Annotated in this window: 53 protein-coding genes and 1 other RNA gene (2 of these 54 running past the window's edge); 25 read left to right on the top strand and 29 right to left on the bottom strand. The window is 62.3% G+C overall.

Features of this window, described 5'->3' with window-relative positions:
• Positions 1 to 245, bottom strand: the 5' portion of a protein-coding gene (locus tag ACQ7C1_RS11740) for an Lrp/AsnC family transcriptional regulator (RefSeq protein WP_085778707.1). Its footprint begins 220 nt before the window's first position; the window shows 245 of its 465 coding nt (coding positions 1–245); its start codon is at positions 243 to 245; its stop codon lies beyond the left edge, outside the window.
• Between the two features lie 154 nt (positions 246 to 399).
• On the opposite strand from ACQ7C1_RS11740, the gene ACQ7C1_RS11735 reads away from it, so the two are divergent.
• The 4 genes from ACQ7C1_RS11735 (at position 400) to ACQ7C1_RS11720 (ending at position 4,289) form a co-directional block, all read left to right on the top strand.
• Positions 400 to 1,119 carry an aspartate/glutamate racemase family protein gene (locus ACQ7C1_RS11735; protein WP_430958471.1) on the top strand — a complete coding sequence of 240 codons (720 nt, stop codon included), beginning with the start codon at positions 400 to 402 and terminating at the stop codon, positions 1,117 to 1,119.
• A gap of 234 nt (positions 1,120 to 1,353) precedes the next feature.
• Complete coding sequence (locus ACQ7C1_RS11730; protein ID WP_430958377.1) at positions 1,354 to 2,271, top strand: bifunctional helix-turn-helix transcriptional regulator/GNAT family N-acetyltransferase; 918 nt, start codon at positions 1,354 to 1,356, stop codon at positions 2,269 to 2,271.
• 70 nt (positions 2,272 to 2,341) lie between these two features.
• Positions 2,342 to 2,965, top strand: a complete 624-nt coding sequence (locus ACQ7C1_RS11725; RefSeq protein ID WP_430958376.1) for a TetR/AcrR family transcriptional regulator — start codon at positions 2,342 to 2,344, stop codon at positions 2,963 to 2,965.
• A gap of 109 nt (positions 2,966 to 3,074) precedes the next feature.
• On the top strand, positions 3,075 to 4,289 hold the full coding sequence (locus tag ACQ7C1_RS11720; RefSeq protein ID WP_430958375.1) for an MFS transporter: 1,215 nt from the start codon (positions 3,075 to 3,077) through the stop codon (positions 4,287 to 4,289).
• Here ACQ7C1_RS11720 and ACQ7C1_RS11715 read toward each other — a convergent pair.
• A complete protein-coding gene (locus ACQ7C1_RS11715) occupies positions 4,286 to 4,702 on the bottom strand; it encodes a winged helix-turn-helix transcriptional regulator (protein ID WP_085778712.1) in 417 nt (138 codons plus the stop codon). The genes ACQ7C1_RS11720 and ACQ7C1_RS11715 overlap by 4 nt on opposite strands.
• A 123-nt stretch (positions 4,703 to 4,825) precedes the next feature.
• Here ACQ7C1_RS11715 and ACQ7C1_RS11710 point away from each other — a divergent pair, with 123 nt between their 5' ends.
• Positions 4,826 to 5,734: an SDR family oxidoreductase gene (locus tag ACQ7C1_RS11710; RefSeq protein WP_097598014.1), complete on the top strand. Its 909-nt coding sequence runs from the start codon at positions 4,826 to 4,828 to the stop codon at positions 5,732 to 5,734.
• A 407-nt stretch (positions 5,735 to 6,141) separates the two neighbouring features.
• Here the strand turns inward: ACQ7C1_RS11710 and ACQ7C1_RS11705 are convergent, their stop codons facing one another.
• Entirely contained in the window at positions 6,142 to 6,894 is a 753-nt protein-coding gene (locus tag ACQ7C1_RS11705; RefSeq protein ID WP_430958374.1) for a pyridoxine 5'-phosphate synthase, read from the bottom strand.
• Positions 6,895 to 7,325: 431 nt separating this feature from the next.
• Here ACQ7C1_RS11705 and ACQ7C1_RS11700 point away from each other — a divergent pair, with 431 nt between their 5' ends.
• A complete protein-coding gene (locus ACQ7C1_RS11700; protein WP_430958373.1) occupies positions 7,326 to 8,018 on the top strand; it encodes a MerR family transcriptional regulator in 693 nt (230 codons plus the stop codon).
• A 95-nt stretch (positions 8,019 to 8,113) separates the two neighbouring features.
• On the opposite strand, the gene ACQ7C1_RS11695 is transcribed toward ACQ7C1_RS11700, so the two are convergent.
• Positions 8,114 to 9,241 (bottom strand): ATP-dependent DNA helicase, encoded by a 1,128-nt coding sequence (locus ACQ7C1_RS11695; protein ID WP_183702311.1) that lies wholly within the window; start codon positions 9,239 to 9,241, stop codon positions 8,114 to 8,116.
• 83 nt (positions 9,242 to 9,324) lie between these two features.
• Positions 9,325 to 10,251, bottom strand: a complete 927-nt coding sequence (locus tag ACQ7C1_RS11690; protein ID WP_430958372.1) for a LysR family transcriptional regulator — start codon at positions 10,249 to 10,251, stop codon at positions 9,325 to 9,327.
• Between the two features lie 131 nt (positions 10,252 to 10,382).
• On the opposite strand from ACQ7C1_RS11690, the gene ACQ7C1_RS11685 reads away from it, so the two are divergent.
• The 4 genes from ACQ7C1_RS11685 to ACQ7C1_RS11670 all read left to right on the top strand — a co-directional run bounded on the left by ACQ7C1_RS11685 (position 10,383) and on the right by ACQ7C1_RS11670 (position 13,745).
• On the top strand, positions 10,383 to 10,862 hold the full coding sequence (locus ACQ7C1_RS11685) for a carboxymuconolactone decarboxylase family protein (protein WP_085778718.1): 480 nt from the start codon (positions 10,383 to 10,385) through the stop codon (positions 10,860 to 10,862).
• A 68-nt stretch (positions 10,863 to 10,930) separates the two neighbouring features.
• Positions 10,931 to 11,689, top strand: coding sequence for an SDR family oxidoreductase (locus tag ACQ7C1_RS11680; protein ID WP_430958371.1), 759 nt, complete (start codon positions 10,931 to 10,933; stop codon positions 11,687 to 11,689).
• Positions 11,690 to 11,751: 62 nt separating this feature from the next.
• Positions 11,752 to 12,168: a cupin domain-containing protein gene (locus ACQ7C1_RS11675; RefSeq protein ID WP_430958370.1), complete on the top strand. Its 417-nt coding sequence runs from the start codon at positions 11,752 to 11,754 to the stop codon at positions 12,166 to 12,168.
• Positions 12,169 to 12,263: 95 nt separating this feature from the next.
• Positions 12,264 to 13,745, top strand: coding sequence for a mechanosensitive ion channel domain-containing protein (locus ACQ7C1_RS11670; protein WP_430958369.1), 1,482 nt, complete (start codon positions 12,264 to 12,266; stop codon positions 13,743 to 13,745).
• Here ACQ7C1_RS11670 and ACQ7C1_RS11665 read toward each other — a convergent pair whose 3' ends face one another.
• Positions 13,746 to 14,234 (bottom strand): RrF2 family transcriptional regulator, encoded by a 489-nt coding sequence (locus ACQ7C1_RS11665; RefSeq protein WP_430958368.1) that lies wholly within the window; start codon positions 14,232 to 14,234, stop codon positions 13,746 to 13,748.
• A 272-nt stretch (positions 14,235 to 14,506) separates the two neighbouring features.
• Between ACQ7C1_RS11665 and ACQ7C1_RS11660 the strand changes: the two genes are divergently transcribed.
• From ACQ7C1_RS11660 to ACQ7C1_RS11650, 3 genes are read left to right on the top strand one after another with little or no spacing between them, the layout of a single operon-like run.
• The gene (locus ACQ7C1_RS11660) at positions 14,507 to 14,887 is read left to right on the top strand and encodes a COG4315 family predicted lipoprotein (RefSeq protein WP_430958367.1); all 381 of its coding nucleotides are present in this window, start codon (positions 14,507 to 14,509) and stop codon (positions 14,885 to 14,887) included.
• A 31-nt stretch (positions 14,888 to 14,918) separates the two neighbouring features.
• Positions 14,919 to 15,434, top strand: a complete 516-nt coding sequence (locus ACQ7C1_RS11655; RefSeq protein WP_430958366.1) for an RNA polymerase sigma factor — start codon at positions 14,919 to 14,921, stop codon at positions 15,432 to 15,434.
• On the top strand, positions 15,431 to 16,213 hold the full coding sequence (locus ACQ7C1_RS11650) for an anti-sigma factor family protein (protein WP_430958365.1): 783 nt from the start codon (positions 15,431 to 15,433) through the stop codon (positions 16,211 to 16,213). The genes ACQ7C1_RS11655 and ACQ7C1_RS11650 overlap by 4 nt, the downstream gene beginning before the upstream one ends.
• A 3-nt stretch (positions 16,214 to 16,216) precedes the next feature.
• Here ACQ7C1_RS11650 and ACQ7C1_RS11645 read toward each other — a convergent pair whose 3' ends face one another.
• From ACQ7C1_RS11645 to nthA, 3 genes are read right to left on the bottom strand one after another with little or no spacing between them, the layout of a single operon-like run.
• The gene (locus ACQ7C1_RS11645) at positions 16,217 to 16,588 is read right to left on the bottom strand and encodes a nitrile hydratase accessory protein (protein ID WP_430958364.1); all 372 of its coding nucleotides are present in this window, start codon (positions 16,586 to 16,588) and stop codon (positions 16,217 to 16,219) included.
• Complete coding sequence (gene nthB / locus ACQ7C1_RS11640) at positions 16,575 to 17,234, bottom strand: nitrile hydratase subunit beta (protein ID WP_430958363.1); 660 nt, start codon at positions 17,232 to 17,234, stop codon at positions 16,575 to 16,577. The genes ACQ7C1_RS11645 and nthB overlap by 14 nt, the downstream gene beginning before the upstream one ends.
• Positions 17,231 to 17,896 carry a nitrile hydratase subunit alpha gene (nthA, locus tag ACQ7C1_RS11635; protein ID WP_097598002.1) on the bottom strand — a complete coding sequence of 222 codons (666 nt, stop codon included), beginning with the start codon at positions 17,894 to 17,896 and terminating at the stop codon, positions 17,231 to 17,233. Before nthA ends, nthB begins: the two co-directional genes overlap by 4 nt.
• Before the next feature lie 353 nt (positions 17,897 to 18,249).
• Here nthA and ACQ7C1_RS11630 point away from each other — a divergent pair, with 353 nt between their 5' ends.
• Positions 18,250 to 19,521, top strand: coding sequence for an SDR family oxidoreductase (locus tag ACQ7C1_RS11630; RefSeq protein ID WP_430958362.1), 1,272 nt, complete (start codon positions 18,250 to 18,252; stop codon positions 19,519 to 19,521).
• Positions 19,521 to 19,997: a DUF2269 family protein gene (locus ACQ7C1_RS11625; RefSeq protein WP_430958361.1), complete on the top strand. Its 477-nt coding sequence runs from the start codon at positions 19,521 to 19,523 to the stop codon at positions 19,995 to 19,997. Before ACQ7C1_RS11630 ends, ACQ7C1_RS11625 begins: the two co-directional genes overlap by 1 nt.
• Here ACQ7C1_RS11625 and ACQ7C1_RS11620 read toward each other — a convergent pair.
• Positions 19,989 to 20,582, bottom strand: coding sequence for a LysE family translocator (locus ACQ7C1_RS11620; RefSeq protein WP_430958360.1), 594 nt, complete (start codon positions 20,580 to 20,582; stop codon positions 19,989 to 19,991). The genes ACQ7C1_RS11625 and ACQ7C1_RS11620 overlap by 9 nt on opposite strands.
• Positions 20,583 to 20,733: 151 nt before the next feature.
• On the opposite strand from ACQ7C1_RS11620, the gene ACQ7C1_RS11615 reads away from it, so the two are divergent.
• Positions 20,734 to 21,582 carry an aldo/keto reductase gene (locus ACQ7C1_RS11615; RefSeq protein WP_430958359.1) on the top strand — a complete coding sequence of 283 codons (849 nt, stop codon included), beginning with the start codon at positions 20,734 to 20,736 and terminating at the stop codon, positions 21,580 to 21,582.
• Between the two features lie 195 nt (positions 21,583 to 21,777).
• Here ACQ7C1_RS11615 and ilvN read toward each other — a convergent pair whose 3' ends face one another.
• Together ilvN and ACQ7C1_RS11605 are read right to left on the bottom strand one after the other, a co-directional pair.
• Positions 21,778 to 22,350, bottom strand: coding sequence for an acetolactate synthase small subunit (gene ilvN / locus ACQ7C1_RS11610; RefSeq protein ID WP_011426035.1), 573 nt, complete (start codon positions 22,348 to 22,350; stop codon positions 21,778 to 21,780).
• A 23-nt stretch (positions 22,351 to 22,373) separates the two neighbouring features.
• A complete protein-coding gene (locus ACQ7C1_RS11605; RefSeq protein WP_097597997.1) occupies positions 22,374 to 24,164 on the bottom strand; it encodes an acetolactate synthase 3 large subunit in 1,791 nt (596 codons plus the stop codon).
• Between the two features lie 323 nt (positions 24,165 to 24,487).
• On the opposite strand from ACQ7C1_RS11605, the gene ACQ7C1_RS11600 reads away from it, so the two are divergent.
• Positions 24,488 to 26,512, top strand: coding sequence for an ATP-binding protein (locus tag ACQ7C1_RS11600; RefSeq protein WP_430958358.1), 2,025 nt, complete (start codon positions 24,488 to 24,490; stop codon positions 26,510 to 26,512).
• On the opposite strand, the gene ACQ7C1_RS11595 is transcribed toward ACQ7C1_RS11600, so the two are convergent.
• Positions 26,497 to 27,411, bottom strand: a complete 915-nt coding sequence (locus ACQ7C1_RS11595) for a dihydrodipicolinate synthase family protein (protein WP_430958357.1) — start codon at positions 27,409 to 27,411, stop codon at positions 26,497 to 26,499. The genes ACQ7C1_RS11600 and ACQ7C1_RS11595 overlap by 16 nt on opposite strands.
• Before the next feature lie 55 nt (positions 27,412 to 27,466).
• Complete coding sequence (miaA, locus tag ACQ7C1_RS11590; RefSeq protein WP_430958356.1) at positions 27,467 to 28,363, bottom strand: tRNA (adenosine(37)-N6)-dimethylallyltransferase MiaA; 897 nt, start codon at positions 28,361 to 28,363, stop codon at positions 27,467 to 27,469.
• Here miaA and serB point away from each other — a divergent pair.
• Positions 28,362 to 29,252, top strand: coding sequence for a phosphoserine phosphatase SerB (gene serB / locus ACQ7C1_RS11585; protein ID WP_221112248.1), 891 nt, complete (start codon positions 28,362 to 28,364; stop codon positions 29,250 to 29,252). The genes miaA and serB overlap by 2 nt on opposite strands.
• A 110-nt stretch (positions 29,253 to 29,362) precedes the next feature.
• Here the strand turns inward: serB and ACQ7C1_RS11580 are convergent, their stop codons facing one another.
• The 5 genes from ACQ7C1_RS11580 to ACQ7C1_RS11560 all read right to left on the bottom strand — a co-directional run bounded on the left by ACQ7C1_RS11580 (position 29,363) and on the right by ACQ7C1_RS11560 (position 34,790).
• Positions 29,363 to 31,063 carry a DegQ family serine endoprotease gene (locus ACQ7C1_RS11580; protein ID WP_097597993.1) on the bottom strand — a complete coding sequence of 567 codons (1,701 nt, stop codon included), beginning with the start codon at positions 31,061 to 31,063 and terminating at the stop codon, positions 29,363 to 29,365.
• A gap of 200 nt (positions 31,064 to 31,263) precedes the next feature.
• Complete coding sequence (hflC, locus tag ACQ7C1_RS11575; RefSeq protein ID WP_430958355.1) at positions 31,264 to 32,220, bottom strand: protease modulator HflC; 957 nt, start codon at positions 32,218 to 32,220, stop codon at positions 31,264 to 31,266.
• Between the two features lie 5 nt (positions 32,221 to 32,225).
• Entirely contained in the window at positions 32,226 to 33,314 is a 1,089-nt protein-coding gene (gene hflK / locus ACQ7C1_RS11570) for an FtsH protease activity modulator HflK (protein ID WP_011426043.1), read from the bottom strand.
• A 149-nt stretch (positions 33,315 to 33,463) separates the two neighbouring features.
• On the bottom strand, positions 33,464 to 33,982 hold the full coding sequence (locus ACQ7C1_RS11565; protein ID WP_430958354.1) for a dihydrofolate reductase: 519 nt from the start codon (positions 33,980 to 33,982) through the stop codon (positions 33,464 to 33,466).
• A gap of 13 nt (positions 33,983 to 33,995) precedes the next feature.
• Entirely contained in the window at positions 33,996 to 34,790 is a 795-nt protein-coding gene (locus ACQ7C1_RS11560; protein ID WP_430958353.1) for a thymidylate synthase, read from the bottom strand.
• Positions 34,791 to 34,901: 111 nt separating this feature from the next.
• Between ACQ7C1_RS11560 and ssrA the strand changes: the two genes are divergently transcribed.
• From ssrA to ACQ7C1_RS11540, 4 genes are all read left to right on the top strand, one after another.
• Positions 34,902 to 35,263, top strand: a transfer-messenger RNA (tmRNA) gene (gene ssrA, locus ACQ7C1_RS11555).
• A gap of 126 nt (positions 35,264 to 35,389) precedes the next feature.
• On the top strand, positions 35,390 to 35,905 hold the full coding sequence (locus tag ACQ7C1_RS11550; protein WP_064803733.1) for an SspB family protein: 516 nt from the start codon (positions 35,390 to 35,392) through the stop codon (positions 35,903 to 35,905).
• Positions 35,906 to 35,955: 50 nt separating this feature from the next.
• Positions 35,956 to 36,150, top strand: a complete 195-nt coding sequence (locus ACQ7C1_RS11545; protein WP_430958352.1) for a DUF4169 family protein — start codon at positions 35,956 to 35,958, stop codon at positions 36,148 to 36,150.
• A gap of 103 nt (positions 36,151 to 36,253) precedes the next feature.
• Complete coding sequence (locus ACQ7C1_RS11540) at positions 36,254 to 36,478, top strand: ribbon-helix-helix domain-containing protein (RefSeq protein ID WP_430958470.1); 225 nt, start codon at positions 36,254 to 36,256, stop codon at positions 36,476 to 36,478.
• Positions 36,479 to 36,534: 56 nt separating this feature from the next.
• Here ACQ7C1_RS11540 and ACQ7C1_RS11535 read toward each other — a convergent pair whose 3' ends face one another.
• The 3 genes from ACQ7C1_RS11535 to ACQ7C1_RS11525 form a co-directional block, all read right to left on the bottom strand.
• Entirely contained in the window at positions 36,535 to 40,242 is a 3,708-nt protein-coding gene (locus tag ACQ7C1_RS11535; RefSeq protein ID WP_430958351.1) for an AsmA family protein, read from the bottom strand.
• Between the two features lie 113 nt (positions 40,243 to 40,355).
• Positions 40,356 to 41,768, bottom strand: a complete 1,413-nt coding sequence (locus ACQ7C1_RS11530; protein WP_430958350.1) for an FAD-binding oxidoreductase — start codon at positions 41,766 to 41,768, stop codon at positions 40,356 to 40,358.
• Positions 41,769 to 42,029: 261 nt separating this feature from the next.
• On the bottom strand, positions 42,030 to 43,064 hold the full coding sequence (locus ACQ7C1_RS11525) for an aldo/keto reductase (RefSeq protein WP_430958349.1): 1,035 nt from the start codon (positions 43,062 to 43,064) through the stop codon (positions 42,030 to 42,032).
• Between the two features lie 92 nt (positions 43,065 to 43,156).
• On the opposite strand from ACQ7C1_RS11525, the gene ACQ7C1_RS11520 reads away from it, so the two are divergent.
• Positions 43,157 to 44,062, top strand: a complete 906-nt coding sequence (locus ACQ7C1_RS11520; RefSeq protein WP_430958348.1) for a LysR family transcriptional regulator — start codon at positions 43,157 to 43,159, stop codon at positions 44,060 to 44,062.
• Between the two features lie 208 nt (positions 44,063 to 44,270).
• Positions 44,271 to 45,365, top strand: a complete 1,095-nt coding sequence (locus ACQ7C1_RS11515) for an AbrB family transcriptional regulator (protein ID WP_430958347.1) — start codon at positions 44,271 to 44,273, stop codon at positions 45,363 to 45,365.
• Here the strand turns inward: ACQ7C1_RS11515 and ACQ7C1_RS11510 are convergent.
• Positions 45,325 to 46,239 carry an AraC family ligand binding domain-containing protein gene (locus ACQ7C1_RS11510; protein ID WP_430958346.1) on the bottom strand — a complete coding sequence of 305 codons (915 nt, stop codon included), beginning with the start codon at positions 46,237 to 46,239 and terminating at the stop codon, positions 45,325 to 45,327. The two genes, ACQ7C1_RS11515 and ACQ7C1_RS11510, sit on opposite strands and share 41 nt — an antisense overlap.
• 32 nt (positions 46,240 to 46,271) lie before the next feature.
• Here ACQ7C1_RS11510 and ACQ7C1_RS11505 point away from each other — a divergent pair, with 32 nt between their 5' ends.
• Positions 46,272 to 46,679 carry a DUF2000 family protein gene (locus ACQ7C1_RS11505; protein ID WP_085778749.1) on the top strand — a complete coding sequence of 136 codons (408 nt, stop codon included), beginning with the start codon at positions 46,272 to 46,274 and terminating at the stop codon, positions 46,677 to 46,679.
• Between the two features lie 67 nt (positions 46,680 to 46,746).
• Here ACQ7C1_RS11505 and ACQ7C1_RS11500 read toward each other — a convergent pair whose 3' ends face one another.
• From ACQ7C1_RS11500 to ACQ7C1_RS11475, 6 genes are all read right to left on the bottom strand, one after another.
• A complete protein-coding gene (locus ACQ7C1_RS11500; RefSeq protein WP_085778750.1) occupies positions 46,747 to 47,412 on the bottom strand; it encodes an OmpA family protein in 666 nt (221 codons plus the stop codon).
• A gap of 236 nt (positions 47,413 to 47,648) precedes the next feature.
• The gene (locus ACQ7C1_RS11495) at positions 47,649 to 48,647 is read right to left on the bottom strand and encodes a flagellin (RefSeq protein WP_430958345.1); all 999 of its coding nucleotides are present in this window, start codon (positions 48,645 to 48,647) and stop codon (positions 47,649 to 47,651) included.
• Positions 48,648 to 48,915: 268 nt separating this feature from the next.
• Positions 48,916 to 52,071 (bottom strand): efflux RND transporter permease subunit, encoded by a 3,156-nt coding sequence (locus ACQ7C1_RS11490; RefSeq protein ID WP_430958344.1) that lies wholly within the window; start codon positions 52,069 to 52,071, stop codon positions 48,916 to 48,918.
• The gene (locus ACQ7C1_RS11485; protein ID WP_430958343.1) at positions 52,068 to 53,273 is read right to left on the bottom strand and encodes an efflux RND transporter periplasmic adaptor subunit; all 1,206 of its coding nucleotides are present in this window, start codon (positions 53,271 to 53,273) and stop codon (positions 52,068 to 52,070) included. The genes ACQ7C1_RS11490 and ACQ7C1_RS11485 overlap by 4 nt, the downstream gene beginning before the upstream one ends.
• Before the next feature lie 257 nt (positions 53,274 to 53,530).
• Entirely contained in the window at positions 53,531 to 54,439 is a 909-nt protein-coding gene (locus tag ACQ7C1_RS11480) for an adenylate/guanylate cyclase domain-containing protein (protein ID WP_430958342.1), read from the bottom strand.
• Between the two features lie 202 nt (positions 54,440 to 54,641).
• Positions 54,642 to 55,331 carry the 3' end of a SpoVR family protein gene (locus tag ACQ7C1_RS11475; RefSeq protein ID WP_221126960.1) on the bottom strand. 861 nt of this gene lie beyond the right edge of the window, so 690 of the gene's 1,551 nt are visible here — the last part of the coding sequence; its start codon lies off the right edge, out of view; the stop codon is at positions 54,642 to 54,644.

The following is a 55,331-nucleotide window of genomic DNA, read 5'->3' as shown; positions in this document are numbered from 1 at the left end:
CTCTCCGTCCATTCGTCCGAATGATGGGCCGTCTTGACCAGCGCGAAGACCGTGGTCGGCACGCCCATCCTTTCGCGGTCGAGCACGACGATGCGCCTGGCGATATAGCCGGTCTCCTCCAGCCGCTGAATGCGCCGCGAACAAGCTGAGACGGAAAGCGCCACGCGCTCCGCGAGGTCGGTGACGGATATGCCTGAATCCGTCTGCAGCATGTCGAGAATACGTCTGTCGCGATCGTCCAGCATGTGTGTGAAGTCAACCTTGCGCCTTCGTTTTGCGCGATTTTTCAAAATCGCGCAATTTTATAGCACACATTAAGCGTGAAGGACAAATAACGCAAACACGCCGCGCCGAGATTGCGGCATGATTTTGGAAGTTGAAGCATGGGAGCGTAAAGTGATGGAAACGATCGGCCTGATCGGCGGCATGAGTTTCGAAAGCTCGGCGGTCTATTATCGTCTCGTCAACGAGATGGTGCGCGCCCGCAAAGGCGGCCTCGCTTCGGCGGAGCTCATCCTGCATTCGGTCAATTTCGAGGAAATCGTCGCGCTTCAGAAGGCCGGCGACTGGGACATGGCCGCCCGCCGCCTCGCCGATGTGGCTCTGCGCCTGCAGGTAGGCGGCGCCGGCTGCGTCCTCATCTGCACCAACACCATGCATTTGATCGCTGACGAGGTTGCGAAGAAAATCTCCGTGCCGCTAATCCATATTATCGACGAGACGGCGAAATCGCTGCATGCCGCCGGCCGCAAACGCCCGCTGCTGCTCGCCACCCGCTACACGATGGAGCACGGTTTTTACGCCGACCGCATGAAGAGCCTCGGTCTCGACATTATGGTGCCGGATGCTGCCGACCGCACCACCGTGCACGACATCATCTTCAACGAGCTCTGCGCCGGCAGGGTGCGCAATAGTTCACGCGAAAAGCTGATCGCGATCATCGACCGCGCCATGCAAAGAGGTGCCGACAGCATCATCCTCGGCTGCACCGAGATCTGCCTGATCCTCGATCCTGACCGCCTGCCGCTGCCGGGCTTCGACACGACGACGATCCATGCGCGCGCGGCGGTCGAGTTCGCTTTTGGGGCTGAGGAAAAAACGGAAGAAGAAGCCGCCTGAATCGCAGCGATAATTTAGTTGACTCAGTCCACTAAATGCATGACAAAAGTCTTCATACGGAGACTTTTGTCAGTTGTTGACGCGCCTCATCTCACCCGGCGTCATCCTCGGCCTTGTGCCGAGGATCTGCTGCCTATCGACTGACGGCAGATGCTCGGGGATGCCAGAGTATGACGAAAGAGAAGTCGCGGGTTTTGTCGGCAACCTCGGTGTCTCCACCTGGAGACCTTCGCCATGTCCGATATCCCGCTCATCGAAACCGCCCGCGATTTCAACCGCTTCTACACGAACTTCCTCGGCCTCTTGAACAAGGCCTATCTCGACTCGCCGTTTACGCTGACCGATGCCCGCATCCTGTTTGAGATCGGCTCGCATGGCGGCGTCAGCGCCGCCGGCCTCGTGCGCGACCTGCATCTCGACCCGGCCTATCTTAGCCGCATCCTCAAGCGTTTCCGCGCCGAGGGGCTGATCGAAAACAGCCCCGACCCGGCCGATCTGCGCAGCCAGGTCATCACTGTCACCGATCAGGGACGAGAGCAGTTCGAGGAACTCGGCCGGCGCGCCAATGCGCAGATTGCAGCCCGTTTCGACACGCTGGCCGAGGGTGAGCCGCAGGCTGTCGTCTCGGCTATGGGCACGATCCGCGCTCTGCTCGATCCGGCCGTCAAACCGGCGCCGGCCATCCTCCGCCCCCATCGCGCCGGCGATATCGGCTGGATCGTCCAGAGCCAGGGCCGCTTCTACGCCGAGGAATATGGCTGGGACCTGCGCTTCGAGGCGCTGGTCGCCGACGTCGCCGGAAAATTCCTCGCCAATTTCGATCCGGCGCTCGAATATTGCTGGATTGCCGAGCGCGGAGGCATCAATCTCGGCTCGGTCCTCGTCACCAATGGCGGCGACGGCGTCGCCAAGCTACGCCTGCTCTATGTCGACAAATCGGCCCGCGGTCTCGGCCTCGGCAAGCTGCTGGTCGACGAGTGCATCCGCTTTTGCAGGCAGAAGGGCTACCGCGAGCTTTCCCTCTGGACCAACGACATGCTGGAAGCCGCTCGCGCCATTTACGTCAAAGCAGGCTTCCGACTTGTCTCCGAGGAGAGACATCGCATGTTCGGCCCCGAGGCGAACGGCCAGAACTGGGTTCTTACCCTCTGATGTCGCCCCCGATTGTTGCGTCGCAAAAATTTCGCTTGATTTGGAAACAATCATTCCCTAATTAGGGATCATGACCGTTGACAACCTCACCTCAGATGGAAAAGCTCGCAGTCGTGGCCGTCCGCGCGAGTTCGATATGGACGCCGCTCTGGATGCGGCCCTGCGGGTCTTTTCCGAACGCGGCTACCACGCCACCTCGATCAGCGATCTGACCGAGGCGATGGATCTCGCTTCGGGCAGCATCTACAAGGCGTTCAAGGATAAGCGCGGCGTCTTTCTTGCCGCCTTTGCGCGCTACCGCCAGCTCGGCCGCCGGCGTCTGGAAGCGATGATCGCGTCTGTGCAGACGGGCCGCGAAAAAGTCTTCCAGATGGTGATGTATTATACCGAGCTCTCCTATGGCGATGCCGGCCGCAAAGGCTGCCTCGTCGTCGGCGGTGCCAACGATTTCTCCCTGCTCGACGAGGAAGCCGCCGCCAACGTCGCGACGGCCTTTGCCGCCGACGAGAAGCTGATGGCCGATCTCATCCGCATCGGCCAGGCCGACCACACCATCCCGAAGACGGTGGACCCTGATGCCGCCGCCCTCGCCTTTCTCTGCTTTACCAAGGGCTTGCGTGTCATCGGCAAAACAGGACGCAGCAGGCAGGAGATGGTCGCCGCAGCCGAAGCGGCGATGAAGCTCGTGACCTGAACGGGTACGCCCAGACGATCGTAATAGCGGCATCAGGTCAAGCATCGGGTGGCTGCAGCCAGCATTTTTGCATTCAATCCTCGCAAATCCTTGGATACCGGAGTTTCCGATGAGCATTTCAGCCACGACGCCTGAGAAGGCCATTCCACGAACGCTGTCACCCTGGCTCACCTTCCTTTTCGCCGCCGCCTGCGGGCTGGTGGCCGCCAATCTCTATTACGGCCAGCCGCTTGCCGGCCCCATCAGCGCCGATCTCGGTTTCACGCCCGCCGCCACCGGCCTGATCGTCACGCTGACGCAGATCGGCTACGGACTCGGCCTGCTGCTGATCGTGCCGCTTGGCGATCTCACGGAAAACCGCCGCCTGGTGCTGCTGCTGATATCAGTCTCTGCCGCGGCACTGATTGGCGCCGCACTGTCGACGACGCCTGCGATGTTCCTCACCGCTTCGCTCTCCATTGGCCTCGCCTCGGTCGCCGTCCAGGTACTCGTACCCTTTGCCGCGAACATGGCGCCGGATGCCACACGCGGCCAGGTCGTCGGCAATGTCATGAGCGGCCTGCTCGCCGGTATCATGCTGGCGCGGCCCTTCGCAAGTTTCGTCGCCCAAGCTTCCTCCTGGCACGTCGTCTATTACCTCACCGCCGGGCTGATGATCGCGCTCGCCATCGTCCTGCGCGCCAACCTGCCAGTGCGCCTTCCGAAGACGAAGCTGCGTTATGGCGAACTGCTCGCCTCCATGGCCCATCTGGCGATGACCTCGCGCGTGCTGCAGCGCCGCGCCCTCTATCAGGCCGGCATGTTCGGCGCCTTCAGCTTGTTCTGGACGACGACGCCCCTGCTGCTCGCAAGCCCGGCCTTCGACCTGACGCAGAACGGCATTGCCCTCTTCGCGCTGGCAGGTGCGGCCGGCGCCGTCGCCTCGCCGATCGCCGGCCGGCTTGCCGACCGCGGCATGACCAGGATCGCCACGACGATCGCCATGCTGCTCGGCATGGTTTCCTTCGTGATCAGTCATTTCTCAGGCGACGGCTCGCTCACCGCCCTGATCCTTCTGACGGTGGCGGCGATCATGCTCGATTTCGGGGTAACGACCAATCTCGTCTGCGGCCAGCGCGCCATCTACGGACTGAACCCGGAACATCGCAGCCGGCTGAACGGCCTCTTCATGGCCACCTTCTTTGCCGGCGGCGCGCTCGGCTCGGCGCTCGGCGGCTGGGCCTATGCGACCGGCGGTTGGACGATGACGGCCTGGATCGGTTTCGCCTTCCCGGCACTGGCCTTCCTGCTGTTCCTGACGGAAGGCCGCCGCGGCAAAGCTTAGCTCTCTGCGGAATCAAAACGCGAACGGGCGGCGCGAACGGCATCGTGATTCGCTTCCGCCCAGTTCAGAAGCTGCGACAGCGGCTGATAGAGCGAGCGGCCGAGATCGGTCATAGAATATTCGACGCTCGGCGGCTTGGTCGGGAAGACCTCGCGGGCGATGTAACCATCCCTCTGCAGATCGCGCAGCGTCTGCGTCAGCATACGCTGCGAGATGTCGGGCAGCATCCGCCTGAGTTCGCCGAACCGACGGGGCTCGGCCGCCAGCACCTCGAGCAGCAGCGTCGACCATTTGCCGCCGATCTGCTGCATCATGTCCCGAACCGGGCAATTGGAAAAATCGAGGTCGGCAAGGTCGATCTCGCGCCGCGCCCCCGCCATTTTGTTCTTCAGACTGAGGACCGCGCCGCTCATCTGGTGGTTCCCTTTTGGTAACGTAGAGGCGAAAAACTGCCTCCTTTACACCGCGAAGTCAATTCCTATTCTAGAGTTAGTCTCTTTTTGAGACCACCTCGCCCAACGCAAAAGGAACGACCCATGAGCGAAACCATCCTGGTCACCGGCGCCGCCGGACAGCTCGGCCAGCGTGTCATCCACCACCTCATCGAAACCTACAGGGTTGCCCCCGGCAACATCGTCGCGGCAACGCGCAGCCCCGAGAAGCTCGCCGAGCTCGCAAATAAGGGCGTCGTCACCCGCAAGGCCGATTTCGATGACGCGGCAGGGTTGGAAAAGGCTTTCGCCGGCGTCGACCGGCTGCTGATCATCAGCACCGACGCGCTCGACACCCCAGGCAAGCGTCTGGCCCAGCACAAGGCCGCCGTCGCTGCCGCCGCCAAGGCAGGAGTCAAGCACATTGCCTACACCTCGATGCCGGCCCCCGACGATTCGCTCGTCACTTTCGCGCCCGACCATCTCGGCACCGAAAACGCCATCAAGGCGAGCGGCCTCGCCTACACAATCATCCGCGACGCCTGGTATCACGACAACTATCTGCATGGCATGCCCCACAATCTACAGGGCGGCAAATGGTTCAGCGCCACGGGCGATGGCAAAATCTCGACGATATCGCGCGACGACTGCGCTCTGGCGATCGCCGCAGCCCTTGCCTCCGGCACCGCCGAAAGCGCCACCTACACGCTGACCGGCACTGAACTGCTGACCAATCGGCAGGTCGCCGCCACCGTCTCCGAAGCCGCCGGCAAGCCGCTCGATGTGGTCGACGTCACGGACGAACAGCTCGGCCAGGGCATCCGCGGCGCCGGCCTCCCCGGCTTCATCGCCGACATGCTGGTCTCCGCCGACGCCAACATCCGCGCCGGCAAATTCGAGATCGTGACCGGAGACTTCACCAAACTAACGGGTAGACAGCCGCTGCCGCTGAAGGATTTCTTCGTGGCGCATAAGGCTGCACTGACGGCGGCTGGCAGCGCCGGGGGGCATTGAGCCGATATGCATCCCTGCGCAACGTCGCAGGGATGCAGCGCGAGTGAGAAAGCTTCACGTCGAATGAATTACGCACGGCGCGGACGCGCCATGCGTGAATTCCTGTAACATCGCGCGGTAAAGCCCTGAGGACACGAATGACCGAGGAGGAGGGAGTGCCGTGTGACACCCCCTCTGCCCTTCGGCATCTCCCCCACAAGTGGGGAGAGTGGCAGGAGGCTAGACCATCGCTCCCTCGCTACCGTAGCGCGGCAGCTATAGGGTAGTAGTTTGGAGAAGCCATCTCGCCCAGCCGATCTCCCCACTTGTGGGGGAGATGTCCGGCAGGACAGAGGCGGTAACCCCAGGCGCTACCGATGCGACGGCAAAACCAGTTGATACCGCCGTGTCGTCGCTGGACGCCATCGTCAAACCTTCTGCCCACAAGCCCTGCAAAACCGCCGCACCGTTTCCGCCATGCCATATTCCAGCGCATCGGCGGTCAGCCCATGGCCGATGGAAACTTCGGCAAGATCAGGAATGCGCTTCACCAGATCAGGCAGGTTTGCGACCGTCAGATCATGCCCGGCATTGACGGCAAGGCCGATCGCCAGTGCCGCGTCTGCAGTCTTTCCCAGCGCTTCGAGGATGGGAGCCGCCCGTTCGGGCGCATCGTAGCAACCGCCATACGGTCCGGTGTAAAGTTCGATCCGGTCGGCGCCGACCGCCTTGGCGATCTTGACCGCTTCCGCATCGCCATCGCCTTCGGCAAAGAGCGAGACCCGGCATCCCATCTTCTTCAGCCGCGCCACGACATCGGTGAGGAACGCCTGGTGTTTGCGGAAGTCCCAGCCGTGATCGGAGGTCGCCTGCGACGGGTCGTCGGGCACCAGCGTCACCTGCTCGGGTGCAGCGCCGGCGCAGAGTTCGAGGAATTCCTCTGTGGGATAACCCTCGATGTTGAACTCGGCCTTCGGGAATTCGTCGTCGATCAGGTTGCGGATGACGGGTAAGTCGGAAAATCTTATATGGCGCTGGTCGGGGCGCGGATGCACCGTCAGACCGCTGGCGCCTGATGCAAGGGCTATGCGCCCGAGGGCTTCGACGCTCGGCCAGGGCAGATCGCGCCGGTTGCGCAGCATGGCGATGGCGTTGAGGTTCACGGAGAGCTTGGCTGGCATGGCGGATTATCCATCGGTCTCGGAAACGGGAGGCCACGCTTTTTAAGCCAAGTGCCCGGCGATGGCCAACGAGAATCGCAGATGAATGCGACGCCGATATTGATGGATCGGCATTACAACAGTGAGGGGCGTACCAGGAATAGCGGTTCCCGCCGGCTGCGAAGATGCGGCGGGCGCAGCGCGTGTTTTGCTGGAACCTTCGCGCAAAACCTGTAGAGCGCCCCGTCGCGTTGCTATCCCATTTAAAAGAGATTATTTTTAGCACTTATAAAAAAGATCGTTCACGCATAACGTGGACATTGTGTCGCGTAAACGTAGGCCGCGTACTGCTTCTTTCCCATAGAAGACGCTCAGAGGAAACCCCACTCGCCGCGACCGGGAAGCAACTGGCAAAACCGCATGAGGTGCAACAAGATGCCCTAGGAGGGTTCATGCCAGACGGTTCCAAACGCCTGTTTGCTGCCGCCGGTGTCGCTTCGGAGGCCCGGTCGAAATACCGGTTCCTGCCTTTGGCCGCGCTGCCGCCGGATCTGCCGGAAGGTCCGGTGCCTATCGCCGATATGGCCAACGCATTCGGCGTTACGCACAGGACACTGCATTTCTACGAAGAAAAGGGATTGATCTCGGCCAATCGCATCGGCCTGATGCGCGTTTATGGCCAGGACGACGTGATGCGCATGGCCGTCATCACCGTCTGCCGCGAGACAGGCATGCCGATTGCAGTCATCCAGGAACTGATGGACGAGCTTCGCAACGCCGATTCGCAGGAATCGGCCGAGGCGATGTTCCGCGAGGTCTTGCAGGTGCGCAAGCGCGAGTTGACGGCCGAAATGTCGACGCTGCACCGCCAGCTCCAGCAGGTCGGCGATCTCCTGGATTTCGACGACGGCATGGAGACGCAGCCGCTCAACGACAATCAGGACAGTTCCAGCCTGACCGCGCAGGAACTGTGTTGCCTGGAACTGATGGCAGAGGGCTATTCCACCCAGCGCATCGCCCGGGCACTCGATCTGAAGCATGATGAGACCAGGGATCTCGAGGCCGGAATCATCCTGAAATTCCGCGCCAACAACCGCTTCCAGGCGATCGCCAAGGCCGTGCTGCTGGGCATCGTGCAGGCTTAATTCCCCTGACGAGCGCCACGGTCTCCTTCCACTTTAAACCATAACTGTCCGGTTCGCAGCGATGAACGCAGATGAGGGGCCGGCCCCCATCGGGATCAGCGAACGATCGTCAGCGTCTCCGCCGCGCGTGTGATCGCGGTGTAGAGCCAGCGTTCCCGCGTGTCGCGAAAGGCCCAGCTCTCGTCGAAGAGCACGACGTCGTTCCATTGCGAGCCCTGCGCCTTGTGGACGGTCAGGGCATAACCATAGTCGAACTCGTCGTAACGCTTGCGGGTGTTCCAGGGGATCTCGCCTTCGACATCCTCGAAGGCCTGCTTGAGCAGCTTGATCTTGGCCGCCCCGCGATCCATGTCGTCGTCCTCGGGACGGACGAGGAGATTGATGCCGGGCTTCGTCGTTTCCTTGGACGAAGTCATCACCTGCCACAGCGAGCCGTTGAGCAGGCCCTTGGCCGGATCGTTCCGAAGACAGACCAGCTTGTCGCCGGTCTGCGGATAATCGGCGCTGAAACCCTTCAGTTCGCGCAGGCGTTGATTATAGCGCCGCCGCGTCCTGTTGGTGCCGACGAGCACCTGATCGGCATCGAGCACGAGCTGCTGCGTCACCTCGTTCTTCGAGATCACCTTGGCCGTGCCGTAGTCGCCATACATGATCTCGTTGCCTTCGCGCACCTGCATGGCGAGCTTGATGATCGGATTGTCGCGCGCCTGCCGGTGGATATCGGTGAGGAGATAATCCGGCTCCTGGTTGGTGAAGTAGCCGCCGCCCGAAACCGGCGGCAGCTGGCCGGGATCGCCGAGCACCAGGATCGGCGTGCCGAAGCTCATCAGGTCCTTGCCGAGCGCCTCGTCCACCATCGAGCATTCGTCGACGATGATCAGCGCCGCTTTCGCCACCGGGCTTTGCCGGTTGATCGCAAACATTGGCGCAATCGAGGTCTTGCCGGTTTCCTCGTCCTCCACCGCTTCCTCGCCGCGCGGGCGGTAGATCAACGAATGAATGGTCTTGGCGTTGGAGGCGCCGCGCGAACGCAGCACCTGCGCGGCTTTGCCGGTAAAAGCGGCAAACAGGACGTCGCCATCGACATTCTCGGCAAAATGCCGGGCAAGCGTCGTCTTGCCCGTTCCGGCGTAGCCGAATAGGCGAAAGAGCGGCGAGCGCCCTTCGTTCAGCCATTTCGAAACAGCCTTCAGGGCTTCGTCTTGTTGGGGCGCAAATTGCATGATCAGACGACTTGGCAGGATTCGCCTGACTTAGGCAAGGCGGAAACTGACGCGGCGTGGCCGATGACGGCAGATCCCTGCACTCACCCGTCCCAGCCCCGGTCTACGCCGCTTGAACACATCGACGGGTCCTGCGCCATCGCCTCCATCAGAAAATCCAGAACGGTCTTGACGCGCAGCGGCATGTTGCGTCGCGAGGGATAGACGACGGTGACCGGCAGCCGGCTCGGCTGGAAATCCTTCATCACCGGGATCAATCGGCCGGCGGCGATATCGGGTTTGGCGATGATGTGGGAGAGCACGGCAAGGCCCGCGCCGGCAAGGGCTGCCCTGTGAATGGCGACGGCGTTACAGGCCGTCAGCCGCGGCGAGATCCTGACCGATATATCTTCCGAGCCGTTCGAAAAGGACCATGTATTGGCCTCGCCTGCCCTCGCGTAGCACAGGCATTCATGATCCTTGATGTCCTTCGGGGCGTGTGGAGCCGCCCTGCGCGAGAGATAGGCGGGAGACGCGACGAGGAAGGCCGTCGTCCAGCCGATCCGCCGGCAGACGAGGCTGCTGTCGGCGACCGGGCCAAGGCGCACTTCGAGATCGAGGCGCTCCTCGATCATATCGGAGCTCTGCTCCCTGAAAAGCAGTTCGACCGATAGTTTGGGATAAGCGGCGAGAAGATCGCCCAACCGCTCGCTGAGATAGAGGCCGAGCGGTGCCGGAACGCTGAGCCTGACCTTGCCCGAAGCGATCGCTCCATCCGATCCGGCGGCATCGCCGAGCTCTTCCACCGCCTCGAGAATCCGAAGCGCCATCGGCAGCATTCTCTCCCCCTCCGCCGTCAGCGACAGGCCGCTCGTCGTGCGATGCAGCAGGCGCGTGTTGAAATGGCCTTCGAGTGCCGCGACCTGCCGGGAGACCGCGGGCTGGGTCACATTGAGATCATGCGCCGCGGCTGAAAACGAGCCCGTCTCCACGACGCGCTGAAAGGTCCGTAATGCCGAAACGATATCCATCCCCTCCTCCTCATACTTTTGCGCATAGGCTTTATGCCGCCAGACTAAGCGAGAATGGCTTTACAGTCCAGCAATTAAGGATATCATTTATCCATAAGGACATTAAATATCCTTAATTAGAGGAGAAAGACATGACCCAGCGATTGAACTACGCCCAGCAGTCACCCGAGCTCTTCAAGAAGTTCATGGAATTCAGCATGGCGCTCCGCAGCAGCGTGATCGACGAGAAGCTGCAGGCCCTGGTCGAGATCCGCGCTTCGCAGATCAACGGATGCGGCTTCTGCCTCGACATGCATGTGAAGCAGGCCAAAATCCTCGGCGAGAGTGAGCTCAGGATCTATCACGTCGCTATCTGGCGGGAATCGAACCTGTTCATTCCCCGCGAGCGCGCCGCGCTGGCCTGGACCGAAGCCCTGACGAAACTGCCGGAGGGCGGCGTTCCCGACGAGATCTATGAGCGGGTTCGCGGCCAGCTTTCCGAAAAGGAAATCTCCGACCTGACCTTCGTGGTCATGGCAATCAATGCCTGGAACCGCGTCAATGTCGGCTTCAAGACTGTACCCGGCACGGCCGACAAGGCCTACGGTCTCGATAAGGCCGGCCTGAACTAACCCTCGCATTCATTGAGAAGATTCAACTTTGACGCTGCCGCGCACCGGGAGCGATGGGGAGACCTGTTATGAAAATCGTTGTCATTGGCGGAACCGGTCTCATCGGTTCGAAAACCGTCGAACGCCTGCGCAAGCGCGGCCATGAGGTGATTGCCGCCTCGCCGAACTCAGGCGTCAACACGATCACCGGAGAAGGACTGGCGGAAGCGCTTGCGGGCGCAGAGGTCGTGCTCGATCTTGCCAATTCACCTTCCTTCGAGGACAAGGCCGTGCTCGAATTCTTCGAGACCTCGGGACGCAATCTTCTCGCCGCCGAAAAGGTCGCTGGCGTCAAGCATCATGTCGCGCTTTCGGTCGTCGGCACTGAGCGCCTGCAGGAAAGCGGCTATTTCCGCGGTAAGCTCGCTCAGGAAAAGCTGATCAGGGCCTCGGGTATTCCCTATACCATCGTGCATTCGACGCAGTTCATGGAATTCCTGAACGGCATCGCCCAGTCCGGCACCGTCGGCCAGACGGTCCGCCTGTCGCCGGCCTATGTGCAGCCGATCGCCTCCGATGACGTTGCCGACGCTATGGCCGACGTGGCGCTCTCCGCCCCCGCCAACAAGACAATCGAGATATCGGGTCCCGAACGCGCTCGCCTCAGCGATCTCGTCGCCAGCTATCTAAAGGCGATGAAGGACCCGAGGACTGTCGAAGCCGATGCAGAGGCAAGATATTTCGGCGCCAGGCTGAACGATCAGTCGCTCGTCTCCGACGACAATCCGCGGCTCGGTACGATCACCTTTGAAGAGTGGTTCGCGAAATCAGCCAGTCGAAGTGATTGACTTGCCTCAGGACGCGGTCGCTTGGGCGCGTCCTCTCCATCCCAGCAACACAGGAGATTCCCATGATCAGGACATCAATCCTCGCCGCCGCACTCGCCTTTCTCACAGCGAGCGTTGGCGCCGCCCACGACAGCAGCAAATCCGCGAAGGTGACGCTCGTCTATGAGCACGAACTGCCGAACGTGCCTGGCAAGAGCATCAAGGGCGTGCTGGTCGAATACGGCCCGGGCGGCTTCTCCGAGGGCCATACCCATCCGGACTCGGCCTTCATCTACGCCACCGTGCTCGAAGGATCGATCCGCAGCCAGGTCAATGACGGCCCGGTCAAGGTCTATCAGGCCGGAGAGAGCTTTTCCGAAATGCCGGGCGACCGCCATGGCGTGAGCGCCAATGGCAGCGAGACCGAGCCCGCCCGCCTGCTCGCCGTCTTCGTCGTCGACACCGATCAGAAAGAACTGACTTTCCCGCTGAAAAAGTGAGTATCGCTGACGGCCACCCGCGGAGAGCCGGCCGCTTTCGCGGGTGGCCGACACGCTGAATCATGTGCCGCCGCCCCTTCCGGAGACAGACAGAGATGAACTACGACGCGCTCTTCGGTAGGCCGCTGATGTCCCTGATCGTGGTCGGCTTTGCCGGCATCATTGTCTGGTATTTCCTCTCCAGTCAGCGGCCGACGACGCGGCTGGTGGTGCAGATCCTCTTCTTTGCGGTGATGACGCTGATCCTCGTCGGCAGCGGCATCGAACCGCATCGTTTCGGGGGGTATCAATCCGAGGACCCGCGAGCCCTACTCGTCATCCTGGCGAAATCGCTCTGGTGGGTCCATCTCGCATGGGCAGTCATCGGCTTCATCAGGCTCTATCTGGTGCTGGAGGGCAGCCCGCGTGAGGCCCGCCTGCTCCAGGATCTCGTCGTCGGCATCGTCTATATCGGCATCGCGCTCTCGATCCTCGCCTACGTCTTCGGCGTGCCGATCGGCACCCTCGTCGCGACATCAGGCGTGGTCGCCATCATTCTCGGCCTGGCGCTTCAGAACACGCTTGCCGACGTCTTTTCCGGCATCGCGCTGACGCTCGGCCGGCCCTATGTCATCGGCGACTGGATTCTCTTGAGCGACGGCACGGAAGGGCGCGTCGTCGAAAGCAACTGGCGCGCGACACACATCCTGACCGGCGCCAACAATGTCGTCGTCCTGCCCAACAGCTTCCTGGCGAAACTCGGCCTGACCAATGTCAGCCGGCCGGACGAGACCCATCTGCTGATCCTCACCGTCCGCATCGCCCCGACCCGGATGCCGGCATCGATCCGGCAGATCATGATCGCCGCGCTCACGAGCTGCAATTCGATCGTGCGGGAGCCTGCGCCGGTCGTCGCTTTGAAAGGGCTGGATGCCACCGCACTCGAGGTCGAGCTGCTGTTTCGGGTGACGAGCCCAAGCCAGCGCGTGACGGCGCGAAATGAAGTCCTAGATCTCGTCTATCGTCATTGCAAATCCGCCGGCCTGCTTCTCGCCGTTCCGCCCGCGGCCCAGGTGCTGACCGCCGATCTGCCGACGGAAGAAAACGCCAGGCCGCCGAGCGTCACGCCGCTTGCGCTGATCGAAGCCATTCCGGTCTTTGCGACACTGACGTCAGATGAAAAGCAGAAACTTGCTGAAACCACGACTGTCCGGCAGTTCCGCAAGGGCGATGTGATCGTGCGGGAGCGCGAAATGCTGCCCTCGCTGATGATGGTGCGCGCCGGCATCATCGTGGCGCGGCGCGAAGGCGAAGAGCGCGGGCGCTTCGCACCGGGCGATTTTTTCGGCGAGACAGGATTGCTCGCCGGCATGCAGGAGATCTGCGCCTTGGAGGCCCTGACCCCGGCGACGGTCTATGAAATCGACCAGGAAGCCTTCGCGCCGCTGCTCACCCAACGCCCCGGTTTGGCCGAAGAAATCGCCGAAGCCCTCGCCGGCCGCGCCGAACGCTTCCGCGACAGCGCTGGCCTGCCTGCGGAACAGGTCCGCAACGCGCATGCCATCCTGAACACCATCAGAACCATCTTCAGGGCATGATCAGCCGGCGCGCTGGAGCACCCATTGGAACGTGTCTTGCCAGATGTCCGCCGGCACCTCCTCGGATAAGGTGCCGACAAGATCGGAGAGCCGGACGGCTCTCAACGTATTTCGCCAAGCCTCGTCGGCTTCCCACATGACGCGCGCAACCGGGCAAGGCTCGCTGTCGCAATAGCCTGCCGGCCGGCACGGATTGTTCTCGCGGATATTCGTGCAGGTGAAGCTGCGCGCCTTTCCCTCCACCGCCTCGACAATATCAAGGAAGTTGATCTCGGATGGGGATCTCGCAAGCCTGTAGCCCCCGCTCGGGCCGAGCGTGGTATCGACCAGCGAGGCCTGCGAAAGGCTTTGCAGCGCCTTGGAGAGATATTCCTTCGGCAGACCGTGAAGCTCGGCGAGCGCCTTGGTGGAGAGATACCTGCCCTCGGGCAGGCCCGCGAGAATGGCGCAGCAATGCAGCGCCCACTCGACTTGGCTTTTCAGGATCATTCAGCAACTCATAATGGCTGGTTCTGCGAACCAAATTAAGGATACAGAATATCCGCAAAGCGGCATGATGTAAATGACCGGCAGCGACAGCGAAGATGTCCACCTTCGCCGAGCAGATCGAATCCCTCGCTTGTATTGTGCTCTCCGCGGCCTCTCTCCAGCCTCATCCTGAGCCCGCGAAAAACTTTCGCTCAGCCGGGAATAAAACCGCCTCGCCCCGTGTCTCATATCAGGTATCGCAGCATTGCGTGCCCAACCTGAGGAGAGACATCATGACAGCCGTGAAATTCCTGTCCGTCGCGGCGGCAGCCGCGCTTGCCGCGACAGCTGCTTTCGCAGCCCCTCCCGTCAAGGAAGTCGAAACCGCCAAGGGCAAGGTGCTTGCCGGCGAAAATGGCATGACCCTCTACACCTTCAAGAAAGACGCCAAGGGCGTTTCCAACTGCAACGGCGATTGCGCCAAGAACTGGCCGCCGCTGATGGCCGCTTCCGATGCCAAGGCCGATGGTGCATATTCGATCATTGAACGCAAGGATGGTAAGAAGCAATGGGCCAAGGACGGCATGCCGCTTTATTACTGGGTCAAGGACAAGAAGGCCGGCGACATCACCGGCGACGGTGTTGGCGGCAACTGGGACCTCGCAAAACCTTGATGGCAGAGGCTCTGATCGCAAGAGAGTCGGCGTGAAGACACCTGCACCCGAAACCTTCGAGGGCCAGATACTGGCCCTCCTCCCCTCGCTCAGGCGCTATTCGCGCAGCCTGACGCGCTCGGATGCCGACGGCGAGGACCTGCTGCAAGACTGTGTCGAGAAGGTCCTGACGCGCCGCGGCCAATGGCGCGGTCTCAATCTGCGAGGCTGGGTCCTGACCATCATGACGAACCTTTACCGCAACGGCCGGCGCGGCAAAGCGCGCGACGGTCTGGTCGAGCTCGACGCCGCGGACGATATGGCAGCGCCCGAACCGCCGGCCGATCCGCTGGAGCGCGCCCGACTCAACGATGCGCTGAACAGCCTTTCGGAGGAGCACCGCGCCGTGCTGATGCTCGTCGTCATCGAGGGCTATAGCTACAGCGAGGTCGCCGCCGCGCTCGATATCCCGATCGGCACCGTCATGTCGCGCCTGTCGCGCGCCCGCCGGCGCGTCGCCGAGCATCTGAAGGCCGATAACGTCATTACGCTTCGGAGACCGAAATGAACGAGACCAACCCGATCGTCACCGAAGCCGATCTCCACGCCTATGCCGACGGCCAGTTGCCGCAAAGCTCGCGCGCCCGCATCGAGACCTACCTCGCGGACAACCCGGACGAAGCGGCGATGATCGCCGAATGGCAGGCGCAGAACGCAAGCATCCGTTCCCTCTTTGCCGGGTACGAGAAGGCCAGGGACACTGATCCTCTGCTCGTTGCGCCCTCACGCGCGGTCGCGCCCGCGCGGAAGCGCTGGGCACTCGCCGCCGCGGCCCTCCTCGTCTTTGCGCTCGGCGCCGTCAGCGGGTATTATGGCCCGGCTCTTCTAGAAAAGCCGGAGCTGCAGCTTACCGGCTCAGAAACCTTCCCGAAACAGGCCGAGACCGCCTTTACCGTCTATGCCGCCGAGGTCCGTCATCCCGTCGAGGTCTTCGCCGACGAGGAAGCCCATCTCGCCACCTGGCTCGGCAAGCGCCTGGCGATCGAGAACCTCAAGATCCCGAACCTGCAGCCGCTCGGCTTCAAGCTGGTCGGCGGCCGCCTGCTGCCGGTCGACGGCCGGCCGGGCGCGATGTTCATGTACGAGAACCAGGCCGGCGAGCGCCTGACCGTCATGGTCGGCCGCAACAGGGAAAACCGCACGACGAGCTTCCGCTTCGCCTCATCGGGCAATCTCGAAACCTTCTACTGGATCGACGGCGAACTCGGTTATGCCGTCACCGGCGAAATCTCGCGCGAAGCGCTGCGCGCGGTGGCCGAGGAGTGCTATCGGCAGTTCCCGTCATGACGTTTAGCGCAGCGGATCGTTGGCAAGCTCGATCGGCTTGCCATGCGGCGTCGCTTCGGCCGCCCGCTGCCAGCTCTTCTGCAGGTCGAGGAGTAGGGATGCATCCGCCACGCCGCGATTGACCAGCAGGTCCGAGAGCGCCGCCACCCAGCAGTCGAAATAATCGCTGCCGTCCTCGGCTCGGCCTGGCTGATGCAATTCCCGCGAAAGGGTTTCGGCCCACTCGGTCCAGGAAAACAGCCCCTTCTCATGCAGATGCACGGTTATGGCGAAGGCTTCAGCCGCCCAAGGTTCAGGGAAAACAGGATCACCCTCCGGCGACTTCGGTAAACCCGGCGATTGCGAGAGCTGAGAGGGTATTTCACACACGCTCAAGATAGCTCTCCCATGCATCGATCGAGACCGTCAGCGACGGGTCGGCACCCTCACCCCAGAGCTCCGTGCCATCAAAGATGACGGTATAGAGCCATTGCGGGTTCTCGCCCTTGCCATGCGCATTGTCGTCGGGAAGGACGAAGGAACCCTGCACCGCTTCGACGATGCCGGTCTTGGCCCTGGCATAACGCGGCAAGCGCGTATGGGTGGCCGGATTGAAATTCCTCGTCCGCACCGTCTCGCCGACCGCAAATATCGGCGCGGCCTCGACAGGACGATTGCATGGCCCGCCTTTCGCGAGAACCGCCGGTACCATCTCGGCCTTCAGCACCCGTTTCGGCGTCGCGCCCTCCTGCAGCTTGCGCCCAGACAGCAACTCCTCGCGCGTCGCAAAACCGTGCCGTTCGAGCAGCGTTTCGACGCCGCGGATCCAGATCTCGTAATAGCTGGCGGCAAGATAATCGGCCGGCGGAATATTTTCGCGGGCATGCCGGCTCTCATCGATCGTCCAGGCGCCGAAAGCGCCGCAGGAAAGCGTGATGCCGAGAGCCCGCTTCTCCCAGTCGGCATGGAAAGAGGGCTCATCCTTTTCAGGGGCGATAGGCCCGAAACCCATCTGCCCGCCGAGATCGTGGGGTCCGTTCATGGCAGAGCCTCCGGACTGCCGGCAGCTGAAATTTTCGAGCTGCCCGCGATCGCCGTCCCGATCATCGCATCGCGGCTGACGAGATCGGCCAATGAGGTCTCATCCAACCCTTCCGTGCCCGCCGGCCGCTCGGGAATTACGAGATAACGCAGCTCCGCCGTCGAATCCCAGACGCGGACCTTTTTCTGCGCAGGCAGCACCAGCCCAAATTCGGCCAGTACGCCGCGCGGATCGATGACGGCGCGCGAGCGATAGGCCGGAGCCTTGTACCAGACCGGCGGCAGGCCGAGCACCGACCAGGGATAACAGGAGCAGAGCGTGCAGACGATCAGGTTATGGGTGTCGGGCGTATTGAAGACGGCGCGCATATGCTCGCCCTGCCGGCCGGTAAACCCAAGGCTCGCAATCGCCGCCGTCGCATCGCGTTTCAGCCAGTCCGCGAATTCGGGATTGCTCCATGCTTTCGCGACGACACGCGCACCGTTGCGCGGCCCCACCTTCCTCTCATAAGTCTCGACGATCGCATCGATTGCCCCCGGATCGATCAACCCCTTCTCCGTCAGCAGCGTCTCCAGCGCTTTGACGCGCGCCTGCATGTCGGAGTAGCGGTTGTCGTGGTGATGGTCGTAGTTGTGATGGTCGTCGTGATCATGGTCGTGCAATGGATGTTCTCCCAAACGACAGATAGGTAGTGTCCGCTTCTTCTCTCGGCGGCGGCCCGGGCACCCCTTCTACCCCACGGGGAGAAGGTGGTCCGAAGGGTCGGATGAGGGGCCATACGGCGACCCGTCATTGCGCTTCGCTTACGCTTCGCGCACCCGCGGCTTCGCCGCTCGCCCCCTCATCTGCCTGCCGGCATCTTCTCCCCGCTGGGGAGAAGGGGAATCGTTGCAAGGCCCCGCCCTTCTCAAAGTATCGCCGGTGGAAAGCAGCGCAAACATCCCCTTTTCTATCACACCCCACGCACCCGCCAACCCCTCCTATCCCCCTCAAACTTTTCCGCTAATCTCCAGCCATGAACATCCTGATTCTCGGCGCAACCGGTTTCATAGGCTCCGTCGTCGCGGCCCGGCTCGCGGCCGATGGGCATGCCGTGACCGGGCTCGGCCGCAATCCTGAGCGTGCGCGTTTGAAGCAGCCTGCGATAAACTGGCGGCGGGCCGATCTGTCCCGCATGACGAAGGCCGAGGACTGGGAGGATCTCCTGAAGGACCAGCATGCCGTCGTCAATTGCGCCGGCGCGCTGCAGGACGGCCTGTCGGATGATTTGGCAGCCACACAGGGAGATGCGATGCTGGCGCTCTATTCCGCTGCGAAACGCTCTCAACCTTTGATCATCCAGATATCGGCAAGGACGGCGGGCGCCGCCGGCGATCTGCCTTTCCTCGCCACCAAGCGACGCGCCGACGAGGCGCTGGCGGCAAGCGGCCTGCCTCAGCTCATCCTGCGCCCTGCCCTCGTTCTCGGCCGCAATGCCCATGGCGGCTCGTCGCTCATCCGGGCGCTTGCCGCCTTCCCCTTGGCGCTGCCGCTCATCCACGCCGAAAGCGGGGTCGAAACCCTGTCGGTGGACGACGTGGCGGAAGCCGTGTCGCGGGCGGTTTCAGGCGATCTGCGCGGGGATATCGCTCTTGCCGCCGACGAGGTGCTGACGCTTGCCGATCTCGTCCACCTCCACCGGCAATGGCTGGGCCTGGCGCCGGTCCGCGTCTTTTACCTTGCGCCTTGGCTTGCACGACCCGTGACCTGGCTCGCCGATGTCGCGGGCCTGCTCGGCTGGCGTTCACCGCTGCGCTCGACGGCAATGACCGTCATGTCGGAAGGCATAAAAAGCGCGAAGGCGGAGAGCGGCCTTGCCGCGACATCAGCCGCGGCAACGCTCGCTGCCAATCCCTCCGGCGTGCAGGATCTCTGGTTCGCCAGGCTCTATCTGTTGAAACCGATCGTCATATCAGGCCTGTCGGGCTTCTGGCTGCTCTCCGGCCTGATCCCGCTGCTGGCGGTGCAGAAGGCCTCCGCCCACTTCCTGCCCTTCATGCCGGACGCGGCCGCAACTGCGCTGACGCTTCTCACCTGCCTGATCGACATCGCGCTCGGCGCCGCAGTCCTTGTCCGCCCGCTCGCCAGACGCGCCCTTCTCGGCATGCTGGCCGTCTCATTGGCCTATCTCACCGGCGGCACACTTCTCGAACCCGCCCTCTGGCTCGATCCGCTCGGCCCCCTTGTCAAGGTGCTGCCATCGATCCTGCTGACGCTCACGGCGCTTGCCACCCTGGATGAACGCTGATGCTCGAAGAATGGCTCCTGCTTGCCCATGTCATCGGCGCGACCGTTCTCTTCGGCACCGGCGCCGGCATCGCCTTTTTCATGGTGATGGCGCACCGCACAGGCGAGCCCGCGCTGATCGCCCATGTCGCCACGACCGTCGTCATCGCCGACACCGTCTTCACGGCGACCGCCGCTCTTCTCCAACCGGTGAGTGGCTATCTCCTGGCGCGGTCGATCGGTTGGGACCTGTCGGAGGGCTGGATTGCGCTGTCACTGCTGCTTTATGTCGTCACCGGTCTGTTCTGGCTGCCGGTCGTCTGGATCCAGATCCGACTGCGCGACCTCGCCCGCGCCGCGGCAAGCTCGGGAAGCGCCCTGCCGCCCCACTATTACAGCCTCTACCGCATCTGGTTCGCTTTCGGCTTTCCGGCCTTCGCGGCCGTTCTCGGCATTTTCTGGCTGATGCTGACGAAACCGTCGATCGCTCTATTTTAGCATCGGCCAGAGGCTCGCCACCGGAAGCACGGCCATGGTGATATTGAACCATTTCAGCCGCACCGGATCGGAAAGCCATTCCCTGAGCGCCGAGCCGAAGCCTGCCCAGCTCGAGACGCTCGGCACGTTCACCAGCGCGAAAGCCAGACCGACGATCAACACGCTGACGAGATAAAGCTCCGGATTCGTATAGGTCGCCATTGCGGTGACCGCCATCACCCAGGCTTTCGGATTAATCCACTGGAAAGCCGCCGCCGAGACAAAGGACATCGGTGCCGCACCGCTCTTGCCTTCGCTGAGCGAACGCGACGAAGCGATTTTCCAGGCGATCCAGAGAAGATAGGCGCCGCCGGCGAATTTCAGCACGGTATAGAGCATGGGCATCGTGTGCAGCAGCGCGCCGAGCCCGAGACCAACGGCAATGAGTAGCGAGAAGAAGCCGGCGCCGATGCCGAACATATGCGGGACAGTCCTGCGGAAGCCGAAATTCACGCCCGAAGCGAAAAGCATCATATTGTTCGGCCCCGGCGTGATCGACGTCGTAAAGGCGAAGAGAACGAGAGCGAGAAACGTATCCAGCGGCATGAAACCTCCTGAAGCCGGCTTTTCCAGCAGCCCGCTTTATTTAGGTCAGCGTAACTGTCCTAAATCGCCGACACCAATACATCATTGTCATGGTGACAGGATTACTTGAAAGATAGCGGCGCAGCCCAATCTCCTGACCAGGATCAAGACCATGCAGGACGACCCTATCCCATCGATCACAATCCCGAACGGCGCGGAAGTGCCGGTGCTCGGCCAGGGAACCTGGGCCATGGGCGAGGATGCCGGCCATGCCAAGGCCGAGATCGAAAGCCTCAGAGCCGGTATCGATCTCGGCATGACGCTGATCGATACCGCCGAAATGTATGGCGATGGTGGCGCCGAGGAAATCGTCGGCCAGGCGGTCAGGGGACGGCGCGACGAGGTCTTCATCGTCAGCAAGGTCTATCCTTGGAATGCCAGCCTGAAAGGCACGATCGAGGCTTGCGAACACAGCCTCGAACGCCTCGGCACGGACCGCATCGATCTCTATCTCCTGCATTGGCGCGGCAACTATCCGCTCGCCGAGACCGTCGCCGCCTTCGAAATGTTGAAGGCGTCAGGCAAGATCGGCGCCTGGGGCGTCTCCAACTTCGACACTGATGACATGGAGGAACTGCTTGGCGTGCCGGATGGCGTCAATGTCGCCGCCAACCAGGTGCTCTACAATCTCTCTCACCGCGGCATTGAATTCGACCTCCTGCCCTGGTGCCGAAGCCGCGGCATTCCCGTCATGGCCTATTCGCCGATCGAGCAGGGCCATATCCTCCATCATCCGGAACTGATCCACATCGCCAAGGCCTACCAGGCGACACCCGCCCAACTGGCGCTCGCCTTCCTGCTGAAACGCGACGGCGTCATCGCCATCCCGAAGACCTCGAATGCCGAACGTGTTCGCGAAAACCGCGACTGTGTGTCGCTCGATATCACCGACGAGGATTGGGAAGCGCTCGACGCTGCCTTCCCGCCGCCAGCCGGGAAAAAGCCGCTGGAGATGCTGTGATCTACAGCGGCTGCCAGCTAAAACACCCCTCACCGGCTGCCGGCACCTTCTCCCCGCTTGCGGGGCGAAGGGGATATGCCGAGTCGGCTTCATCCACCTCGACGTTGCGTTTCGCACGTCCCCTCGCCACGTTTACGGGAGAAGATTAGGGGTGAGGGGCAGCTAATCGGCACGGACCTAACAGCGGTAGCAGGCTCACATCCCCTGCGCGCCACGGTTCATGGCAGCAATGCCGGTACGGCACACTTCGATCAGGCCGAGCGGCTTCATGATCGCGATGAACTGGTCGATCTTGGAGGATTTGCCCGTTATCTCCAGAATGAAGTGATCGATCGTCGCGTCCACCACCTTGGCGTGGAAGGCATCGGCAAGCCGTAGCGTCTCGGCGCGTGTTTCGCCCTCGCCGATCACCTTGACCAACGCAACTTCCCGCTCGATCGGCCGGTCCTGGCCGAGTTCGCGGGCCCGCACCGTCAGATCGACGACGCGGTGAACAGGGACGATGCGTTCGAGCTGCGCCTTGATCTGCTCCAGCACATGAGGCGTGCCGCGCGTTACAATGGTGATGCGGGACAGATGCGCCTGGTGCTCGGTCTCGGAGACCGTCAAGCTCTCGATATTGTAGCCACGGCCGGAGAACAGGCCGATGACGCGGGCAAGGACGCCGGGCTCGTTGTCGACGAGAACCGAAAGTGTATGGCTCTCGACTGCGGTCGTTTCCGGAGAGATGAAATAGGCAGAGCCCGTGGGCTGAAGATGTGCGTTCATGGTCCTGGGTTCCTACCTTATCGTTATACGAGCTGACGGCCCTTGGCGTCGATCGCGTTGGCGACGGCTTCGTCGGTGGCTTCGTCGGGCAGCAGCATTTCATTATGCGCCTTGCCGGAGGGGATCATCGGGAAGCAGTTGGCGAGATTGGCGACGCGGCAATCGAAGATGACCGGCTTCTTGACTTCGATCATCTCGATAATGGCGTCGTCGAGCTCGTCCGGCTTTTCGCAGCGCAGTCCGACCGCACCATAGGCTTCCGCAAGCTTGACGAAATCGGGCATCGCTTCCGTATAGGAGTGCGACAGGCGGTTGCCGTGCAGCAGTTGCTGCCACTGTCGCACCATGCCCATATACTGGTTGTTCATGATGAAGATCTTGATTGGCGCGTCGTACTGGATCGCCGTCGACATTTCCTGAATGCACATCTGGATCGAGGCATCGCCGGCGATATCGATGACGAGGCTTTCGGGATGGGCGATCTGCACGCCGAGGGCCGCCGGCAGGCCGTAGCCCATCGTGCCGAGGCCTCCCGAGGTCATCCAGCGGTTCGGCTGTTCGAAGCCGAAGAACTGCGCGGCCCACATCTGGTGCTGGCCGACTTCGGTCGTGATGTAGGTGTCGCGGTCCTTGGTATGCGCATAGAGCCGCTCCAGCGCATATTGCGGCATGATCACATCGTTGCTCTTGGTATAAGCAAAGGAATTGCGCGCCCGCCAGCGGGCGATATCGCTCCACCAATCCTCGAGGCGGCCCTTCTCCGGCCTCTTCGGCAGCGCCCGCCACAGGCGGACCATGTCTTCGAGGACATGGCCGACATCTCCGCGGATGCCGATGTCGACGCGGACGTTCTTGTTGATCGAGGACGGATCGATATCGATATGGATCTTCTTCGAATTAGGCGAGAAGGCGTTGAGACGGCCGGTGATGCGGTCGTCGAAGCGGGCGCCGATGCAGACCATGACATCGCAATCATGCATCGCCATGTTTGCTTCGTAGGAGCCGTGCATGCCGAGCATCTTCAGCCAGTTCTTGCCCGAAGCCGGATAGGCGCCGAGGCCCATCAGCGTCGAAGTGATCGGGAAATCGGTGAGCTCGACCAGCTCGCGCAGCAGCTTGGAGGCCTCGGGACCGGAATTGACGACGCCGCCGCCCGAATAGATGATCGGACGGCGCGCATTCGCCATCATCTCGATCGCCGCATGGATCTGGTTGAGGTCGCCCTGGATCTTCGGCTGGTAGCTCTTCTGGATCGCGTAATCGGCGGGCGGCGTGTAGGTGCCGGTCGCAAACTGCACGTCTTTCGGAATGTCGACGACGACGGGGCCTGGACGGCCGGACTGGGCGATGCGGAAGGCCTCATGAATGATGGCGGCGAGTTGGTTGACATCCTTGACCAGCCAGTTGTGCTTGGTGCAGGGCCGGGTGATGCCGACCGTGTCGCATTCCTGGAAGGCGTCGGAGCCGATCAGTGGGGTCGGAACCTGGCCGGTCAGGCAGACGAGCGGGATCGAATCCATCAGCGCATCCTGCAGCGGCGTGACCGCATTGGTGGCGCCAGGACCAGAGGTCACCAGCATGACGCCGACCTTGCCTGTGGAGCGGGCGTAGCCTTCGGCCGCATGGCCGGCCCCCTGCTCGTGGCGAACGAGAATGTGCTTGATCTCGTCCTGCTGGAAGATCTCGTCATAGATCGGCAGAACCGCGCCGCCGGGATAGCCGAAGATATGTTCGACGCCGTTATCCTTCAGCGCCTTGAGAACGATCTCCGCTCCCGTCATCCGATTGCCTGCCGCCTGATTGTCCGTGCTCATCTGTGTCTGTTCCGTTTGATGCTGGATTTGCGATTGTGGCCGGGAGCCCGATTTCGGGCACAAAAAAAGGCCCCGGAGGAGCCTGTCACCTAGCGCATGGGTGGCTGTCGCCGGATGGTTACACCATCCTGCCCATGCGCCTTCCCACCACGATAAGAGCCGTTGCGATTTTCATGGCCGGCAGTGATAGACAGAAAATTTCGCAGCGTCAACGCATGCCGCAACAAAAAACTGCCCTGGGCCCCCGCCTTCCAAAATCGATAGGATGAAGGATTTGTTAAAGGATCGACTTTATCCTTTAACGCTACCGCAGGGAGTAGCCTTTGCTCAACAACGACTTGCGCATGTCTGGCAAGGCAGGCGAGCACGATCGACGCGACGGCCATACGCCGGGAAATCGCTTTCTCGGCCGCGTCGTTGCATGCAGCGGCTCCAGGGCCACGATTGCCGCTGTCGCCGTTGAGGGCGGCACCGATCTTACAGAACTCTGGTCCGTCGGCCGGCTGATTTCGATCAGCGTCGGCCGCAACCGTGTCGTCGCCCTGGTCTATCAAATGAACACCGGCAGCCATGCCTGGGGCGAAGGCGAGGACAATAAGTTCAGGATCGAGACCGAGCTTCTCGGCGAAGTCCGAGTCGATGAGGACGGGCGCGAGGAATTTTCGACCGGCATCTCACGTTATCCCTATCTCGGCGCCATCGCCCATCGCATCCGCGCCGCCGACCTTATGCGCATCTACGATGCCGGAACGGGGACGACCGCCGTCATCGGCAAGCTGACGCAGGATGAAAGCATCGATGCGGCGATCCACATCCCGTCAATGCTCTCCAAGCATTTCGCCGTCGTCGGCTCGACCGGCGTCGGCAAGTCGACCGCCGTATCGCTACTTTTGCACAAGGCGATCGCGGCCGATCCGAAGCTGCGCGTGCTGATCCTCGATCCGCACAATGAATTCGCCGCCGCCTTTCCCAAGCACGCCGTCACCATCGATACGGATACGCTCGACCTGCCCTTCTGGCTGATGCGGCTGGAGGAATTTGCCGAAGTCGTCTTTCGCGGCCGCCCGCCCGTACCCGAAGAGCTCGACATGCTGCGCGACATCATGCCGGAGGCCAAACGCGCCTTCCGCGGCAGCGACAACTCGCTGGTGCGCCGCACGACGGAAAAGAGCTCGATCACCGCCGATACGCCGGTTCCCTACCGCATGGCCGATCTGCTGGCCTTGATCGACGAGCGCATCGGCCGCCTGGAAGGCCGTGCGGAAAAGCCCTCCCTGCGGTCGCTGAAGATGCGCCTCATCGCCGCGATCAACGATCCGCGCTATCACTTCATGTTCTCCAACAACACGATCAGCGACACGATCACCGATACCATCGCGCAGATCTTCCGCATCCCCGGAGATAACAGACCAATCTGCACCTTCCAGCTTGCCGGCATTCCCTCCGAAGTCGTCAATTCGGTCGCCTCAGTGCTTTGCCGCATGGCTTTCGAAGTGGCGTTGTGGAGTGACGGCGCCATCCACATGCTCGTCGTCTGCGAGGAAGCCCACCGCTACATCCCGTCCGATCCGAACCTCGGCTTCATCCCTACGCGCCAGGCGATCGCCCGCATCGCCAAGGAGGGCCGTAAATACGGTGTCTCGCTGGGCATCATCACTCAGCGGCCAGGCGAGCTCGACCAGACGATCCTGTCACAGTGCTCGACGCTCTTTGCCATGCGCCTTGCCAATGACCGTGACCAGGAAATCATTCGTTCAGCCATCCCGAATTCATCGATCTCGACGACGAGCTTCATCTCCTCGATCGGCAACGGTGAGGCGATCGCCTTCGGCGAGGCGATCAGCGTGCCGATGCGGATGCGCTTCTCCCGTGTTGAAGAGAACCTCCTGCCGAAGGCCGCCAGCGCCAACAGCAAGCATAGCGAGGAAGATCCCGATACGGTCGATTTGCGCAAGATCGTCACCCGCATGCGGGCGGTGACCGTCGGGCCTGACATTTCGAATTTTCAGCAGAGCGTTGCGGCATCCATGCCAGATTTCGACGAGGCGCAGGAAACCGACGACGCTTTCGATGCCAAACCCGTTACCCCGTCGGCACCGGCTTCGGCGCCACTCCAATCCTACCGGCGCGAATTGCTGCCGCAGGCGCCGCGGCTGGACCCGGCCGAACCGGCCCCGATCGATCCGCGGCTGGACGCGCTGCGCCGCGAACTGCGTCGCGAGGAGCCGGTCTTTCCTCGGCCGGCGCCGCCGACCGACCAGCCGCAGATCACCCGCCGGGAACCCGGCCCGTCTCTGCGTGAAAGCATCCTGAAAAAGCCGCTGAGCAGCCTTTACAACAAGGATTGATGCTCCAGCGCGATCAACGGCCTGGCAGCATCGAGCACACGCTGGCGATCCGCCGGCCCAAGCGGCAGGAGCGGCCGGGGAAGTTCCGACCGAACGCCAAGGAGATGCTCGGCCAGCATATAGACCACGCGAATGCTTCCATACGCCTTGAACACGTCCCAGAGCGGCTGCAGAAGATCATCGAGCCGGCGCGCCTCGCCGCCGTTGCCGGCGATCGCGGCCTTGGTCAGAGCGAGCGCTACGCGGGGAAGAAGCCCGCCGATAACGCTGTACCAAGCGTCTGCGCCTGCAAGCAGTGCCTCCGCCGCACCCCAATCGCCGCTGTAGCCGATCGCGAGATCGGTCTTTTCCCGTAACGTCGCAAGCTCCCCAAGCAAATCGCCGTCTGCCGGCAGCGGCATTTTCACCGCCTTGATCGTCTCGATATCGGAGAGGCGCTGCAGAAGCTCGCGGCTGAAGATGAAGTGCGTCGTGCCGGGATTGTTGTAGATGCAGAGCGGCAGTCTGGTTGCCTTGGCCACAGCGAGGAAGTGCTGGTAGGCCTCTTCCTGGGTCAGCGGCGTGTAGGAAACAGGCGCAAGCAGAAGCGCATCCGCGCCGGCAGCCTCGGCGTCCCTGGCGAGATCCACGGCATGATCCGTCCTCAGGGCGCCTGCCCCGACGAGGAGTGGAACACGGCCGTTGACGCATTCGACCGCCGCTTTGACGGCCCGCAGCCGCTCCTCGCGCGTGAGATAGGCGTAAATCCCGGTGCTGCCGAGAAGGCCGATGGAGGCCACACCTGACTCGCACAGGGGGGCCAGCAAGCGGCAGAGCCCCTCAAGGTCGACCCGGCCATCGGGATCGGCAGGCGTCGGCGGAAAGGCCGAGAGGCCATGGAACGTAGAAATGGCAGGCATGATGCGATCCTGAAAGGCAGTTGATTGGCAACGAGCCAGACGATATCGCCTCATGCTAAAGCGTCAATCGCTCCCAGCTTTCGTCCATCTGATTGCGGAACCAGGTCATTTGCCGCTTGGCATATTGCCGTGTCGCCGCAGCCCCCTTCTCCAGCACCTCATCGCGCGTCATCTCGCCCTTCAGCATCGCCGCGATCTGCGACACACCGATGGCCTTCATGACGGGCGCCTCGGCCGGCAGGTCGAGCGCAAGCAGCGCCTTCACCTCGTCTTCCGCACCCTGTTGCAGCATCTTCTCGAAACGGCCATTGATGCGAGCATGCAGCACCGCCCGGTCCGGCAGAACAACTATCTTGCGGGCCTCGTCGGCATCGATCACCACAGGCCCGGACCGGACCTGGAAATCGGCGATCGAGCGTCCCGTTGCTTTGATTACCTCCAGCGCCCGGACGATGCGCTGGCCGTCCTGGCGGTTGAGGCTGGCCGCCATGGCGGGATCGGCGTCGCAAAGCTCAAGGTAGAGCGCACCCGGCCCCTCCTCCACGAGTCGCGTGCGCAAGTCTTCCCGCAGTACCTCCGGTATATCAGGCATCTCGGAGAGACCGCCGGTCAGCGCCTTGAAGTAAAGCCCGGTGCCGCCGACGAAAACCGGTAGCTGCCCGGCGGCCCTGAGCGCCGGCAAAAGCGCCGAGACATCGCGCAGCCAGGCGCCTGTGGAATAGCCGGCCCCCGCCGGCACGTGACCGTAGAGATGATGCGGCACGCCTTGCATCTCCTCTTCCGACGGACGCGCGGTCAGCACCCGCAGCGTATCGTAGACCTGCATGCTGTCGGCATTGACGACCGCGCCGTCATGGCGCTTGGCCAATTCCACCGCAAGGGCGGACTTGCCGCTGGCGGTCGGCCCGGTTATCAGGATCGCGTTCTCTACGCTCAGAAGGTTTTCCATCATGGCCCTCGTTGCCACGCTTGTTGCCAATCCGTCAAATCCTGTGCTTACTCCCGGCATTGCCGAACAAGCGGCCGAGGCAGTAACCGCTTCCGGCCTCTACTGGCTGGCCGACGGCGTTGCCTGCGACATCGCACTGCGCGACGGCGCGGATGCGCAAGCAGCCGAGGCCAATCTTCTCGCCGTCATATCGAGCGCCCCCATCGACCTCGTCATCCAGGAGCAGGACAGCCGCCGCAAGAAGCTGCTGATCGCCGACATGGATTCGACGATGATCGGCCAGGAATGCATCGACGAACTCGCCGCCGAAGTGGGCCTGAAGGAGAAGGTCGCCGACATCACCGCCCGCGCCATGAATGGCGAGATCGCCTTTGAGCCCGCCCTGCGTGAGCGCGTCGCCCTCTTGAAAGGACTGCCGATCTCGGTTGTCGACGAGGTCATCGCCAAGCGCATCACGCTGACGCCGGGAGGGCCGGAGCTGATCGCCACGATGAAATCGAAAGGTCATTACACCGCCCTCGTCTCCGGCGGCTTCACCGTCTTTACCAGCCGCATCGCCGCCACTCTTGGCTTCGACGAAAACCGCGCCAATACGCTGCTGGACGAGGATGGCATTCTGTCCGGCTTCGTCGCCGAACCTATCCTCGGCAAGCAGGCAAAGGTGGATGCGCTGAACGAGATTTCAGCAAGCCTCGGCATTTCGCCACAGGAGGCAATCGCCGTCGGCGACGGCGCCAATGATCTCGGCATGCTGCAGCTCGCCGGCTCCGGCGTCGCCCTCCACGCCAAGCCCACTGTCGCCGCTCAGGCGCAGATGCGCATCAATCACGCCGACCTGACGGCACTTCTTTATATCCAGGGTTATCGGAAGACCGATTTCGTGATGGGTTAAGAAGGCCGAAACGCGCCCCTCCTCCCGCATTCCTGCGCTCGTCACAGGAATGCGGGAGGAGTTGAGCGAGAACAGGAAGGCGGCACCTGGTCGCCACCGCCGCAGTACTCCTATTCCATCGGCACCGCAACGAACCGCAGATCGCCGTTTGCCGATGCGATCATCAGCTGGGCGTTGCGGCGCCCTTCCTGTTTCAGCGATTTCACCTTGGCCGCGACCGCATCCGGGGATTTCATGAACTCCTGTGCCACCTCGACGATAACATCCCCTGGCTTCAACCCCTTTTCGGCCGAGGCGGAGCCGGCCTCCACCTCCGTCACGACGACGCCGTCGACGCTTTCGGCGATGCCGAAAGCCTTGCGTGTTTCGGGACTGAGGAGCGACAGCGACAATCCGAGCACGTTCTTCGGCATGGCCGCATCCGGCGATACCTGGCCCTGTTGGTGCTGGTCCGGCGCCGGTGTGCCCGGTGCGGGCGCTGCCTGATCGCCAGTATCCGGCTGATCCATATCGTCGTTTTCGTCGGGATCAGGGGTGATCACGCCATCCGGCGCTGCATCGCCGGATGCCGCCTGATCGCTGTCTTCGAGCCGGCCGAGCTTCACCTTGACGGTCTGCTCCTTGCCGTCGCGCAGCACCACGACGTCGACTTCTTTTCCGACCGTGCTTTCCGCCACGACGCGCGGCAGGTCGCGCATTTCATTGACCGCCTTGCCGTCGAATTTCAGAATGACGTCGCCCGCCTTGATCGAGCCGTCGTCGACGGGACCGCCCTTGATGACGCCGGCGACCAGCGCGCCCTTGGCGGTGTCGAGCCCGAGACTGTCGGCGATGTCGTCGGTCACCGGCTGGATGCGCACGCCGAGCCAGCCGCGCCGCGTCTCGCCATACTGGCGCAACTGCTCGACGACGCCGGAAGCAAGTTCGGACGGTACCGAGAAGCCGATGCCGATCGAGCCGCCGCTCGGCGAGATGATCGCCGTGTTGATGCCGATCACTTCACCCTTCATGTTGAAGAGCGGGCCGCCGGAATTGCCCTTGTTGATCGCCGCATCCGTCTGGATGAAGTTGTCGTAGGGGCCGGCATTGATGTTGCGGCCGCGCCCGGAAATGATGCCGACCGTCACCGAACCGCCGAAGCCGAACGGATTGCCGATCGCCATGACCCAGTCGCCGATGCGCATCTCGCTGGAGTCGCCGAATTTCACCGATTTCAGCGGTGTCTTCGGCTCGACCTTCAACACGGAAAGATCGGTCTTCGTATCCGTGCCGATCAGCTTCGCCTTGAGCTTCGAGCCGTTGGCGAAATTGACCTCGATGTCGTCGGCGCCCTCGATCACATGGTTGTTGGTCACGATATAGCCGGCCGGATCGATGACGAAACCGGACCCAAGCGAGCTGACATTATGGTTGGGGCCCTTGTTGCCCTGCTGTTTGTTGAAGAAGTCGTTGAAGAACTCCTGGAATGGTGACCCGTCAGGGGCGCGCGGCGCCGGACCGACCCCTTCGTCATCCTTCACATTCTGCGAGGTCGAGATATTGACCACAGCATCGAGCAACCCTTCCGCCAGGTCGGCAACGGAAGCCGGACCGTTGGTCGGCACGACGGTCTGAACCGGTGGCGTCTGCTGCGGCGTGGTAGATGCAGGTGGCGTGGGAGCAGCCGGAACAGGCGCGGCAACCCCGGGCGCTGCTGTTTCAGGCGTGGTTTGCGCAAAAGCAACCCCGCTCACGCCGGCTTGCGCCAGGATGGTGGCGCTGGCCAGAAGCGCGAGCGTTCGTCTGAAGGGCAAGCGAATCGTCGGGGCCATCAAGCTTCCTCATAAGGCGTAAATGCGCATATTCAGCACCAGCATAAGGCGGAATGATGGAGGGTGAAATCACCTTTTCGCGAAATCCCCGTGCAATCTGACGGACCATCACAAAAGCCCGGCCTTACCTCTTGAAATCGAAAGGGCCGGCGCTGGGCCGACCCTTTCTCGATCTTGGAGGGAAACAGATCCCGGTGCTTTCAGTTCGCCGGCTGGGCTGGCGCCGGAGCGGTTGTTCCGGGCGTTGCGGGAGCCGACGCAGCCGAGCTCGCCGGCGCGGCGCCGGCAGCCTTGTTGAAGTAGCGGAAGAATTCCGAATCCGGCGACAGAACAAGCGTTGTGTCCTGCGACGAAAGCGTCGCCGCATAGGCCGCCATCGAGCGGTAAAACTCGAAGAAACCCGGGTCCCTTGAGAATGCCTCGGCGAAGACGCGGTTGCGTTCGGCATCGCCCTGGCCACGCAGGATCTCGGAGTCGCGTTGTGCGCCGGCAGTCAGCTCAACGACCTGGCGGTCGGCGATGGCGCGGCGGCGCTGGCCTTCCTCAGTGCCCTGCGCCCTCAGCAGTTCGGCCTCCGCCAGTCGCTCGGCCCGCATGCGGTTGTACGTGCGCTCGGAAACATCCTGAGTGAGGTCCGTCCGGCTGATGCGCACGTCGTCGAGCGTGATTCCGAGCGTCTCCGCATCGGCTTGGAGTTCGTTGCGAACCTCGAGCATCATCGCCACCCGTTCCCGGGAGAGCGCGGCTTCGATGCTGCGCACGCCGTAGACCCTGCGCAAGGCGGAATCGAGGCGCGTGCGAAGCCGCGCTTCTGCCGCCTCCCTGTCGCCCGAAACGGTTTCGCGGAAGCGGCGTGCGTCGTTGATACGGTAGATGAGGAAGGCATTTACCTCATAAAATGCGCCGCCGGAAACCTGGACACGGATATTGTCAAGATCGAAGCGCAGTTCCTGCTTCGGCACGTATTGCACCCTGTCCGCATCGGCAAAAGCGAAAGGCAGCTTGAAATAGATGCCAGGGTCAGTCTTGACCGACTGGATTTCACCGAAGCGAACGACGATGGCCTGTTCGCGGGCACTCACCACGAAGACCGAGGAATAGACCCCGACCAGCACGACCGCCAGGAGGATCAGAATTACCGGAAGTCTGTTCGACATGGGTCTCAGCCTCCCTGCTGCTGTTGTTGCTGCGTCGGCCTGCCGACCTCATTGAGAGGCAGATAAGGCACGGCGCCCGCCTTTTGGTCTATGATCACTTTCTTGGAACCCTTCAGCACCTGTTCCATCGTTTCCAGGAACAGCCGCTCCCGCGTCACGTCAGGAGCCTTGGAATATTCGTCGTAGATCGAAACGAAGCGTTGCGCTTCACCTTCAGCCTCCTTGACGATCCGGTCCTTATAGGCCGCTGCTGCTTCGCGGATGCGGGCCGCGTCACCGCGGGCCTGGCCAAGCTTCTGGTTGGCGTACTGGTTCGCCTCCTCCACGAGGCGCTGCTTGTCCTGATCGGCACGCTGCACTTCCTCGAAGGCATCGGCCACGTCGCGCGGCGGTGCGACGTCCTCGATCGTCACGCGGTTGATCGCAATGCCGGCGCCATAGCGATCCATCGTATCCTGGATGATGTTGCGCACTTCGGTTTCGATCGGTCCGCGATTGTCACGGAAGGCATCTTGTGCCGGGCGCCGGCCGACGATTTCGCGCATGGCGCTTTCGGAAACCTGCTGCAGCGTTTCAGCCGGATTTTCGAGACGGAAAAGATAGGATTTCGGGTCATTGATCGTGTAGAGCACGGAGAACTGCACGTTGACGATGTTCTGGTCGCCGGAAAGCATCAGTCCAGCCGTCGAATTGCTGTTGTTGCGTCCGCCGATATTCTGCTGCTGCTCGGTCACCTTCACGATCTCGACCGCGTCCATCGGCCAGATGCGGAAATGCAGGCCGGGCATGGAAATTTCTTCTCTCGGCTTGCCGAAGCGCAGCTCGACGCCGCGTTCGTCCGGCTGGACGGTGTAGACGCACTGGATCAGCCAGAAAACAGCGACGATCGCCACGACGATCGCCGCCACGCCACCATTGAAACCGCCGGGAACGATATTGCGCAGCTGATCCTGACCGCGCCGGATGATGTCTTCCAGATCAGGCGGTCCGCCCTTGCCGCCACGTGGGCGGTTCGGCCCTTGGCCCCATGGTCCCTGATTGTTACCGCCGCCGCCCCAAGGGCCGCCGCCGCCATTCTGATTGCTCCAGGGCATCAAAACCTCGTTGTTCGTTAAGTCTTCCCCGCATTCGGGACCGTGGGGGCTGACCGGCCGATGCGTTGGTGACCGTTATAGGTATCGCCGCACCGGCTTTCAACGCAGCGTGAGAAACTTGGTCAATTTAATTGGAAAATAGTTCGTTTTCAGGCGCGACGGCGTTCATAGACGACGTAGCGCGTGGGGTAGCTGTCCTTCTCGCCAGCGGGCACGGCGACTACCTCCCCCGCCTGCCAGACGCCCGGATCGATCGCCGGAAAAAACGCGTCGCCGTCAAGATCGGCCTCGACATGCGTAATGCACAGCCGATCGGCAAGATCGATGGCCTGAGCATAGATCTGCCCGCCGCCGATGATGCAGATTTCGCCGGCCCCGGTTTGTAGCGCCAATCTGTCGGCAGCGTCCATCGCCTCGGTCAGCGAATGGGCCATGCCGACATCGGGGTGTTCGATCGCTGCTCGTCGCGAAATGACCACGTTCGGCCGCCCCGGCAGCGGCTTGCCGATCGAGTCATAAGTCTTGCGGCCCATCACGACAGGCTTGCCGTGCGTCAGCGCCTTAAAGCGCTTGAGATCGCTCGATAGCCGCCATGGCATGTCGCCTTCCCGGCCGATGGTCCCGTTGCGTGCGACGGCGGCGATGATGGTCCTGCGGATCTCGGCCATGAAAAGTCCCGGCTCAGACGGCGATCGGCGCCTTGATATTGGCATCGGCCTCATAGCCGATCAGCTCGAAATCCTCGAACCTGAACCCGAAGATATCCTTCACTTCAGGATTGATCCGCATGAAGGGCAGCGGCTTTGGCCGACGCGTCAGCTGCAGCTTCGCCTGGTCGAAATGATTGTGATAGAGATGCGCGTCGCCGAGGGTGTGGACGAAATCGCCCCCTTTGAGCCCCGTCACCTGGGCCACCATCATCGTCAAAAGCGCATAGGAGGCGATGTTGAAGGGCACGCCAAGGAAAATATCGGCGGAGCGCTGGTACAACTGGCAGGAGAGTTTGCCGTCGGCCACGTAGAACTGAAACAGGCAATGGCAGGGCGGCAGCGCCATCTGGTCGACCTCGGCCGGATTCCAGGCTGAGACGATGTGGCGGCGTGAGTTCGGATTGTTGACGATACCTTTGACGAGATTGGCGATCTGATCGATATGGCCACCGTCCGGTGCCGGCCAGGAGCGCCACTGGGCACCGTAGACCGGCCCGAGATCGCCGTTCTCGTCGGCCCACTCATCCCAGATCGAGACGCCGTTCTCCTTGAGATAGCGGATATTCGTCTCGCCCTTCAGGAACCATAAAAGCTCGTGGATGATCGAGCGCAGATGCAGCTTCTTCGTCGTCAGGACGGGAAAGCCTTCCTCGAGATCGAAGCGCATCTGGTAGCCGAAGACCGAACGCGTGCCGGTGCCGGTGCGGTCGCCCCGGTCGGAGCCCTTTTCCATCACATAGGAGAGGAGATCGAGATATTGCTGCATGTCGCGCTGATTCCGTTTTCTCCAATTTAAGCCTTCGCCTTGAAGAAACCAATCGCAGGCGGATATTTTCCCGTTCTTTCTGCCGCCCGACATAAAGCTTTTATGACGTTAGCCCTTTCCTTGGACGAAGGAAATCACTATATCAGCCCTGCCGGCTCTCGGGCCGGCTATGGCAATAAATGAGCGGTGTAATAAACCTATTGGACCCGGGGGCGGTACCCGGCGCCTCCACCAAAAACCGGCGGTATCAAGGCCGGCTTCTGATGGGGGCGAAATAGGATCGACAAGGGTGTAAAGATCGACTTTTTGCTCGGCATTGTACCGCCGTTATCGGGCTAAAATTGTAGTTGCAAACGACAACTATGCGGAAGCTCGTCTCGCTGCTTAATCGCGGTGTGACACTTCAATCAAAGTCCTAGTGGTTCGCACCTCTAGGCGGGGTCCGAAGGCACCTGGCAACAGAAGCCTTCACCTTCTCCCTCAGACTGAAATCATGTATGCTGATCTATGCGTGACTCGGCTCCGGACTTTCCCAAGGCGCCTGAACGTGCCATAAACCTTGTGAAAAGACTTCAGAACCGACGAAAGACAGGAAAAGCATGGGGCAGGATCATATCCGCTACGACATTCTGGCGCAGGATGCACTTCGCGGCGTCATCCGCAAGGTTTTGGCGGAGGTAGCAACGACGGGTCGTCTGCCCGGCGACCACCACTTCTTCATCACCTTCCTCACGGGTGCCGCCGGCGTGCGCATCTCCCAGCACCTGAAGTCCAAATATCCCGAGCAGATGACTATCGTCATCCAGCATCAGTTCTGGGATCTCAAGATCACCGAAACGCATTTCGAAATTGGCCTTTCCTTCTCCGACGTTCCGGAGAAGCTGGTCATACCGTTCAATGCGATCCGCGGCTTCTATGATCCCTCGGTCAATTTCGAGCTCGAATTCGACGTGCCGCTCGCCGACGGCGAGGAACTGCCTTCCGGTGAGATCACCGCCTATCCCGTCGACGCGGCAGGAAAGCCCGATGAAGCCGCCGGCGCAAAACCGGCCGACGGCGAAGAGAAAAAACCCGGCTCCGTCGTCTCGCTCGACTCCTTCCGCAAGAAGCAGTGATTTCAAGGGGAGGCCGGGCCTCCCTTTTTCATAAGGATCAAGCCTCGCGCATGAGCGCCGAAATCATCAATCTGCGTCAGTTTCGCAAAAAGCAGGCCCGCTCCGAAAAGGAGAAGCAGGCCGCGCAGAACCGTATTTCCTTCGGCCGCACCAAGGCCGAAAAGCAGCTCACCCGTACTCTGAACGAGAAGGCCGACAAGGCTCACCGCGATGGCCGGATCGAGACGGATGACGACGGCGCATGAAGCTTCACGCAAAGCTTGAAGAGCCGGAAACGAATCGGCGATCAGCCACTTGCGCGATTTCCTTGAATCGATCCTCGAAGCCGATTGCGATGTGAACCCGCTGATGATCCGCAAGCACTCAGCGACACTGCATGGCCATCGCACCAGCTTTTCGCTGGAAGATGAATTCTGGGCCGAGCTGAAGACGATTGCGGCAAGCCGTTCCATGTCGCTTGCCGCCCTGATTTCCGAGATCGACGACCACCGCCCGCCGGACAGCAACCTATCCTCAGCGCTGCGGCTCCATGTGCTTTCGTGGGCGAGGGCCGGCTGTGGCGGCCGGCCGTGACGCCGGGAATTCAAATAAAAATCTGAAATATCAGGCGACGCAAACTCCACGCGTCTTCATTGCGCCTGAATGCCCGGCAGATGGTCGAAATCGAGCTGACCGGGCTGCATCTGCCCGGAGCGCCGGGCCGCCTCCGCCTCGGCGGCCGCCCTCGCCTGCGCATCGGCCTTGGCTTTTGCCTCCGCACGTGCGGCCTCCGCCTCGGCAGCAGCCTTCTGCGCAGCCGCCTGCTGCGCCAGTCTTCGCAGCCGCTCTTCCTCAGCCTGCCGTTGCCGTTCGATTTCCGCCGCTCTGACGCGCTCGGCGTCATTGAAGCGATAGAGCGCCACCTCGCGGCGCAGGCGCTGTTTTTCGAGCACGATCGCCTGCAGCCGCTCGACTCGCCGCCGCTCGCGCTCAAAAGCACGCAGCGACAGGTAGCTGGTGATATCGGTCACGTCCATCGTCTTGCCGGGTGACGGCAACATGCCGGAAAAGTTCAGCCGCAGCGCCGGTTCGACACCAGGAAGCGCCTCCGCGCCTGGATTGAGGCCGATACCGACCGTCGCGCTGATCCGCTGCTCCGGCAAGGCGATCTGCGCGTCGGCGGTAACCCGGGCCAGATCGTTGGCCACGGTCACATTCTGCACCCTGAGCGTCCCGTCGGTGACGTTGAAGGGTATTCCGAGCGGCGGCAGCTTCGCCTCGCCGTTGTTGAGCAACGTCTCGACGATCGGATGCACCTTGCCGGCGTTGATCTGTTCCTGCATTGGGTCGGTGGCGGCAAGCAGCGGCGGAAGAATGGCAAGGTTCAGTCCGCGTATGCTCATATCGCCGAGTCTCATCTCCCCCGAACCATTGAGCGAGCTGGCGATCTCACTGATCGTCTTGCCCGAGGCCTCCATCGACAGCGACAATCCGAACTTGCCGTTGGCGACCGGTGCGCCGTCACGCAGCCAGATGACCCCGGCGAGATCGGAATCGGCAAGCGCCAGCTTCGTCTGCAGGAAACCGGTGCCGTCGGCATTGGTGAAGAGAAGATTGCCGGTGAGCTTGCCGCCTTCCCAGTTGCCGGCCATGTCGTTGAGCTGCAACTCATCGCCCTTATAGGCGACGCTGCTAGTGAAATCGGACACGGCTGTTTCCGGCAGGCCGGGCCAGAATTCCTTGGCCGACAGCTTCACCCTGACGTCCAGATCCTTGAAGGTGGGCAGGCCCAGCGGCGCCTTCGACAGCGTGCCGCTGGCGGGATCGACGATCTGGCCGAACACCGCCTCGCCGAGCCAGCCGGCATCTGCCTTGGCAAGCGTCAGCTCGCCGCTCGCCGTTGTCTTCGCAGCCTTGCGATCGAATGTCAGCGCACCGGAAAACGCGTTTTCGGCCGCATGTCCCTTGAGATCGGACAAAACGATCTTGTCGCTATCGACGGCGGCATTGACCTGCAGGCCGAGCGGCAGCCCTGTCCCGGTCTGCGGCAGGGCAATACCGTTCATGATGAGGTAGGGGTCGATATCGGCGCTGTCGAGCGAAAGCGCGATCTGGCCATTCATGAAGCTCTCCGGCCGCACGTCAACCTTGCCCTTTGCGGTAAACGAGGTCCGGTCGGTCGCAAAGGTCAGCGCCGCATCGGCAGGATCGTTGCCCGACGCCTTCACCTTGAGGGTCAGGCGGCCATTCGCGCCGACATCGACCGGCAGCGGGTCGAGCCCGGCCTGACCGAACAGGATTGACGGCACGGCGTTTTCGAGCGTCGCCTCAAGGCTCGTCGTGCCGCTGCCGGTCAGCGCCAGGAGATCGGACATGCGATAGTCAAGGTTCACCCGGCTGCCGTTCGAGACGCCGGCCAGCGTCACTGTCATCGCATCGCCCTCGTCGCCGCCGAGCGTCAGCGCACCGCGCAACGCCGTATTGCCGTACCAGCCGGCATTGCGCACCAGCCGGTCGAGCACGGGATGGTGCGGAAGATGCTCGCGCAGCATGGTGAAGAAACCGCCGGGATCGGCCGATTTGAAGGTGATCTCACCCGCACCTTTATAGTCGAGCAGCGAGCCTTCGGCCCGGCCGGTCGCCGTCAGCTCGGCGCCCGCGAGATTCTTGACTGACAGCCGGTCGACCGCAAGCGCCCCGTCGGCAATCGTGAAGGTGGTCTCGACATTCTCGGCATCAACCCCGAAGGCGGTGAACCTGTCGGCCCTGAGCTGCGCGGCGATCTTATGGTCGAGGACATTGTCGCCGCTCTCCTGCCCGGTCGCGAGACCGGCCAGCGCCTGCAGCGCGTCAAGATCGAGCGTGTCGCCATTCAGCGCCACCGACAGGGTCGGCGTCTGGCCGGAGATCGCCTGCCGCTCCAGCCGGCCCTTCAGCGTCGCCGATCCGATGGCGATTTCGAGATTTTCGAAACGCTGCAATTCATGAGTCAGGCTGACATTGGCGGAAAAACCCGCCTGCCGCAATTGGCGGATGGCCGGGTCGACCGAGCCGGCCAGCCAGGAGGCTAGCCCCGTTGGCTGGTTCGAGGCAACCACGATCTGGCCGTTGAACGAGGGTTCTCCCTGAAGCAGGAGCTTGCCCTTGCCTTCCACCTGCGTGCGCCCTGGCAGCGTGCCGACGGCGCTGTCGATCATCCAGCCGGTACCGGCCGGCTCCAGCTCCAGTTGCACATCGCGTAGCGTTGTGTCGCCGGCAACGATGGCCGGCAGTTTGACGCTTGCCTTGCCGGGCACCTGCGGGATCGGCACCTGCGCGACGATATCGATCAGAGAATTCAACCGTTGGCGCGCCGAAACCGCGGCATCCCGCGTCGTCTTGCCGGCCGCGCCCTGATTGCCGATGCGGTTCACGTCTATCTGCTGCCCGTCGGCGGTCAACAAGAACTCAGGCGCGTTGCCGGTATCGAGTGTCGCCTCCCCGGTTATCACATAGGGATCGTCCGTCGGGCCGATCTCCATCCGGTATTCGGGAATGCGGATACGTTCGTTGGTAAGCTCGAAGCGGCCCTTGAGCCTCGGCGGCTGCTCGTTCTTGTTGGCCGACCTGGCGCTGTTGCGGTTTTCGATCGCCGCCGAAAGCTGGCCCTGATAGTTCGGCTTGCGGTCGACCAGCTTCAGTTCGCCGTCGAGATCGATACTGACCGGATGTTTGTCCGGCGACAGCTTCGTGCGCATGCGCAGCACGCCCTTCTCGTCCGGCTGGCTGCTCGAAATCGAGAAATTGCCGTGTTCGCCGTCGAGGGCCGCATCGCCCTCGATGCGCCAGGGGCCGGCGAGCGATTTGGCCGACATCTCCGCATTCAGGCCAGTGATGCGGCGCGCCCGGCCCGACTGGTCATCAAGGAAATCGACTTCGCCGCCGCTGACATGCACATTTTCGAGAACGACTGTTTTGGCCGGTATTTCGGCGCGGCTGCCGCGCATCCAGTCGAGTGTGCCGTCCTCGAGCAATCTGAGGCGCATCTTCGGATTGACGACGCGCATATCAAAGATCAGCGCCTCGCCCGACAGGAAAGGCGCAAGCTCGGCATCCATGGAAAATTGTTCGACCTTGACGATCGGCGTGCCGTCAGCCTCCTGCCCGACACGCACGTCATGCAGCGTCACCGACGGAAACGGCAACAGACGGGCATCCACCGTGCCGTGGACGGTGACTTTCTTACCGATGATGCGGCTTGCCTGATCCTCGAAGTTCTTCCGGAAATTCGTCCAGTCGATGAACAACGGCGCAAGCAGCGCCACAAACAGCACTACGACGATCACTCCCCCCAGAAAGACGAGGAACCGGCCTACCAATGCAAGGATTCTCCATTCGGGATTGTGTTGCCGACACTGTTCAGGGTTCTGTTGTCGACACTAGCGCTATTCATGCGATGGGCAAGGCCCAAGTTCATGAGAATATTCCGTTTTCAGCCTTGGTGGAAAATCTTGCCGGGATTGAAGATGCCGTCCGGATCGAGCGCCTGCTTCACCTGTCGCATCAGATCCACCGAGCCTCCGAGCTCCTGCTCCAGAAAGGCCATCTTGCCTTGCCCGATGCCGTGCTCCCCGGTGCATGTTCCGTCCATATCGAGTGCCCGGCGGTTGAGCCGCTCAACGAAGCTCTCGGCCCTGGCTATGTCTCCGGCGCTTTTGTCATCGAACAACAGCAGCACATGGAAATTCCCGTCGCCGGCGTGGCCGACGATAGGGCCGAGCAGCCCATGTTCCTCGATATCCGCCTGCGTTTCGGAAACGCAATCGGCAAGCCTCGATATCGGAACACAAACATCGGTCGAAAGTGCGGCAAGCCCCGGCGCCAGCGCCCTCGCGGAAAAGTATGCGTTATGACGCGCCTTCCAGAGCTTCGTCCGCTCCTCGGCATTGGCGGTCCAAAGAAACTCGCCCCCGCCGCATTCAGCCGCGATCTCGGCGAAGGCTGCCGATTGCTGCGGCACGGTCTCGTCTGTGCCGTGGAATTCGAGGAAAAGCGTCGGGCTTTCGGCATAAGACAGCCCGGAATAGGCGTTGCACGCCCGCATCTGGACAGCATCGAGCAGCTCGATGCGCGCCACCGGAATGCCCATCTGGATCGTCATGATGACGGCATCGCAGGCCGCCTTGATGCTCGGAAAGGCGCAGACGCCGCCGGCAATCTTCTGCGGGATCGCCTGCAGGCGCAGCGTCACCGAGGTCAATATGCCGAGCGTGCCCTCGGCGCCGACAAAGAGCCGCGTCAGGTCATAGCCGGCCGAAGACTTGCGGGCGCGCCGCGCCGTGCGGATCTCCTCACCATTGGCGGTGACTGCCGTGACGGCAAGCACATTGTCCTTCATCGTGCCGTAGCGCACCGCATTGGTGCCGGAGGCCCGCGTCGACGCCATGCCGCCGATCGAGGCATTGGCGCCGGGATCGATCGGAAAGAACAGGCCGGTATCGCGCAGATGGACGTTCAGCGCCTCGCGGGTGATACCGGGCTCGACCGTGCAGTCGAGATCCTCCGCATTGACCTCGAGCACCCGGCTCATGCGGCTGAAATCGATCGAAATACCGCCGTTGACGGCATTGACCTGACCTTCCAGCGAGGAGCCAGTGCCGAAACCGATCACCGGCACCCTGTGCGCTGCACAGGCCCTGACTGCCATCTTCACATCGTCGGCGCTTTCGGCAAAGAGAACGCCGTCGGGCAGTTGCGGCGGGATATAGGTGGTCGTATGGGCGTGCTGTTCACGGAAGGACTGGCCGGTTTGGAAACGCTCGCCGAAGCTCTGCTTGAGAATACCGAGCACAGCCGATATCCCCGCCTCGTTGCGTGTTCCAGTCTTTGCGTCCTTCAGCGCCATCCCATTGATCTCCCTGCCATTCCGCGTGGACGAGACCGCGTCCCGCAGAGTACTGCGCAGCACGTCCGTTCAGACGTACATCGACGCTGTAGAACTTTAAAATTGCTGCATAATTTCGTCTTACATCGATTCCGATTTAAGGAGATATGCGGCAGGCTCGGTATGGGGCAAGTCAAAGCGGCTGTCCAGTTAAGATTGGGAAAAGATTTCACTCCCCTTTTGTTGTAGACCAGGAGCCATGGACAGGCCGGGCCGACCGCCTCAGACGATCGGTGGATTGAGGAGCGCAAAGCCCTTCTGCCGGCGATAGGGGAAATAAGGATAAGGCGCCGTCACCGCGCTGACCGCGTCGAGCCTTTCGATCTGATCCTTCGACAGGCTCCAGTCGGCCGCGCCAAGGTTCTGCCTGAGTTGATCTTCGTTGCGGGCGCCGATGATGACGCTCGATACCGTCGGCCGGCCGAGCAGCCAGTTTATCGCGATCTGCGGCACCGTCTTGCCGGTCTCTGCTGCGATCGAATCCAGCACCTCGATGATGTCGAACAGCCTCTCATCGTCGACAGGTGGGCCATACTGGGCCGTCTCGTGCAATCGGCTGGCGGCCGGCAGCGGCTCACCGCGGCGGATCTTGCCGGTAAGCCGCCCCCAGGCGAGCGGGCTCCATACGAGGGCACCGACGCCCTGATCGGCGCCGAGCGGCATCAGGTCCCATTCATAGTCGCGACCCGCCAGCGAATAATAGACCTGATGAGCAACATAACGCGGATGGCCCCAGCGCTCGGCCGCCGCGAGCGACTTCATCAGCTCCCAGCCGGAAAAATTTGAGACGCCGACATAGCGGATCTTGCCTGCGGCGACGAGGCTGTCGAGCGTCGACAGCACCTCCTCGACCGGGGTCGAGGCATCAAAGGCGTGAAGCTGCAAAAGGTCGATATAATCGGTCCCGAGCCGACGCAGCGCATCCTCCGTCGCCCGGATCAGCCGCGCCCGCGACGTGCCCCAGTCCTGCGGCCCCTCGCCCATCGGCAGCGCGGTCTTGGTCGAGATCAGCACTGCGTTGCGCCGGCCGCGGATCGCCTGGCCGAGCACCTCTTCGGAAGCGCCGGCCGAATAAACATCGGCCGTATCGAAGAGATTGACGCCGGCTTCGAGGCAGATGTCGACGAACCGCCGAGCCTCTTCGGCATCGGTATTGCCCCAGGCGCCGAACAGCGGACCGCTGCCGCCGAACGTGCCCGCGCCGAAGCTTAGGACCGGGACTCTGAGGCCCGATGCGCCGAGATTTCTGTACTCCATCGATCTGTCTCCTGTGTTTCCTCCGAGATAGACCCGGCATTGCCGTTGATATAGATTGCGAAACAGAACATCATCTGTGACTTGAATTCATCATGGGCCGTCAGGACATCAACCGCTCGGGGGAAATGGAAGTCTTCGTCAGTGTCGTCGAGCGCGGCGGCTTTTCCGCAGCCGCCTCGGCGCGGCGCATGACGCCGTCGGCCGTCAGCAAACTCGTCGCGCGGCTGGAGGCGCGCCTCGGCGTCCGCCTCGTCAACCGCTCGACCCGCAAGCTGCAACTGACGCCGGAGGGCTGTGCCTTCTATGAGCGCAGCATCGCGATCCTTGCCGATATCGCCGAGGCCGAACGCCAGTCTTCGTCAGGCGAACAGGCCTCGGGCCGCATCCGCATCAACACCAGCGCCTCCTTCGGTAATCATGTGCTGGCGCCGCTCGTGCCTGCCTTCATGGCGCTTCATCCCGCCGTTACGCTCGATATCACCCACACCGACAGGATCGTCGACCTGATGGAAGAGCGCGCCGACGTTGCGATCCGCACCGGCCCCCTGAAGAACTCCAGCCTGATCGCCCGCAAGCTCGGCACCACCGGCAAGCTCATCGTCGCCTCGCCCGATTATCTCAGGCGTCATGGCGAACCGTGTGGCGTTGCCGATCTCAGCCGCCATTGCCGCATCGGCTTTTCCTATGCCCGCGCCGTCGAGGGCTGGCCGCTGCGCGAGGACGGCGAAACGATGACGGTGCCGATCACGCCGGGCGTGCAGGTCGCTGACGGCGAGGCCATGCGCCATCTTGCGCTCGCCGGCGCAGGCCTTGCTCGGCTGGCCACCTTTGCCGTGCGCGCCGATATTGCTGCCGGCCGGCTGGTGCCGGTGTTGGAAGCGGCCGATCCCGGCGACATCGAGGAGTTCTACGCTCTTTATATGGGCCAGGGCGGACTGCTGCCGGCGCGTGTGCGCGCCCTGCTCGATTTCCTCGTCCAGCATGTTCGACTCAGATGAGATAACAAGGACTTGATGCGGCGGCTTGAATCAAATTCGCATGCTGCCTCGCCGGAAGCCAGATTTCGCAATTGACCGCGCTCGCGGCGCCCGCCTATACCGAAGCAGCACCGACCGGCCCTTGAGCCGGCCTCTGTTCGTCATGCCGGAGCTTCCTCCCATCTTCAGCCTCAGGGCTTGGCACCGGCCGAGAAACATACGGGGATTCATGCCACTCAGCCACGCGCACCGCCTGCTGCGGGATGCCGGCCTGCCGAAATGGGCGTTGCTGCTCGCGCTTTCCACAGCCTTCACCATCTTCCTCGAACTCTTGGCCCTGCCCGCCTCGCTGCTGATCGGGCCGATGGTCGCGGCCATCGTGCTGGCGCTGACCGTCGGCAAGGGAAAGCTTCGCGTGCCGCTTCTGCCGCTGCAGTTCGGCCAAGTCCTCGTCGGCCTGATGATGGCGCGCACCATCACCCCTGATATTCTCGGCACGATGGCGAAGGACGCGCCGATCTTCCTGCTGTTCATCTTCTCGGTCATCGCCATCGCCACAGGCCTCGGCTGGCTTTTGACGCGCTGCCAGGTGCTGCCGGGAACGACCGCCGTCTGGGGCTCCTCGCCGGGCGGGGCGTCGGCGATGGTCATCATGTCGGAAGCCTATGGCGCCGATGCCCGCCTCGTCGCCTTCATGCAATATCTGCGCGTCGTCTTCGTCGCCGTCGGCGCATCGGTGGTATCGCGGCTGTGGGTGGCGGCCGATGGCGGCGAGCCACCGCCGCTCGTCCTCTTTCCCCCGGTAGACTGGCCAGCCTTTGCCGCGACGATCGCCTTTACCGGCTTTTGCGCCCATGGCGTGCGGCGCCTGCGCATACAGGGAGGCATGATCATCGTGCCGCTCTTTCTCGGTGCCTTCCTGCAAGGCATCGGCATCCTGAAGATCGAGCTGCCGATGTGGCTGCTTGCCATCGCCTATGCGCTAGTCGGCTGGAGCATCGGCCTGCGCTTCACCCGCTCGATCATCAGCCATGTGGCGCGGGCCCTGCCGCGGGTCGCGGCCTGCATTGTGCTGCTGATGGCGCTCTGCGGCTGCATGGCAGCGGCACTGCACGTCTTCGCCGGCATCGATCCCCTGACGGCCTATCTCGCCACCAGCCCCGGCGGCGCCGATTCCGTCGCCATCATCGCCGCATCAAGCGATGTCGACGTGCCCTTCGTGATGGCGATGCAGACCGGCCGTTTCCTGGTCATTCTGCTGATCGGGCCGGCGCTCGCCCGCTTCATCGCGCGCCGTTCCGGCCTTGCGGAAAACCCCGTCTGAGACTGACCCACTGGCCGGGAGTGACGCCGTAGGCCTTCTTGAAATGGCGATTGAAATGCGCCTGGTCGGCAAAACCCGTCGCGGCCGCCACATCGGCAAAACCCTCGCCGGCCCCTATCAGCGCCCTCGCCTGCTGCAGGCGCCGCATCAGCAAGTAGCGGTGCGGGCTGGTGGCAAAGGCCGTGCGGAAATGCCGTGACAGCGTGAAGCGGTCAAGGCCGGTAATCTTCTCCAGTTCGCCCGAGCTCACGGGCCTCAGCGCATGCGCCTCCAGATAATCACGTGCTGCCCGTACCTGCCGCCAGGCGACCGTGCCCAGTGGCCGGCGGCGCATCTGCGAATGCCGTGACAGGCCGCCGGCGACGCGGCTGACGAAATCGTCGACGAAAAGCTCTTCCAGCTCCCGATCGAGTGCGCCGAGCGCTCCCAAAAGCACCTTCGCCAGCGCACTATCGGCAATCACGGGCTGCTCGACGAAGGGAAGCCCGATCTTCTCCGCCTCAAGGCATTCCATCAGCAGCGAAGGCTCCATGTAGAGCATGCGGTAATGCAGCCCGGCCTCGGTCGCCGCCCCGCCGTCATGCTCCTCGTCGGGATGCAGCACGATCACCTGCCCCGGCAGGCTGAAGCGCCGCTCGCCGCGATATGTGAAAGTCTGAACGCCGTGCAGCGTGACACCAAGCGCATAGGTATCGTGCCGGTGCGGCTCGAAGATATTGCCGGAAAATCGCGCTTCGATACGCTCGATGCCCGGAAAGGCGGGCGCAGTCAGGATGCCGCCTCCGGCGGGCGCGGCCAGCATGCCGCTGCCCACCTGCGGCTCGCACAAACGTTCAAGACCCTCGAAGACCTGCGGCGTTAGATCCTGGCTCAACGCGTTTCGATACCCTGATGAGAGAGACTGGAATGTTTGATACCAAAATTGCGATCGTCCTGCGAAACAATCTTGCCGGCTGGCAGAAGCTGAACGTCACAGCCTTCCTGTCGACAGGCATCGCCGGACAATATCCCGAGATCATCGGAGAGCCGTACAAGGACCGCGCCGGCAATCTCTACAATCCGCTATCGATCCAGCCAATCATCGTGCTTTCCGCCGACGAAGCGACGATATCGACCATCCACCGCCGCGCGCTGGAACGTGAGGTAACCGCCTCCATATTCATCGAGGAGATGTTTGCCACCGGCCATGACGCCGCCAACCGCGCCGTCTTTGCCGAGTATGCCCCTGACGACGCCAATATCGTCGGCATCGCGATCAGAGCCGACAAGAAGATCGTCGACAAGATCACCAAAGGCGCGACGATGCAGCATTGATGCGATCAGCAGAAACGAAAGAGGCCGAGCGAGAGCCTGGCCTTCTGTTGTCTGAAAGAGCGCCTGCTCAGCCCTGCGTGATCGGCGCGATCTGGATTTCGACGCGGCGGTTCTGAGCGCGGCCGGCCTCGGTCGCGTTGGAGGCGACGGGCTGAGACGGGCCGAAACCGACGGCGGAGACGCGGCGCTGGTCGATGCCCTGGCCGCCGAGGTAATCGGCAACCGACAGCGCGCGGCGCTGCGACAGGTCCTGGTTATGCTGCAGGCTGCCTGTCGAATCCGTATGGCCGTTGACGTCGATCAGGGTGCGGTTGAACTTGCGCAGCACGATCGCCACCGAATTCAGCGTCGGATAGAAGCCCGGCTTCACCGCGTCCTGGTCGACATCGAAAGTGATGTTCGAGGGCATGTTGAGAATGATGTTGTCGCCCTGGCGGGTGACGGAGATGCCGGTACCTTCGAGCTGGGCGCGAAGCTCGGCTTCCTGCTGGTCCATGTAGTTGCCGATCGCGCCGCCGGCCAGCGCGCCGATACCGGCGCCGATCAGCGCTGCGTTGCGCTTGCCATGCCCGCCGCCGCCAACGGCCACACCGACAAGAGCGCCACCGAGCGCGCCGAGCGCAGCACCGCCCGCGGTATTGGAAACCTTCTGCTCACCAGTATAGGGATCGGTCGTCGTGCAGGCGCTGAGATAGCTTGCTGCGACAGCCAGAAGTATGAATTTCTTGATCATGGACAGGACGGTCTCCGTTCAAAACTGATGCGAGCAAATGGCAAGGATTACGGCAAGAAAATGAAGATGTTCCCTTGATAGGGGAATTTCAGGCGCCGAAACAGCAGCCATGTTGCAGCAAGACACGGATATCACCAGTTTTTAGGGGGTCGGCGGGCGCGCCAAATCTTCCTGCGAGATAGTCGGACCTCAAACAACAAACATTGCAGTGCCGCTCCAATCGCCCAATCTCACCCTTAGAAACTCTGGAACAACTGCCTGACCGTGTCGTAGGTCGCATTGGCAATGTTCAGCGATTGGAGGCCGAGCTGCTGTTGCGTCTGCAGCGCCCTCAATCTGCTCGACTCCTCCTCCATGTCGGCATCGACGAGCCGGCCGATGCCGGCGGTGATGTTGTCGTGCAGCTGAGTGGCGAAGTCGTTCTGCAGCTCGATGCGTTTTTCCAGCGCGCCGAAGGCCGATCCGACCGTGGTCAGCTGCGTCAGGGCGGCATCGACCACGCTGATCATTTCGCTGAGCTGACCTTTCGTCGTGCTTGAAGAGACGGAAATCACCACCTGGCCGGTGGTGGTGCCGTTCTTGCTGGTCATCAGCACGTAGTCCTGCGAAGCGCCGAGTTCCGTAGCGAAGTAGGCCGAGGTCAACACGCCGTATTCGCCGGAACCAGTGGCCCGGTCGTCGATCAGGTAGCGCGCATCCTTGGACGTGGTCGCCCCCACAGGCGTGTTGTCGATATGGTAGCTCAGCATGCCCACGGAGACCGTGCCGTCGGCATTGCGGATGAAGGAGGCCGGGATTTGGCGCGGCCGCGTCGGCGTCGCGTCATTGGTGAGGATCACCCAGTTGTCGCTGTTGAAGGTCGCCGATTCCGAAACGCTGCGCAGTTGCTCCTGCAATTGCTTGAGTTCTTCGTTGATCTTGTTCTTGTCGACCCCGTCCTCGGTGGCGGCGACGAGCTTGGCCTTGATCTCGGAGACGACGTCGATGACGTTCTGCACGCCGGTATAGGCCGTGCCCATTGTCGCAGCCGCCATGCCGAGCGCGTCCTGGACCGCCGAAATGGCCTTGTTGTCGGTGCGCGCGGTGGTTGCGATCGACCAATAGACGGCATTGTCGGCCGCTTTGGCAACACGCATGCCTGTCGTGATGTGGTTCTGCGTGACCGTCATATTGCGATTGATATCACGCAGCACATGGAGCGCCGCATCAACGGAGACGCGCTGATAAATACTCACGGAACTAGACTCCAAAAACACAACAGAACGCAACTGAACAGGGATGAACCTTCCGCACAGACACTCATGTCCGGGGTCGCTGGGTCTCCAGCGCATCGCCTTCAAGAAACGAAGAAGGCCAGTCGGTTCCTGGCCACGATCATTGCGGCTTATGCTTAAAAAACGGCTAATCTTCAGAGGAAATTTATCTTATTCCGCAAGGCTTCATACACCATAAGAAACGCCGCCGAATGGCAATCCGGCGGCGTGTTCAATGCGCATGGAAGGCTTACTCGGCGGCCTGCAGCTGCTCCTCGTTGGGGGCCGGGGGCAGCCTCGTCGCGACCGACATCTCCTCGTGCAGGCGCGCCTCCTCGTGGGCATGCGGCTTGGCGAAGCGAGCAAGCAGGAGATAGGCGACCGGCGTGATGAACAGCGTCACCAGCGTCGCGAAGCCCAGGCCGCCGACGATCACCCAGCCGAGCGCCACGCGCGCTTCCGCACCCGCGCCGTGGGCAAAGACCAGCGGCACGCCGCCGAGGATGGTGGCGATCATCGTCATCATCACGGGGCGAAGGCGCAGCGCGCAGGCCTTCTCGATCGAAGAGCGCACGTTCTCGCCCCTGTCACGCAACTGATTGGCGAATTCGACGATCAGGATGCCGTTCTTCGCCATCACGCCGACGAGCAGCACCAGGCCGATCTGGCTGTAGATGTTCAGGCTGGAACCGGTGATGATCAAAGCGAAGACGGCGCAGGCAAGGCCGAGCGGCACCGTCGACATTATGATTACCGAGGAGAGCACGCTTTCGAACTGGGCGGCGAGTACCAGGAAGATGATGACGATGGCAAACCCGAAGGTCAGCGCCATGCCGCTCGAATTCTCTTCCAGCGTCGCGGCTTCCGCAAGCGGCAGCAAACGTGCGCCGGGCGGCAGCAGGGGCTCGGCAAGTTCCGTCACCTGTCTCACGGCATCGCCGAGCGACATGCCGTTCTTGAGGCCGGCGGTGATCGCGACGGAGGCGAGCTGCTGCTCGCGGTTCAGCTGCGGCGCGACCGATCCTTCCTTCATCGTGGCGATGACGGACATCGGCACGATCTTGCCGTCACCGGTTTTCAGGAACACGTTTTCGAGATCCGTGGGATCATCGATAGGCCGCGTCGTCGAAGTCAAAAGCACGGGATAGGATTCGCCGTCGACGAAGACATCGACCACCGAGCGCCCTTCGAGCAGCGACTGGATCGCCGTCGACAGCCCCGTGATGTCGATGCCGAGATCGGAAGCACGCTCGCGGTCGATCGCCACCGACACCTGCGCTTGACTGGGCTCATTGGTGAGCCGCGGCGTATCGTATCGGCCGGTGGCGTCGAGCGCCTGCACCAGCTTGGCGGCCGCCGCCGTCAGCGCCTCGTGATCGTTACCAACAAGCGCCATCTGCACACCGCTGCCGGCGCCGCGGATGCGCAGGCTGTTGGAAGATATGGCGTTGCCGCGCAGCGCCGGCACCTTCGCCGCCGCCTGATTGATGTCGCCGACGATCTCGGCCTGCGTCCGGTGACGCTCTCCCCAGGGAGCAAGCGTCAGCACCATGAAGCCGCTGTTCAGCGAGCCGCCCTGCCCGGAGATCGAGAAGACGTTGCGGATGTCGCCGCTATCGACCAGCGGCTGCAGATATTCCTCGACGAGCTGCATCTTGTCGCGGGTATATTCGAGGCTCGATCCCTGCGGCGACGTCAGCCGCATCATCACCAGTGACCGGTCTTCTTCCGGCGTGAGCTCGCTCTTGACCGTCGAGAAGGCGATGAGCGCCGCGCCGGCAAACATCAACGAGACCAGGATAACCACGAAGGGCGCGTTGAGGCATCCGTGCAGTGCCCATTTGTAGCAACGGGCGAGCGCGCCGCCGAAGCGACCGAGCGCTCCGTGATCCTCAATCATCGGCTTCGTCAGCATGCGCGAGGCGAGCATCGGGCAGAGCGTCAGCGCCACGATCGACGATAGTCCTACCGAGAAGGCGAGTACAAAGCCGAATTCGCGGAAGAGACCGCCGACCTGCCCCGGCAGGAACGAAAGCGGGATGAAGACGGCCGCCAGCGTCGCTGTCGTGGCGATAACTGCGAAGAACACTTCGCGCGTGCCGAGCACGGCGGCCGCGCGCGGTCCCATGCCCTCGGCGCGCCGGCGCACGATGTTTTCGAGCACCACAATCGCGTCGTCGACGACGAGGCCGGTCGCCAGCACGATGGCGAGCAGCGTCAGGATGTTGATCGAGAAACCGACCATGTAAATTGCCGCCAGCGTGCCGATCAGCGCCACGGGCATGCTGACGGCCGGGATCAGCGTTGCCCGCCAGTCGCGCAGGAAGAGATAGATAACCGCGGTGACGATGACGGCGGCAAGCACCAGCGCCAGCACCACCTCATGGATCGCGCCCTGGATGAAGACCGCATCGTCGCTGGTGATGGCGATCGTCGTTCCCTCGGGCAGCGTCTTCGACAGCTGCTCGACGGCCGCCTTGATGCCGGTCGAAATATTGAGCGTATTCGACTGCGCCTGACGGATGATGCCAAGGCCGATGCCGGGCTTGCCGTTCGAGCGCAGCGCCGTATCGCCGTCGCGCGGCCCGAGCGTCACCGTCGCGACATCGCCCAGCCGGACGCGGTCTTGCAGCATGACATCGGAAAAATCCGCCGGCGTCTGCAGATTGGCGGTGGCACGCACGACGATATCCTGCGTCGCGCTCTTCAGCGAGCCGGCCGGCACGTCGAGCGCGGCATTGTCGAGCGCCTTGGTAAGGTCGCCAATGGTGAGCCCGCGGCTGGCGAGCGCCCCCTGATCGACATCGACGCGGAAGACCTTCTCCTGGTCGCCATATTCCTCGACATCCGCGACGCCATCGACCGAGGCGAGGCGATCGATCACCTCGTTCTCGACGAGCTGCGTCAGGTCGTCCATGTTGAGCTTGGTGGAGGTGACGGCAAGGCGCACGATCGGGGAAGAATCCGAATCCGCCTTGACGATCTGCGGCGCATCTGCCTCGTCTGGCAGGTTCTGCGTGATGCGGCCGATCGCATCGCGCACGTCGTTGGCGGCGACCGCGAGATCGATCGCATCGGAGAATTCGAGCGTCACCCGGCTCTGGCCGAAGGAAGAGGTCGAGGAGATCGACTTCAGGCCGCTGACGCGGGCGACTGCACCCTCGATCACCTTGGTCAGTTCCTGGTCGATCGTCTGCGGTGAAGCGCCGTCGAAAGTGGTGCGCACGGTGACGACGGGACGGTCGACATCAGGCAGCTCCCGCACCTCGACGCCGACATAGGCTGCAAGGCCGGCGACGACCATCAGCGTATTGAACACCAGCGCCAGGATCGGCCGGCGAACGAAAAGGGCGGTGAAACTCTGCATGCCCGACGCTCGGTCCTCAGGCAGTTCCGTCACGTTCATTGGGTGGCGACCTCCCCACTCGCGGCAACATCGGCGGAAACACGCACCGCGCCACCCTCACGCACGCGCTGCAGGCCCTGCGTCACGATCTTGTCGCCGTCCTTGAGGTCGGCCTTGACGAGGATGAAGTCGGGATTGCGCTGCACGACGCTCACGCGCACCTTGTGCGACTTGTCGTCGATCACGCGCCAGACGAAGGACCCTTGCGAATCCCACTGCACCGACTGCGGATCGACCGCCGGATATTTGTCGCCAGGGAATTTCATGCTGACGCTGAAGGACATGCCGGCGCGCAGCTCGTCGGAGGCATTGTCGATGCGGGCGCGCAGGCGCAGCGTGCGGCTTGCCGCATCAATGCGGTTGTCGACAGCCTCGATCACGCCGGAAAACATCTGCCCCGGTCTTGCCACCGACATCGCCTCAACCGGCTGGCCGACCGCAACCGTGTTGGCAAAGCGCTCCGGCACCCAGAAATCGACGAGGATTTCCGACCGATCGTCCAGTGTGACGATTGGCGTTGACGTCGTGACATTGTCGCCGATATTGACGGGCACGATGCCGACGATGCCGTCGATCGGGGCCGTGATGTTGCGTCGGGCGAGATTGAGTTCGGCGGCCTGCAACTGCAGTCGCGCGCCCTGCTCGGCGATCTCGGAATCGAAGACGTCCATGCGCGACACGCTGGACTTGATGTTGTGATAGAGATTGGATTTCTCGACCGCGGCCTTCACCGCCACGTCCGCCTGGCCGCGGGCGATCACCTGCTCCTCGCTGTCGAGCTTGGCGAGCACCTGCCCGGCCTTCACCCTGTCGCCCGACTTGATGAGGATTTCGCGGATCGTGCCCGATGCCTGCGGCGTCACCGCGACGGAACGGATCGCATCGCCTGTACCGATGGCATTCAGCCGGTCGTTGACGACGCCCTGGACGACGGCTTCCGTCGCGACGAGAATGGCGCTGTTGCGCCCGCCGCCGCGGCGGTTTTGACCCTGTCCTTGCCCTTCGCCCCGTTGTCCCTGGGCCCCAGCGGAAGCGCCGGCATCGGCTGTTTCAGGAGCCTGAGGCGCGATCATGGAAATGAGGCTATCCGGAATGCCTGCATCGCGCATCTTATCGCCGGCGCCGGGCGCAAAGAAAACCCACGCGGCAAAACCGGCAATGATGACGATGAGCGAAAGTATAAACTGCTTCCAAAAGGCCATTCACGTCTCCGGAGGGACTCGAGGTTGGACCAGGGTCGGTCGAAAGAGGCGCTGCGGGATCAAGCTTCCCATCTGATGCGACAATATCGCGCGTTTACAGCTTACCGACAAGCATAAGCGGCCGGCATTACCGATTTGTAATATCAGCGAAGATTGGAAATAACCTGGCCGCTCACTTTTGCTTGAACGAAACTCGAAAACCTCTTGTCGCCGTCGTTACTGAAGCGAGATAACCATCAAAACCAGTGAAGAACTAGCTATCGACGCAGCGACCACCGCAGGCCGATGGTCGCTGCGATCCCCAGTATGGGCCAAACCGCCCAGAAGGTCCCGCTCCAGGTGAGGACGTTGATGCCGATGATGCCGAGCGCCACAATCGCGAGCGTGGCCATCCTGCGGTCGAAACGCGTCTGTTCACGATTCCAGGCGAGCGCTGCAACAACGGCTATCGCAAGCAGTGGAAAGCGCGCCCAGAAAACACCCTGCCACGACAGGAGATTGATGAAGATCAGCACGACGGCGATGACGCCAAGCACGGCAAACAACCTCCGTCCGCCGGACACCGGCCTTGCCTCGGCCGTGACGGCGGCGGCTGGCTGTTGCCGGGCGGCGGGTCGTTCGGCAGGCGGCGTTTCGTCGCCTCCCTCACCGATCTTGACCGCGTAGCTCGGCACGCCCTCGTCGACGTTCTTCACCGTCAGCGGCCCGAGAAACTCGAAACCAACAGCCACCTTGTTGCGCACCTGATCGTAGACGGTGCTTGATATTACGATGCCTCCGGGCGAAGCCGACGTCTGCAGCCGCGCGGCGATATTGACGCCGTCGCCATAAATGTCATCGCCTTCGACGATCACGTCGCCGAGATTGATGCCGATGCGGAAGAGCATGCGCCCGTCGCTCGGGCGGCCGGCATTGAAGCCGGCAAGTTCGTTCTGGGTATCGACGGCCGCGCGCACGGCTTCGACGACGCTCGGAAACTCGGCGATCAGTCCGTCGCCCCAGGTGTTGACGACGCGGCCGCCATGGCCCTCGATCAAATGTGCCATCGCGTCGCGGCAGCGCTTCAGCGTCGCAAGCGTCCCCTCCTCGTCGGCCCCCATCAGCCGTGTGTAGTCTTGCACGTCAGCACAGAAGATCGTCGTCAGCTTCCGCCGCGTTTCACTCATTGTCGCTCGCCTTTGCGCTATCCCGAAAGGTCGCCGCAAGGTGGAATTGGGTTGAGTGGAGACCAATATGAACGATTGCAGCGGCGTTAAATTACGCAGCCTTTGTGTTTGTTGCCATCGATAATTGCCGATCGCCGCCGGATGCGGACAAATGATGGAGGCGTACGATGCCCTTTAGCCCGACACGTTGCAAAAAACCGGATCATTGAACGATCTTGCGCGGGCTTGCCGTGTGTTCCTTCGCCACGCTGCTCGAACCGTCGATTTCCTGAAGCAGCACATCGTAGCCCCAAAGGTCGGCAAGATGTTGCAGGACAAGCTTCGTGTCACCTTCCTGCAGATAGCAGCCGTTCATGACGATATGCTGCAGCAACAGGCGACGGTCGCCGGCGAGATCGACATCGACGATATCGATTGCCGGATCGGTCCAACCGATATCGTATTCGCGGGAGAGCTGGCGGCGAATGCGCAGATAGCCGCGTTCATTGTGAATTGCCGAAACCAGCACACCTTCGGTCTGTTCCGGGTCGTCGTAGAGATGGAACAGCCGAAACCGCCGGATCAGGTTCGGACTAAGGAACTGGCTGATGAAACTTTCGTCGCGGTAATTCGCCCAGATGTCGCGCAGGACCCCCATCGCGTCGCCTCTTCCCGCGATATCGGGAAACCATGCCCGGTCCTCTTCCGTCGGCTTCGTGACGATTCTCTCGATGTCCTGCATCATCGCAAAACCAAGCGCATAGGGATTGAAACCCGAGAACCGCCGATCGTCGTAGTTTGGCTGGAAGACGACATTGGCGTGCGACTTCAGGAATTCGAGGAAGTTGCCGTCGCTGATCTGCCCCCGCTCGTGAAGTCGGTTCATGATCTGATAGTGGACGAAGGTGGCGGT

Source organism: Rhizobium sp. Nf11,1, assembly GCF_050587665.1.
Classification (GTDB): Bacteria; Pseudomonadota; Alphaproteobacteria; order Rhizobiales; family Rhizobiaceae; genus Rhizobium.
The sequence above is the reverse complement of the archived record's forward strand: the minus strand, read 5'-3'. Positions and strand labels throughout refer to the sequence as shown.

What these genes read in the sequence shown, in the direction of transcription:
- ACQ7C1_RS11735 (WP_430958471.1), top strand. Translation starts at nt 400, where the DNA reads ATGGAAACGATCGGCCTGATCGGCGGCATGAGTTTCGAAAGCTCGGCG.
- ACQ7C1_RS11730 (WP_430958377.1), top strand. Translation starts at nt 1,354, where the DNA reads ATGTCCGATATCCCGCTCATCGAAACCGCCCGCGATTTCAACCGCTTC.
- ACQ7C1_RS11725 (WP_430958376.1), top strand. Translation starts at nt 2,342, where the DNA reads ATGACCGTTGACAACCTCACCTCAGATGGAAAAGCTCGCAGTCGTGGC.
- ACQ7C1_RS11720 (WP_430958375.1), top strand. Translation starts at nt 3,075, where the DNA reads ATGAGCATTTCAGCCACGACGCCTGAGAAGGCCATTCCACGAACGCTG.
- ACQ7C1_RS11715 (WP_085778712.1), bottom strand. Translation starts at nt 4,702, where the DNA reads ATGAGCGGCGCGGTCCTCAGTCTGAAGAACAAAATGGCGGGGGCGCGG.
- ACQ7C1_RS11710 (WP_097598014.1), top strand. Translation starts at nt 4,826, where the DNA reads ATGAGCGAAACCATCCTGGTCACCGGCGCCGCCGGACAGCTCGGCCAG.
- ACQ7C1_RS11705 (WP_430958374.1), bottom strand. Translation starts at nt 6,894, where the DNA reads ATGCCAGCCAAGCTCTCCGTGAACCTCAACGCCATCGCCATGCTGCGC.
- ACQ7C1_RS11700 (WP_430958373.1), top strand. Translation starts at nt 7,326, where the DNA reads ATGCCAGACGGTTCCAAACGCCTGTTTGCTGCCGCCGGTGTCGCTTCG.
- ACQ7C1_RS11695 (WP_183702311.1), bottom strand. Translation starts at nt 9,241, where the DNA reads ATGCAATTTGCGCCCCAACAAGACGAAGCCCTGAAGGCTGTTTCGAAA.
- ACQ7C1_RS11690 (WP_430958372.1), bottom strand. Translation starts at nt 10,251, where the DNA reads ATGGATATCGTTTCGGCATTACGGACCTTTCAGCGCGTCGTGGAGACG.
- ACQ7C1_RS11685 (WP_085778718.1), top strand. Translation starts at nt 10,383, where the DNA reads ATGACCCAGCGATTGAACTACGCCCAGCAGTCACCCGAGCTCTTCAAG.
- ACQ7C1_RS11680 (WP_430958371.1), top strand. Translation starts at nt 10,931, where the DNA reads ATGAAAATCGTTGTCATTGGCGGAACCGGTCTCATCGGTTCGAAAACC.
- ACQ7C1_RS11675 (WP_430958370.1), top strand. Translation starts at nt 11,752, where the DNA reads ATGATCAGGACATCAATCCTCGCCGCCGCACTCGCCTTTCTCACAGCG.
- ACQ7C1_RS11670 (WP_430958369.1), top strand. Translation starts at nt 12,264, where the DNA reads ATGAACTACGACGCGCTCTTCGGTAGGCCGCTGATGTCCCTGATCGTG.
- ACQ7C1_RS11665 (WP_430958368.1), bottom strand. Translation starts at nt 14,234, where the DNA reads ATGATCCTGAAAAGCCAAGTCGAGTGGGCGCTGCATTGCTGCGCCATT.
- ACQ7C1_RS11660 (WP_430958367.1), top strand. Translation starts at nt 14,507, where the DNA reads ATGACAGCCGTGAAATTCCTGTCCGTCGCGGCGGCAGCCGCGCTTGCC.
- ACQ7C1_RS11650 (WP_430958365.1), top strand. Translation starts at nt 15,431, where the DNA reads ATGAACGAGACCAACCCGATCGTCACCGAAGCCGATCTCCACGCCTAT.
- nthB (WP_430958363.1), bottom strand. Translation starts at nt 17,234, where the DNA reads ATGAACGGACCCCACGATCTCGGCGGGCAGATGGGTTTCGGGCCTATC.
- ACQ7C1_RS11630 (WP_430958362.1), top strand. Translation starts at nt 18,250, where the DNA reads ATGAACATCCTGATTCTCGGCGCAACCGGTTTCATAGGCTCCGTCGTC.
- ACQ7C1_RS11625 (WP_430958361.1), top strand. Translation starts at nt 19,521, where the DNA reads ATGCTCGAAGAATGGCTCCTGCTTGCCCATGTCATCGGCGCGACCGTT.
- ACQ7C1_RS11620 (WP_430958360.1), bottom strand. Translation starts at nt 20,582, where the DNA reads ATGCCGCTGGATACGTTTCTCGCTCTCGTTCTCTTCGCCTTTACGACG.
- ACQ7C1_RS11615 (WP_430958359.1), top strand. Translation starts at nt 20,734, where the DNA reads ATGCAGGACGACCCTATCCCATCGATCACAATCCCGAACGGCGCGGAA.
- ilvN (WP_011426035.1), bottom strand. Translation starts at nt 22,350, where the DNA reads ATGAACGCACATCTTCAGCCCACGGGCTCTGCCTATTTCATCTCTCCG.
- ACQ7C1_RS11605 (WP_097597997.1), bottom strand. Translation starts at nt 24,164, where the DNA reads ATGAGCACGGACAATCAGGCGGCAGGCAATCGGATGACGGGAGCGGAG.
- ACQ7C1_RS11595 (WP_430958357.1), bottom strand. Translation starts at nt 27,411, where the DNA reads ATGCCTGCCATTTCTACGTTCCATGGCCTCTCGGCCTTTCCGCCGACG.
- serB (WP_221112248.1), top strand. Translation starts at nt 28,362, where the DNA reads ATGGCCCTCGTTGCCACGCTTGTTGCCAATCCGTCAAATCCTGTGCTT.
- miaA (WP_430958356.1), bottom strand. Translation starts at nt 28,363, where the DNA reads ATGATGGAAAACCTTCTGAGCGTAGAGAACGCGATCCTGATAACCGGG.
- ACQ7C1_RS11580 (WP_097597993.1), bottom strand. Translation starts at nt 31,063, where the DNA reads ATGGCCCCGACGATTCGCTTGCCCTTCAGACGAACGCTCGCGCTTCTG.
- hflC (WP_430958355.1), bottom strand. Translation starts at nt 32,220, where the DNA reads ATGTCGAACAGACTTCCGGTAATTCTGATCCTCCTGGCGGTCGTGCTG.
- hflK (WP_011426043.1), bottom strand. Translation starts at nt 33,314, where the DNA reads ATGCCCTGGAGCAATCAGAATGGCGGCGGCGGCCCTTGGGGCGGCGGC.
- ACQ7C1_RS11565 (WP_430958354.1), bottom strand. Translation starts at nt 33,982, where the DNA reads ATGGCCGAGATCCGCAGGACCATCATCGCCGCCGTCGCACGCAACGGG.
- ACQ7C1_RS11560 (WP_430958353.1), bottom strand. Translation starts at nt 34,790, where the DNA reads ATGCAGCAATATCTCGATCTCCTCTCCTATGTGATGGAAAAGGGCTCC.
- ACQ7C1_RS11550 (WP_064803733.1), top strand. Translation starts at nt 35,390, where the DNA reads ATGGGGCAGGATCATATCCGCTACGACATTCTGGCGCAGGATGCACTT.
- ACQ7C1_RS11545 (WP_430958352.1), top strand. Translation starts at nt 35,956, where the DNA reads ATGAGCGCCGAAATCATCAATCTGCGTCAGTTTCGCAAAAAGCAGGCC.
- ACQ7C1_RS11540 (WP_430958470.1), top strand. Translation starts at nt 36,254, where the DNA reads ATGATCCGCAAGCACTCAGCGACACTGCATGGCCATCGCACCAGCTTT.
- ACQ7C1_RS11530 (WP_430958350.1), bottom strand. Translation starts at nt 41,768, where the DNA reads ATGGCGCTGAAGGACGCAAAGACTGGAACACGCAACGAGGCGGGGATA.
- ACQ7C1_RS11525 (WP_430958349.1), bottom strand. Translation starts at nt 43,064, where the DNA reads ATGGAGTACAGAAATCTCGGCGCATCGGGCCTCAGAGTCCCGGTCCTA.
- ACQ7C1_RS11520 (WP_430958348.1), top strand. Translation starts at nt 43,157, where the DNA reads ATGGGCCGTCAGGACATCAACCGCTCGGGGGAAATGGAAGTCTTCGTC.
- ACQ7C1_RS11515 (WP_430958347.1), top strand. Translation starts at nt 44,271, where the DNA reads ATGCCACTCAGCCACGCGCACCGCCTGCTGCGGGATGCCGGCCTGCCG.
- ACQ7C1_RS11505 (WP_085778749.1), top strand. Translation starts at nt 46,272, where the DNA reads ATGTTTGATACCAAAATTGCGATCGTCCTGCGAAACAATCTTGCCGGC.
- ACQ7C1_RS11500 (WP_085778750.1), bottom strand. Translation starts at nt 47,412, where the DNA reads ATGATCAAGAAATTCATACTTCTGGCTGTCGCAGCAAGCTATCTCAGC.
- ACQ7C1_RS11490 (WP_430958344.1), bottom strand. Translation starts at nt 52,071, where the DNA reads ATGAACGTGACGGAACTGCCTGAGGACCGAGCGTCGGGCATGCAGAGT.
- ACQ7C1_RS11485 (WP_430958343.1), bottom strand. Translation starts at nt 53,273, where the DNA reads ATGGCCTTTTGGAAGCAGTTTATACTTTCGCTCATCGTCATCATTGCC.
- ACQ7C1_RS11480 (WP_430958342.1), bottom strand. Translation starts at nt 54,439, where the DNA reads ATGAGTGAAACGCGGCGGAAGCTGACGACGATCTTCTGTGCTGACGTG.